At 71.5% G+C, this 57,671-nt stretch carries 45 protein-coding genes, 1 tRNA gene and 1 pseudogene (1 of these 47 running past the window's edge); 41 read left to right on the plus strand and 6 right to left on the minus strand.

Annotated features, from left to right (window positions below; genetic code table 11):
• A partial coding sequence (locus AB0A94_RS24105; protein ID WP_361747439.1) for a hypothetical protein occupies nucleotides 1-274 on the minus strand: 274 nt, incomplete at its 3' end.
• Nucleotides 275-412: 138 nt separating this feature from the next.
• Between AB0A94_RS24105 and AB0A94_RS24110 the strand changes: the two genes are divergently transcribed.
• From AB0A94_RS24110 to AB0A94_RS24165, 12 genes are all read left to right on the plus strand, one after another.
• Nucleotides 413-3,037 (plus strand): valine--tRNA ligase, encoded by a 2,625-nt coding sequence (locus AB0A94_RS24110; RefSeq protein ID WP_361747441.1) that lies wholly within the window; start codon nucleotides 413-415, stop codon nucleotides 3,035-3,037.
• Nucleotides 3,038-3,176: 139 nt separating this feature from the next.
• On the plus strand, nucleotides 3,177-4,226 hold the full coding sequence (locus tag AB0A94_RS24115) for an acyltransferase (RefSeq protein WP_361747443.1): 1,050 nt from the start codon (nucleotides 3,177-3,179) through the stop codon (nucleotides 4,224-4,226).
• 55 nt (nucleotides 4,227-4,281) lie between these two features.
• Nucleotides 4,282-5,802 (plus strand): folylpolyglutamate synthase/dihydrofolate synthase family protein, encoded by a 1,521-nt coding sequence (locus AB0A94_RS24120; protein WP_361747445.1) that lies wholly within the window; start codon nucleotides 4,282-4,284, stop codon nucleotides 5,800-5,802.
• 6 nt (nucleotides 5,803-5,808) lie between these two features.
• Nucleotides 5,809-6,159 (plus strand): DUF4233 domain-containing protein, encoded by a 351-nt coding sequence (locus tag AB0A94_RS24125; RefSeq protein WP_361747447.1) that lies wholly within the window; start codon nucleotides 5,809-5,811, stop codon nucleotides 6,157-6,159.
• 65 nt (nucleotides 6,160-6,224) lie between these two features.
• The gene (ndk, locus tag AB0A94_RS24130) at nucleotides 6,225-6,638 is read left to right on the plus strand and encodes a nucleoside-diphosphate kinase (RefSeq protein ID WP_361747449.1); all 414 of its coding nucleotides are present in this window, start codon (nucleotides 6,225-6,227) and stop codon (nucleotides 6,636-6,638) included.
• Between the two features lie 330 nt (nucleotides 6,639-6,968).
• On the plus strand, nucleotides 6,969-7,988 hold the full coding sequence (locus tag AB0A94_RS24135) for a rod shape-determining protein (protein ID WP_006133575.1): 1,020 nt from the start codon (nucleotides 6,969-6,971) through the stop codon (nucleotides 7,986-7,988).
• Nucleotides 7,989-8,172: 184 nt separating this feature from the next.
• Complete coding sequence (gene mreC, locus AB0A94_RS24140; protein WP_361747451.1) at nucleotides 8,173-9,114, plus strand: rod shape-determining protein MreC; 942 nt, start codon at nucleotides 8,173-8,175, stop codon at nucleotides 9,112-9,114.
• A 13-nt stretch (nucleotides 9,115-9,127) separates the two neighbouring features.
• The gene (gene mreD / locus AB0A94_RS24145) at nucleotides 9,128-9,796 is read left to right on the plus strand and encodes a rod shape-determining protein MreD (RefSeq protein WP_217127793.1); all 669 of its coding nucleotides are present in this window, start codon (nucleotides 9,128-9,130) and stop codon (nucleotides 9,794-9,796) included.
• Nucleotides 9,797-9,910: 114 nt separating this feature from the next.
• Complete coding sequence (mrdA, locus tag AB0A94_RS24150; RefSeq protein ID WP_361747453.1) at nucleotides 9,911-12,256, plus strand: penicillin-binding protein 2; 2,346 nt, start codon at nucleotides 9,911-9,913, stop codon at nucleotides 12,254-12,256.
• Complete coding sequence (gene rodA, locus AB0A94_RS24155) at nucleotides 12,253-13,452, plus strand: rod shape-determining protein RodA (protein ID WP_361747455.1); 1,200 nt, start codon at nucleotides 12,253-12,255, stop codon at nucleotides 13,450-13,452. Before mrdA ends, rodA begins: the two co-directional genes overlap by 4 nt.
• A gap of 84 nt (nucleotides 13,453-13,536) precedes the next feature.
• Nucleotides 13,537-15,108, plus strand: a complete 1,572-nt coding sequence (locus AB0A94_RS24160) for a CYTH and CHAD domain-containing protein (protein ID WP_361747456.1) — start codon at nucleotides 13,537-13,539, stop codon at nucleotides 15,106-15,108.
• A 64-nt stretch (nucleotides 15,109-15,172) separates the two neighbouring features.
• Nucleotides 15,173-17,137, plus strand: a complete 1,965-nt coding sequence (locus tag AB0A94_RS24165) for a TIGR03960 family B12-binding radical SAM protein (protein WP_361747458.1) — start codon at nucleotides 15,173-15,175, stop codon at nucleotides 17,135-17,137.
• 348 nt (nucleotides 17,138-17,485) lie between these two features.
• Here the strand turns inward: AB0A94_RS24165 and AB0A94_RS24170 are convergent.
• Nucleotides 17,486-17,830 (minus strand): annotated as a pseudogene (locus tag AB0A94_RS24170) (IS701 family transposase); the annotation flags it as partial.
• Between the two features lie 98 nt (nucleotides 17,831-17,928).
• Between AB0A94_RS24170 and AB0A94_RS24175 the strand changes: the two are divergent.
• Entirely contained in the window at nucleotides 17,929-18,333 is a 405-nt protein-coding gene (locus tag AB0A94_RS24175) for a type II toxin-antitoxin system PemK/MazF family toxin (protein ID WP_361747460.1), read from the plus strand.
• 499 nt (nucleotides 18,334-18,832) lie between these two features.
• On the opposite strand, the gene AB0A94_RS24180 is transcribed toward AB0A94_RS24175, so the two are convergent.
• Nucleotides 18,833-19,660 carry a DUF2637 domain-containing protein gene (locus tag AB0A94_RS24180; protein ID WP_361747461.1) on the minus strand — a complete coding sequence of 276 codons (828 nt, stop codon included), beginning with the start codon at nucleotides 19,658-19,660 and terminating at the stop codon, nucleotides 18,833-18,835.
• Between the two features lie 272 nt (nucleotides 19,661-19,932).
• On the opposite strand from AB0A94_RS24180, the gene AB0A94_RS24185 reads away from it, so the two are divergent.
• The 16 genes from AB0A94_RS24185 (at nucleotide 19,933) to AB0A94_RS24260 (ending at nucleotide 43,051) form a co-directional block, all read left to right on the plus strand.
• A complete protein-coding gene (locus AB0A94_RS24185) occupies nucleotides 19,933-21,000 on the plus strand; it encodes a hypothetical protein (RefSeq protein WP_361747463.1) in 1,068 nt (355 codons plus the stop codon).
• Nucleotides 21,001-21,048: 48 nt separating this feature from the next.
• Nucleotides 21,049-21,870, plus strand: a complete 822-nt coding sequence (locus AB0A94_RS24190; RefSeq protein WP_361747465.1) for a TIGR03936 family radical SAM-associated protein — start codon at nucleotides 21,049-21,051, stop codon at nucleotides 21,868-21,870.
• Between the two features lie 261 nt (nucleotides 21,871-22,131).
• Nucleotides 22,132-26,268 (plus strand): Rne/Rng family ribonuclease, encoded by a 4,137-nt coding sequence (locus AB0A94_RS24195; protein ID WP_361747466.1) that lies wholly within the window; start codon nucleotides 22,132-22,134, stop codon nucleotides 26,266-26,268.
• A 218-nt stretch (nucleotides 26,269-26,486) separates the two neighbouring features.
• The gene (locus AB0A94_RS24200) at nucleotides 26,487-27,554 is read left to right on the plus strand and encodes a glucose-1-phosphate thymidylyltransferase (protein ID WP_361747468.1); all 1,068 of its coding nucleotides are present in this window, start codon (nucleotides 26,487-26,489) and stop codon (nucleotides 27,552-27,554) included.
• Nucleotides 27,551-28,537: a dTDP-glucose 4,6-dehydratase gene (gene rfbB, locus AB0A94_RS24205; RefSeq protein WP_361747470.1), complete on the plus strand. Its 987-nt coding sequence runs from the start codon at nucleotides 27,551-27,553 to the stop codon at nucleotides 28,535-28,537. Before AB0A94_RS24200 ends, rfbB begins: the two co-directional genes overlap by 4 nt.
• Complete coding sequence (gene rfbD / locus AB0A94_RS24210) at nucleotides 28,534-29,439, plus strand: dTDP-4-dehydrorhamnose reductase (protein WP_361747472.1); 906 nt, start codon at nucleotides 28,534-28,536, stop codon at nucleotides 29,437-29,439. Before rfbB ends, rfbD begins: the two co-directional genes overlap by 4 nt.
• Before the next feature lie 187 nt (nucleotides 29,440-29,626).
• Entirely contained in the window at nucleotides 29,627-30,214 is a 588-nt protein-coding gene (rfbC, locus tag AB0A94_RS24215; protein ID WP_361747474.1) for a dTDP-4-dehydrorhamnose 3,5-epimerase, read from the plus strand.
• A gap of 528 nt (nucleotides 30,215-30,742) precedes the next feature.
• Nucleotides 30,743-31,063, plus strand: coding sequence for a 50S ribosomal protein L21 (gene rplU, locus AB0A94_RS24220; protein WP_004931419.1), 321 nt, complete (start codon nucleotides 30,743-30,745; stop codon nucleotides 31,061-31,063).
• A gap of 14 nt (nucleotides 31,064-31,077) precedes the next feature.
• Nucleotides 31,078-31,332 (plus strand): 50S ribosomal protein L27, encoded by a 255-nt coding sequence (gene rpmA, locus AB0A94_RS24225; protein WP_003976205.1) that lies wholly within the window; start codon nucleotides 31,078-31,080, stop codon nucleotides 31,330-31,332.
• Nucleotides 31,333-31,442: 110 nt separating this feature from the next.
• Nucleotides 31,443-32,888, plus strand: a complete 1,446-nt coding sequence (gene obgE, locus AB0A94_RS24230) for a GTPase ObgE (RefSeq protein ID WP_361747476.1) — start codon at nucleotides 31,443-31,445, stop codon at nucleotides 32,886-32,888.
• 111 nt (nucleotides 32,889-32,999) lie between these two features.
• Nucleotides 33,000-34,514 (plus strand): VCBS repeat-containing protein, encoded by a 1,515-nt coding sequence (locus tag AB0A94_RS24235; protein ID WP_361747478.1) that lies wholly within the window; start codon nucleotides 33,000-33,002, stop codon nucleotides 34,512-34,514.
• Nucleotides 34,515-34,711: 197 nt separating this feature from the next.
• Nucleotides 34,712-36,262, plus strand: coding sequence for an alkaline phosphatase D family protein (locus tag AB0A94_RS24240; RefSeq protein ID WP_361747480.1), 1,551 nt, complete (start codon nucleotides 34,712-34,714; stop codon nucleotides 36,260-36,262).
• Nucleotides 36,263-36,490: 228 nt separating this feature from the next.
• Nucleotides 36,491-37,669, plus strand: a complete 1,179-nt coding sequence (locus AB0A94_RS24245) for a hypothetical protein (protein ID WP_361747482.1) — start codon at nucleotides 36,491-36,493, stop codon at nucleotides 37,667-37,669.
• Nucleotides 37,670-37,895: 226 nt separating this feature from the next.
• Nucleotides 37,896-39,392 carry a bifunctional cytidylyltransferase/SDR family oxidoreductase gene (locus tag AB0A94_RS24250; protein WP_361747483.1) on the plus strand — a complete coding sequence of 499 codons (1,497 nt, stop codon included), beginning with the start codon at nucleotides 37,896-37,898 and terminating at the stop codon, nucleotides 39,390-39,392.
• Nucleotides 39,393-39,575: 183 nt separating this feature from the next.
• Nucleotides 39,576-41,651 carry a hypothetical protein gene (locus AB0A94_RS24255; RefSeq protein ID WP_361747615.1) on the plus strand — a complete coding sequence of 692 codons (2,076 nt, stop codon included), beginning with the start codon at nucleotides 39,576-39,578 and terminating at the stop codon, nucleotides 41,649-41,651.
• Nucleotides 41,652-41,854: 203 nt separating this feature from the next.
• Nucleotides 41,855-43,051, plus strand: coding sequence for a glycosyltransferase family 2 protein (locus AB0A94_RS24260; RefSeq protein WP_361747617.1), 1,197 nt, complete (start codon nucleotides 41,855-41,857; stop codon nucleotides 43,049-43,051).
• A 1-nt stretch (nucleotide 43,052) separates the two neighbouring features.
• Here the strand turns inward: AB0A94_RS24260 and AB0A94_RS24265 are convergent, their stop codons facing one another.
• Together AB0A94_RS24265 and AB0A94_RS24270 are read right to left on the minus strand one after the other, a co-directional pair.
• Complete coding sequence (locus AB0A94_RS24265) at nucleotides 43,053-45,113, minus strand: hypothetical protein (protein ID WP_361747485.1); 2,061 nt, start codon at nucleotides 45,111-45,113, stop codon at nucleotides 43,053-43,055.
• Between the two features lie 102 nt (nucleotides 45,114-45,215).
• Nucleotides 45,216-46,655 (minus strand): polysaccharide pyruvyl transferase family protein, encoded by a 1,440-nt coding sequence (locus tag AB0A94_RS24270; RefSeq protein WP_361747487.1) that lies wholly within the window; start codon nucleotides 46,653-46,655, stop codon nucleotides 45,216-45,218.
• 224 nt (nucleotides 46,656-46,879) lie between these two features.
• Between AB0A94_RS24270 and proB the strand changes: the two genes are divergently transcribed.
• The 5 genes from proB (at nucleotide 46,880) to AB0A94_RS24295 (ending at nucleotide 51,790) form a co-directional block, all read left to right on the plus strand.
• Nucleotides 46,880-48,007, plus strand: a complete 1,128-nt coding sequence (gene proB, locus AB0A94_RS24275) for a glutamate 5-kinase (protein WP_361747489.1) — start codon at nucleotides 46,880-46,882, stop codon at nucleotides 48,005-48,007.
• A 133-nt stretch (nucleotides 48,008-48,140) separates the two neighbouring features.
• Nucleotides 48,141-48,608 (plus strand): hypothetical protein, encoded by a 468-nt coding sequence (locus AB0A94_RS24280; protein ID WP_361747491.1) that lies wholly within the window; start codon nucleotides 48,141-48,143, stop codon nucleotides 48,606-48,608.
• Nucleotides 48,609-48,679: 71 nt separating this feature from the next.
• On the plus strand, nucleotides 48,680-49,966 hold the full coding sequence (locus tag AB0A94_RS24285; protein WP_361747494.1) for a glutamate-5-semialdehyde dehydrogenase: 1,287 nt from the start codon (nucleotides 48,680-48,682) through the stop codon (nucleotides 49,964-49,966).
• Nucleotides 49,967-50,038: 72 nt separating this feature from the next.
• Nucleotides 50,039-50,629 carry a hypothetical protein gene (locus tag AB0A94_RS24290; protein WP_361747496.1) on the plus strand — a complete coding sequence of 197 codons (591 nt, stop codon included), beginning with the start codon at nucleotides 50,039-50,041 and terminating at the stop codon, nucleotides 50,627-50,629.
• Between the two features lie 87 nt (nucleotides 50,630-50,716).
• Complete coding sequence (locus tag AB0A94_RS24295) at nucleotides 50,717-51,790, plus strand: hypothetical protein (RefSeq protein WP_361747498.1); 1,074 nt, start codon at nucleotides 50,717-50,719, stop codon at nucleotides 51,788-51,790.
• 116 nt (nucleotides 51,791-51,906) lie between these two features.
• Here the strand turns inward: AB0A94_RS24295 and AB0A94_RS24300 are convergent, their stop codons facing one another.
• A complete protein-coding gene (locus AB0A94_RS24300) occupies nucleotides 51,907-53,037 on the minus strand; it encodes a M48 family metallopeptidase (RefSeq protein ID WP_361747499.1) in 1,131 nt (376 codons plus the stop codon).
• Between the two features lie 348 nt (nucleotides 53,038-53,385).
• Between AB0A94_RS24300 and AB0A94_RS24305 the strand changes: the two genes are divergently transcribed.
• From AB0A94_RS24305 to AB0A94_RS24335, 7 genes are all read left to right on the plus strand, one after another.
• A complete protein-coding gene (locus AB0A94_RS24305) occupies nucleotides 53,386-53,550 on the plus strand; it encodes a hypothetical protein (RefSeq protein ID WP_217127833.1) in 165 nt (54 codons plus the stop codon).
• Nucleotides 53,551-53,611: 61 nt separating this feature from the next.
• Entirely contained in the window at nucleotides 53,612-54,250 is a 639-nt protein-coding gene (gene nadD / locus AB0A94_RS24310; protein WP_361747501.1) for a nicotinate-nucleotide adenylyltransferase, read from the plus strand.
• Nucleotides 54,251-54,266: 16 nt separating this feature from the next.
• Nucleotides 54,267-55,991: a LytR C-terminal domain-containing protein gene (locus AB0A94_RS24315; protein WP_361747503.1), complete on the plus strand. Its 1,725-nt coding sequence runs from the start codon at nucleotides 54,267-54,269 to the stop codon at nucleotides 55,989-55,991.
• A 94-nt stretch (nucleotides 55,992-56,085) separates the two neighbouring features.
• Nucleotides 56,086-56,529, plus strand: coding sequence for a ribosome silencing factor (rsfS, locus tag AB0A94_RS24320; protein ID WP_361747505.1), 444 nt, complete (start codon nucleotides 56,086-56,088; stop codon nucleotides 56,527-56,529).
• Nucleotides 56,526-57,194, plus strand: coding sequence for a histidine phosphatase family protein (locus tag AB0A94_RS24325; RefSeq protein WP_361747507.1), 669 nt, complete (start codon nucleotides 56,526-56,528; stop codon nucleotides 57,192-57,194). Before rsfS ends, AB0A94_RS24325 begins: the two co-directional genes overlap by 4 nt.
• 132 nt (nucleotides 57,195-57,326) lie before the next feature.
• Nucleotides 57,327-57,399 (plus strand) — tRNA-Ala (locus AB0A94_RS24330).
• Between the two features lie 201 nt (nucleotides 57,400-57,600).
• A protein-coding gene (locus AB0A94_RS24335) for a hypothetical protein (RefSeq protein WP_361747509.1) crosses the window boundary here: on the plus strand, nucleotides 57,601-57,671 show its beginning. 103 nt of this gene lie beyond the right edge of the window; the window shows 71 of its 174 coding nt (coding positions 1-71); its start codon is at nucleotides 57,601-57,603; its stop codon lies off the right edge, out of view.

Consider the following 57,671-nt stretch of genomic DNA (forward strand, 5'->3'; position numbering starts at 1 on the left):
CGCCCGACGCCGGGGGCTGGGGCGGCATGCCGTACTGGGGCTGGCCGTAGGGAGGCTGCTGACCGTACGGCGGCTGCTGGCCGTACGGGGGCTGCTGGCCGTACGGGGGCTGCTGCGGATGGCCGTATCCGGGCTGGCCGGGCGGGGGAGCCTGCTGGGGGTAGCCGTAGCCGGGCTGCGGAGCCTGCGGCGGCTGGCCGTAAGGACCCGGCTGGCCGTACGGTCCGGGCTGCTGTGGCTGCCCGCCGTACGGGCCCGGCTGGTTGTGACTCATGACTGGGTTCCCCCTCCAGATGCTTATGTGCTGCTGACATCCTGGCTCAGGCATGACACGTTCAGGCCAGCGGGGGGCGCACCGTTACAAACGAAACGCGTTTCGGGACAGGCCCGTGACGCCTCTAAACTGAGCCCCGTGACCGAGAACGCTCATCAGCAGCCACCAGCGCCCACGACCGAACTGCCGACCCAGTACGCGCCGGCCGATGTAGAGGGGCCGCTGTACGAGCGCTGGGTGGAGCGCGGTTACTTCGAGGCGGACGCCAAGAGCGAGAAGCCGCCGTTCACCGTCGTCATCCCACCGCCGAACGTCACCGGCAGCCTGCACCTCGGGCACGCGTTCGAGCACACGCTCATCGACGCCCTGACCCGCCGCAAGCGCATGCAGGGCTTCGAGACGCTGTGGCAGCCCGGCATGGACCACGCCGGCATCGCCACGCAGAACGTCGTCGAGCGCGAACTCGCCAAGGAGGGCAAGTCCCGCCACGACCTGGGCCGTGAGGCCTTCGTCGAGCGGGTCTGGCAGTGGAAGGGCGAGTCCGGCGGGCAGATCTCCGGCCAGATGCGCCGCCTCGGCGACGGTGTCGCCTGGACGCGCGAGCGCTTCACCATGGACGAGGGCCTGTCGAAGGCCGTCCAGACCATCTTCAAGCGGCTCTACGACGACGAGCTGATCTACCGCGCCGAGCGCATCATCAACTGGTGCCCGCGCTGTCTGACCGCGATCTCCGACATCGAGGTCGAGTACCAGGACGACGACGGCGAGCTCGTCTCCATGAAGTACGGCGACGGGGACGAGACGATCGTCGTCGCCACGACCCGCGCCGAGACGATGCTCGGTGACACGGCCGTCGCCGTCCACCCCGAGGACGAGCGCTACAAGCACCTCGTCGGCAAGCTCATCAAGCTGCCGCTGACCGACCGCTCCATCCCGGTCGTCGCCGACGAGCACGTCGACCCCGAGTTCGGCACGGGTGCCGTCAAGGTCACCCCGGCGCACGACCCGAACGACTTCGAGATCGGCCGGCGGCACGACCTGCCGTCCCTCACCGTGATGGACGAGCACGCGGTCATCACCGCCCACGGCCCCTTCCAGGGCCTGGACCGGCTCGAGGCCCGCTCCGCCATCGTCGCCGCGCTGCGCGCCGAGGGCCGGATCGTCGCCGAGAAGCGGCCGTACCTCCACTCGGTCGGCCACTGCTCGCGCTGCAAGACCACCATCGAGCCGCGCCTGTCCATGCAGTGGTGGGTCAAGGTCGGCCCGCTGGCGAAGGCGGCCGGCGACGCGGTCCGCGACGGCCGCGTCAAGATCCACCCGCAGGAGATGGAGAAGCGGTACTTCGACTGGGTCGACAACCTCCACGACTGGTGCATCTCGCGGCAGTTGTGGTGGGGTCACCGCATCCCGGTCTGGTACGGGCCCAACGGCGAGGTCGTCTGCGTCGGACCGGACGACGAGGCCCCGACTGGTGAGGGCTGGCACCAGGACACCGACGTCCTCGACACCTGGTTCTCCTCGGGCCTGTGGCCGTTCTCCACGCTCGGCTGGCCCGAGCAGACCGAGTCGCTCGCGAAGTTCTACCCGAACTCCGTCCTGGTCACCGGCTACGACATCCTCTTCTTCTGGGTCGCCCGGATGATGATGTTCGGCCTGTACGCGATGGACGGCACCCCGCCGTTCCACACCATCGCCCTGCACGGCATGGTCCGCGACCAGTTCGGCAAGAAGATGTCGAAGTCCTTCGGCAACGCGGTCAACCCGCTGGACTGGATGGACAAGTACGGCAGCGACGCGCTGAGGTTCACGCTCGCCCGCGGCGCCAACCCCGGTGTCGACGTGCCGATCGGCGAGGACTGGGTCCAGGGCTCGCGCAACTTCGCCAACAAGATCTGGAACGCGACCCGTTTCGCGCTGATGAACGGCGCGACGGTCGAGGGCCCGCTGCCGGACGCGTCGGAGATGTCGCCGACCGACCGCTGGATCCTGTCCCGGCTGAACTCGGTCGTCGCCGAAGTCGACGCGCACTACGACGACTTCCAGTTCGCCAAGCTGTCGGACGCGCTGTTCCACTTCGCGTGGGACGAGGTCTTCGACTGGTACGTCGAGCTGTCCAAGACGACGTTCCAGGCGGGCGGGGAGCCGGCCGAGGTCAGCAAGCGGGTCCTCGGTGAGGTCCTCGACGTCACGCTCAGGCTCCTCCACCCGGTCGTCCCCTTCGTCACCGAGACGCTGTGGACGACGCTGACGGGGGGCGAGTCGGTCGTCATCGCGGACTGGCCGCAGGACAGCGGCTTCCGGGACGCCGACGCCGAGCGGGAGATCGGGACGCTGCAGTCCGTCATCACCGAGGTCCGCCGCTTCCGCGCCGACCAGGGGCTCCAGCCGGGCCAGCGGGTTCCGGCCCGGCTGACGCTCGACGGGACGGCGCTCGCCGCGCACGAGCCGGCGATCCGCCAGCTGCTGCGCCTCCAGCCGGAGGGGGAGCCCTTCACGGCCACGGCGACCCTGCCGGTCGCGGGCGTGGAGGTCGCGCTGGACCTGTCCGGTGTGATCGACGTGGCCGCGGAGCGGAAGCGCCTGGCCAAGGACCTCGCCGCCGCCGAGAAGGAGAAGTCCCAGGCGACGGCGAAGCTCGGCAACGAGGCGTTCCTGGCGAAGGCCCCGGACCACGTGGTCGACAAGATCCGCACCCGCCTGGCCAAGGCGGAGGAGGACATCACCCGGATCCAGTCCCAGCTGGACCGTCTGCCCGGCGCCTGACGGAAGGCCCGGACCAGTCACGGCCCCCGACCGCTCTGGTCGGGGGCCGTTCACGTCGTCGTGGGTGTCGTGTAACCCGCCCGGGGGAACCTGCGGCTTTGCCCATCGCCAGGCCCACGCCGTCAGGAGCACCCCCACGATGCCCCGCACCGCGACCCCGACCGCCGCACCACCCGCCGCACGCGCCGAGCAGGGCAGACCCGGCCGGGACCGGCGGTACGACATCGACCTCCTGCGCGTCGTCTGCACCGCCGCCGTCGTGCTGGTGCACGCCTCCGCCGAGTTCTCCGACGCGGGCCACCGTACGGCCGGCATCCTCGGCGACTCGGCCGGCCGGTTCGCCGTGCCCGCGTTCTTCGCGATGGCCGGCTGGGCCGCCCTCGTCGCCTCGCCGGTACGCGACGACGCCCAGCTCCTCACCCGGCTCGGGCGGATCCTGCGTCCGATGGCGGTGTGGACGGCGGTCTACCTCCTCTGGCAGTACGTGTCCGGGCGGCCCTCGAACGGCGGCTTCGACGAGGCGGTACAGGCTCTGTCCGGCTCCGTGGAGGCCGCCTTCCACCTCTGGTACCTCTACGTCTACGTACCGCTCCTCCTGCTCCTCGGCGTCGTCGTGCTCGTCCTCCGGCGGCGCGCCACGCCCCGCCGGTCGCTGCTGCTGCTCACCGCGTTCGCCGTCGCACCGGCGCTCGTCGGGGACGCGCGGACCCTCACCGGGCTGCCGCTGCCCGCCTGGGACTGGGGCGTGTCGCTGTACTCGCTGGGTTACGCGGTGGCGGGCGCCGCCCTGCTCGCCGCCCGGCGGCGCGGCCCGCGCCCGCTGTGGCTCGCGGGCGCCGCGGTCGCGCTCGCCGCCCTCACCCTGTACCAGTTCACCGTGCGGCACCCCGCCGCGTACGGGAGCGTCGCGGTGGCCGCGCTGACCTTCGCCGTGCTCGGCGCGGGGTGCGGGGTGCGGGTGCCGGAGAAGGTGCGGGCGGTGCTGGTGCGGCTGTCGGACGCGTCGTTCGGGTCGTACCTGGTGCATCTGCTGTTCGTGATGCTGCTGGTCAGGCCCGTGGCGGAGAGGGTGCCGCACGGGTTCGCGGCACCCGTGGCACTGGCCGTGACGGCGGTGGCCGCCGCCGTGCTGTCCTTCGCCGCGAGCGTCCTGTGGGGCCGGCTGGGACTGCGGCGATGGCTCGGCTGACGCGGGACTCCGGGCCAGCCGGGCGCCGCCCGGGCCGCTCCGTAGACTGGGTACCGTGAGCGAGCGCCCAGAATCAGCAGGTCCTGACCCGGACGACACCTTCGACGAGTTCACGGAGCTCGTCGAGGAGGAGACCCGCCGTGACCCCGACCTCGCGGTGATCGAGGCCGGCAGCCGCACCCTGCGCACCCAGGGCGGCCCGCCCCAGGCGGAGGTGCCCGCCCGCCCCGAGGACCCCGAGGTCGACAAGGCCCTGCGCGAGGTCGAGGCGGAGCTCGCCACCCGCTGGGGCGAGACCAAGCTCGAGCCCTCGGTCGCCCGCATCGCCGCGCTGATGGACGTCCTGGGCGAGCCCCAGCGCTCGTACCCCTCGATCCACATCACCGGCACCAACGGCAAGACCTCCACCGCCCGCATGATCGAGGCCCTGCTCGGCGCCTTCGAGCTGCGCACCGGCCGCTACACCTCCCCGCACGTCCAGTCGATCACCGAGCGGATCAGCCTCGACGGGGCGCCGGTCTCCGCCGAGCGGTTCATCGAGACGTACCGGGACATCGAGCCGTACGTCGAGATGGTCGACGCCCGGCAGGAGTACCGGCTGTCCTTCTTCGAGGTGCTCACCGGCATGGCGTACGCCGCCTTCGCCGACGCGCCCGTGGACGTGGCGGTCGTCGAGGTCGGCATGGGCGGCAGCTGGGACGCGACGAACGTGATCGACGCCGGCGTCGCCGTGGTGACGCCCATCGACCTCGACCACACCGACCGGCTCGGCACCACGCCCGCCGAGATCGCCACGGAGAAGGCCGGCATCGTCAAGCGGGACGCGACGGTGATCATGGCGCAGCAGCCGGTGGACGCCGCGCAGGTGCTGCTGAGGAAGGCCGTCGAGGTGGACGCGACGGTGGCCCGGGAGGGGCTGGAGTTCGGGGTCGTGGCCCGGCAGGTCGCCGTCGGCGGCCAGCAGGTGACGTTGCGCGGACTCGGCGGCGAGTACCCCGAGGTGTACCTCCCGCTGCACGGCGAACACCAGGCCCACAACGCGGCCGTGGCGCTCGCCGCCGTGGAGGCGTTCTTCGGCGTCGGCGCCCAGCACGCCCGGCCGCTCGACATCGACACCGTGCGCAAGGCGTTCGCCGCCGTCGCCTCCCCGGGCCGGCTGGAGGTCGTACGGCGGTCGCCGACCGTCGTCCTGGACGCCGCCCACAACCCGGCGGGCGCGCGGGCGGCGGCCGCGGCGATCGGGGAGGCGTTCCAGTTCAGCCGGCTCATCGGCGTGGTCGGCGCGAGCGGCGACAAGAACGTGCGCGGGCTGCTGGAGGCGTTCGAGCCGGTCTTCGCCGAGGTCGTCGTCACCCAGAACTCCAGCCACCGCGCGATGGACGCCGACGAACTGGCGGGCATCGCCGTCGAGGTGTTCGGCGAGGACCGCGTCCAGGTCGAGCCGCGGCTGCCCGACGCCCTGGAGGCCGCGATCACGCTGGCCGAGGAGGAGGGCGAGTTCGCGGGCGGCGGTGTGCTCGTCACCGGTTCCGTCATCACCGTCGGCGAGGCCCGACTGCTCCTGGGGAGGGGCTGAGATCCCGTGCGTACGCTCTGCGCTTCGACCCTGATCGGCGAGTTCTTCATCATCGGATTCGCCGGACTGGTCGCAATGAAGGACCCGGACCTGTCCACCGGCACGGTGTGGACGGTCTGCGGCATCGCGATGTTCCTGTCCGTGGCCCTGTGCGGGGTGATCACCCGGCCCGGCGGGGTGGCCCTCGGCTGGGCGCTGCAGATCACCCTGATCGCCTCCGGTGTCTTCGTCCCGACGATGTTCTTCATGGGCGCGCTCTTCGCGCTGCTGTGGTGGGCGTCGGTGCACTTCGGTCGAAAGGTGGACGAAGCGAAGGCGCGTTTCGCCGCTCAGGCGGGCCGTCCTGACGCTGCGTGACAGATGTCCCGACACGCCCGGTAATCTCGTCTCCCCGCACCACTTCACGCACAAGGAGCTCCGTCGTGACCCAGCGCACCCTCGTCCTCCTCAAGCCCGACGCCGTACGTCGTGGCCTGACCGGCGAGATCATCAGCCGTATCGAGCGCAAGGCGGGCTGGCGGATCACCGCGCTGGAGCTACGCACCCTGGACCAGGACACGCTGGAGCAGCACTACGGCGAGCACAAGGGCAAGCCGTTCTACGAGCCGCTGGTGGAGTTCATGGCCTCCGGCCCGGTCGTGGCGATGATCGTCGAGGGTGAGCGGATCATCGAGGGGGTGCGCCAACTGGCCGGTCCCACCGACCCGATCGCCGCCGCGCCGGGTTCGATCCGCGGCGACTTCGGTGTCATCGTCCGGGAGAACCTGATCCACGCCTCCGACTCCGAGGAGTCCGCCGAGCGCGAGGTGAAGATCTTCTTCCCGGGCCGCGCGTAATCCGCGCACCCGGACGTGCGCAGACCTCGCGCATAACGATCACGTCGCGGCCGCATCCAGCGCGTTTGGCCGCCTGTCGGACGGTCTGGGGGCTTTGCCCCCGGACCTTTTTTTGGCATATGCGCGGCGTTCGGGGGAACGGATGCCCCCGATGGACCGTCTCCACAAGCAGGGGAAGACGCCATCTGATGACAATGGCGAAGACCCTCGCACGGTGTTCGCGAAGGCGCGTCTACGATGGAAGCCTTCACGTCACCGCACCCACTTCGCCGACCTGAAGAGCTCTCAAGGGCTCGTGGGAAGGCCAGTCGAATCCTGATGGGGAACTCAATGTCGTTCATCGGCCGTGACATGGCTGTCGACCTCGGGACCGCCAACACGCTGGTGTACGTCAGGGGTCGTGGGATCGTACTCAACGAGCCGTCCGTCGTCGCGATCAACACCAACACCGGTGGCATCCTCGCGGTCGGTGCCGAAGCGAAGAAGATGATCGGGCGCACGCCCGGCAACATCGTTGCCGTGCGTCCGCTGAAGGACGGCGTCATCGCCGACTTCGAGATCACCGAGCGGATGCTCCGCTACTTCATCCTGAAGATCCACAAGCGGCGGTATCTGGCTCGCCCGCGGGTCGTCGTCTGTGTGCCCTCGGGCATCACCGGCGTCGAGCGCCGCGCCGTCATCGAGGCGTCGTCGCAGGCCGGCGCCCGCCAGGTGCACATCATCGAGGAGCCCATGGCCGCCGCCATCGGCTCCGGGCTGCCGGTCCACGAGGCCACCGGCAACATGGTGGTGGACATCGGCGGCGGCACCACGGAGGTCGCGGTCATCTCCCTCGGCGGCATCGTCACCGCCCAGTCCATCCGCGTCGCGGGCGACGAGCTGGACAACGCGATCATCCAGCACATCAAGAAGGAGTACTCCCTCCTGCTGGGTGAGCGGACGGCCGAACAGATCAAGATCACGATCGGTTCGGCGTACGACCTGGACACCGACGAGCACACCGAGATCCGCGGCCGGGACCTCGTCTCCGGACTGCCGAAGACCGTGGTGATCTCCGCCGCCGAAGTGCGCAAGGCGATCGAGGAGCCGGTCAACGCCATCGTGGACGCCGTCAAGACGACCCTCGACAAGTGCCCGCCGGAGCTGTCCGGCGACATCATGGACCGGGGAATCGTCCTGACCGGCGGCGGAGCCCTGTTGCGCGGCCTCGACGAGCGGTTGCGCCGGGAGACGGGCATGCCCATCCACATCGCCGAGGACCCGCTGGACAGCGTGGCGCTCGGTTCCGGCAAGTGCGTCGAGGAGTTCGAGGCGCTTCAGCAGGTGCTCGACGCCCAGCCGCGCAGATGACACGACTCTTCGATTCCGCCGTACGGGACGACCTTCTTCCGTACGGCGGATCGTTGATATAGAGGCACGAATTCCCCCATAACGCCTCGAAGCACCTTTGACGTACCGTCAATACATCGTCAATACACCTGAACAGACCCCCACCTCATACCCGTTCTCGACGAGGAAGGCACGGCCGCCGCACGTGAGGGACACACGAGAGAGCCGGCTGCTCCTGGTGCTGCTGATCGCCATCGCGTTCGCACTGATCACGGTGGACATCCGCGGCGGGGAGGATTCACCGGTCGACGGTGCCCGGCAGGCCGCGGCGACCGTCTTCGGCCCGATCGAGAACGGCGTGTCCGGCGCGGTCGACCCGATCGGCAACGCCGTCTCCGCCGTCCGCGAGTCCGGCGACCGGCACGACCGGCTCGCCGAACTGGAGCGGGAGAACGCCGCGCTCAAGGCCGAACTCGGCAGCGACGACCGCAGCCGCAGCCGCCTCAAGCAGCTCGACAAGCTGCTGAAGGTCTCCGGCCAGGGCCAGTACGGCATCAAGGGCGCCCAGGTCATCGCCATAGGGGCGGCCCAGGGCTTCTCCTGGACCATCACCATCGACGCCGGCGCCGACGACGGCATCAAGCGTGACATGACCGTCCTCAACGGCGACGGACTCGTCGGCCGCGTCACCACCGTCGGCCCCAGCACCGCCACCGTGCTGCTCGCCACCGACCCCGACTTCACCGTCGGCACCCGCATGGAGACCACCGACGAACTCGGCTTCGCCTCCGGCCAGGGCGACCGCCCGCTGCGCGTCGAACTCCTCAACGGCAAGGCCGAGATCAAGAAGGGCGACCGCCTGGTGACCTTCGGCTCGCAGGCCGACAAGCCGTTCGTGCCCGGCGTTCCCGTCGGCGTCGTCTCCCGCGTCGACCCCTCCGGCGGCGACCTCACCCGCACCCTCTCCGTCACGCCGTTCGTCAGCTTCAGCAAGCTCGACGTCGTCGGCGTCGTCGTCCAGGCCCCCGAGAAGGACCCGCGCGACACGGTGCTGCCCGAGAAGTCCGAGCCGAAGCCCACACCGACCGTGACGGTGACCGTCACCCCCTCCGCCCCTGCCGACGGCCTGAACCAGCAAGAGCAGTAGGAGCTGTCACCCCATGCGCGTCAACCGGATCCTGCTCTCCAGCTCGCTGATCGTCGTCGCCCTGGTGATCCAGGTGAGCGTCCTCGCCCGGCTCCACCTCCCGGGCGCCGTCCCGGACCTGCTGCTGCTCACCGTCCTCGGCCTCGCCCTGGTCTACGGCCATGTCAGCGGCGCCCTCATCGGCTTCGCCGCCGGACTCCTCGCCGACCTCGCCCCGCCCGCCGACCACGCCGCCGGACGCTACGCCCTCGTGCTGTGCGTCATCGGCTACCTCGCCGGACTCGTCAAACCCGAGAGCGGCCAGGTGAAGTCGGCGACCGGCCCGATGGTCGTGGTCGTCGCCGCCGCCGTCGGCTCCACCCTGCTCTACGCCGGTGTCGGCGCCCTCGTCGGCGACACCGCCGCCCGCCATGTCGGCCTGGGCGGACTGCTGTTCACCGCCGCCCTGTACGACCTGCTGCTCGCGCCGTTCGTCGTCCCCGGCGTCATGGCCCTGGCCCGGCGCGCCGAGAACGACCCGCTCGCCGAGACCAACCCCGCCAAGTCCGGTGACATCGCCTCCGGCTGGCTCTCCGGCGGCACCGGACTGCGCATCGGCGGGCAGCGGGGCGGACTGCGGGTCAAGGCGGCCCGCGCCCGGGTGGCCCGTGCCGGACGCATCAAGGGGGTCAAGCGCCTGTGACCTCGCACAACTTCACCGGAACGAGTGAACGGCGACGGAACGCGGGCACATGGCCCGGCCGTTCCTCACTCGTACCCGCACACGCGCACGCGCTCTGAGAGAGGAGGAAGCCGCGTGACCAACATCCCGGAGACCGGTCGCAGCCCGCGGGTCCAGATCCGGCTCGTCGTCATCCAGGTCCTCGTCATCTCCCTCCTCGGCACCCTCGGCGGGCGCCTGTGGTACCTCCAGATCCGCGAGGGCGACCAGTACGCCAAGGAGGCCTCCGGCAACCACGTCCAGCAGGTCGTCCAGCCCGCCGTCCGCGGCTCCATCCTGGACGCGCGCGGAGTGCCCCTCGCCGACAACGAGACCCGCCTGGTCGTCTCCGCCTCCCGCACCGACCTGCTGAAGATGAAGGACGACGGCAAGGCGGTCCTCATCAAACTCGCCGGCGTCCTCGGCATGGACGCCGAGGAGGTCCTCCAGAAGGTCCGCCTCTGCGACGCCGAGACCCCCCAGCCCTGCTGGAACGGCTCGCCGTACCAGCCCATCCCCATCACCGACGAGGCCACCCCCAAACAGGCCCTGCAGATCCGCGAGCGCGCCGAGGACTTCCCCGGCATCACCGCCGAGCCGCAGGCCCTGCGCCGCTACGCCGCCCCCGGCAAGGCCAACACCGCCCAGGTCCTCGGCTACCTCTCGCCCGTCACCGACGAGGAGATCACGAAGGCCCAGGACACCAGCTCGCCCTACCTGCGCTCCGACATGGTCGGCCGCTCCGGGCTGGAGCGCCAGTACGACAAGCAGCTGCGCGGCAAGGCCGGCGTCACCCGCTACGAGGTCGACAACCTCGGCCGCGTCATCGGCGAGGCCGAGTCCGACCCCGCCCGGCCCGGTGCCAACCTCGTCACCAGCATCGACGCCCGCGTCCAGCGCATCGCCGAGTACGAGCTGAACGAGGCGATGAAGGAAGCCCGCAAGCAGCACGACCGCAACACCAACCGCAACTACGAGGCCGACTCCGGCGCCGTCGTCGTCATGGAGGCCAAGACCGGCCGCGTCGTCGCCATGGCCTCCAACCCCACCTACGACCCCAACGCCTGGGTCGGCGGCATCTCCGCCAAGGACTACGCCGACCTCACCGGCAAGAAGTCCAACTACCCGCTGCTCAACCGCGCCATCCAGGGCCAGTCGGCACCCGGCTCCATCTTCAAGGTCATCCCCACGGCCGCCGCGATCAACGCCGGCTACTCCTTCGAAGGCCCCTACAACTGCTCCAGCTCGTACTCCATCGGCGGACAGGTCTTCAAGAACTTCGAGTCCCAGAACCACGGCCCGATCAGCCTCGGCCGCGCCCTGGAGGTCTCCTGCGACACCGTCTTCTACGCCCTCTCCCACGAGGAATGGAAGCGCGACGGCGGCAACAAGCCGAAGAAGAACGCCGACGACTGGTTCTACAAGACCGCCCACCAGTTCGGCCTCGGCGAGGAGACCGGCATCGACCTGCCCAACGAGGTCACCGGCCGCGTCCCCGACCGCCAGTGGAAGCTGGACTACTGGGAGGCCAACAAGGACGCCTGGTGCAAGTACGGGAAGAAGGACGGCAGCTACGCCGAGAAGATCGCCTACGAGAACTGCCTCGAAGGCAACCGGCTGCGCGCGGGTGACTCCGTCAACTACTCCATCGGCCAGGGCGACACGCTCGTCACCCCCATCCAGATGGCCACCATCTACGCGGCCATCTCCAACGGCGGCACCCTCTACGACCCCACCGTCGGCAAGGCCGTCATCAGCCCCGACGGCAAGACGGTCACGGAGATCGAGCCCCGGTCGCACGGCAAGCTGCCGATGACGAAGAAGACGCTCAGCCAGATAGACGAAGCCCTCGAAGGAGTCGCCACCCGCGGTACGGCCGCGTGGCGATTCGGGGGCTGGCCACAGGACGAGATCCCGATGCACGCCAAGACCGGCACCGCCGAGGTCTACGGCAAGCAGACCACCTCGTGGTTCGCCACGTACACCAAGGACTACTCGATCGTCATGACGATCTCCCAGGGCGGCACGGGCTCCGGCGCCTCGGGCCCCGCCGTGCGCAACATCTACAACGCCCTGTACGGCGTCTCCGAGGACGGCGAGATCGACAAGAAGAAGGCGCTGCTGTCCACGCCGCAGAAGAACCTCCCCAAGGTCCGCACGGACGGCACCATCACGTCCCCGAAGATCTCCAAGGACCCCGCCAAGGACCGGGCGACCCCCTCGCCCGACGCGCAGGCCACCACCCCGCAGGGCGACCCGGCCGACCCGCAGCAGGCCGGCACGGTCCCCTCACCGGAGAACACCAACCGGGACACCCGCCGCCGTGAGCGACGACGGGGCGGCGGACCACGACGCGGCGAACCACGACGCGGCGACGGACACCCCCGCTGCCGCGCACGCCACCGGTCCGGCCGTACCGGAACCCGGGGGACGGCGTCATGACCGGCGCCAACAGCTTCCAGGTCTCCGGATACGGACCGGAGCGGGCCGGCTGGACACGGGTCTTCGCCCGCGACTCCCTGGCCCGCCGCCTCGACTGGCCGATACTGTTCTCGGCGCTCGCCCTGTCCCTGCTGGGCTCGCTCCTGGTCTACTCGGCCACCCGCAACCGCACCGAACTCAACCAGGGCGACCCCTACTACTTCCTCGTCCGGCACTGGCTCAACACCGGCATCGGACTGGCCCTGATGATCGGCGCCCTCTGGCTCGGCCACCGCACCCTGCGCACGGCCGTGCCCCTGCTGTACGGCGCCTCGGTCTTCCTGATCCTGCTGGTGCTCACCCCGCTGGGCTCCACCATCAACGGCGCCCACTCCTGGATCAAGCTCCCCGGCGGCTTCTCCCTCCAGCCCTCCGAGTTCGTGAAGGTCACGATCATCCTGGGCATGGCGATGCTGCTCGCCGCCCGCGTCGACGCGGGCGACAAGCCGTATCCCGATCACCGCACGGTCCTCCAGGCCCTCGGCCTGGCCGTCGTCCCCATGCTGATCGTGATGCTCATGCCCGACCTCGGGTCGGTCATGGTCATGGTCGTCATCGTGCTCGGCGTGCTGCTCGCCTCCGGCGCCTCCAACCGCTGGGTCTTCGGCCTGCTCGGCGCCGGAGCGGCCGGCGCCGTCACCGTCTGGCAGCTCGGCATCCTCGACGAGTACCAGATCAACCGCTTCGCCGCCTTCGCCAACCCCGAGCTCGACCCCGCCGGCGTCGGCTACAACACCAACCAGGCACGCATCGCCATCGGCTCCGGCGGACTGACCGGCTCCGGCCTCTTCCACGGCTCCCAGACCACCGGCCAGTTCGTGCCCGAACAGCAGACCGACTTCGTCTTCACCGTCGCCGGCGAGGAACTCGGCTTCGTCGGCGGCGCACTGATCATCGGCCTGCTCGGCATCATCCTCTGGCGCGCCTGCCGCATCGCCCGCGACACCACCGACCTGTACGGCACGATCGTCGCCGCCGGCATCGTCGCCTGGTTCGCCTTCCAGTCCTTCGAGAACATCGGCATGACCCTCGGCATCATGCCCGTCACCGGCCTGCCCCTGCCGTTCGTCTCCTACGGCGGCTCCTCCATGTTCGCCGTATGGCTGGCCGTGGGCCTGCTGCAGTCCATCCGGATACAACGGCCGATGTCCGCGTGAACCGTCGGGGCGCGAAGCGTCGGGACCCACCGCCGCTCCGCTCCCCGACGACTAGATCCGCCGCACAGCGGATAGACGCACCTTATGGCGGACACCAAGCGTGAAATCGAACGAAAGTACGAATCCGACGACAGCGGGCTGCCCGACCTGACCCGCGTCCCCGGCGTGGCGACCGTCCTCGACAAGGGCGTCACCCACCTCGACGCCACCTACCACGACACCGCCGACGAACGCCTCGCCGCGTCCTCCGTCACCCTGCGCCGCCGCACCGGCGGCTCCGACGCCGGCTGGCACCTGAAGTTCCCCGTCGCCCCCGGAGTGCGCGACGAGATCCGCGCCCCGCTCTCCGACACCCTCCCCGACGAACTCGCCGCCCTCGTCCGCTCCCGCGTCCGCGACCACGCACTGCTGCCCGTCGTCCGACTGCGCTCCGACCGCGACGTACGCCACCTGGTCGACGCCGACGGCCGACTGCTCGCCGAGGTCAGCGTCGACACCGTCCACGCCGAACGCCTCACCGGCGACGGCGGCACCGCCCGGTGGACCGAGATCGAGGTCGAACTCGCCGACGACGGCGACCCCGCCTTCCTCGACAAGGTGGAGAAACGCCTGCGCAAGGCCGGCGCACGCCCCTCGAAGTCCGCCTCCAAACTCGCCAGGGCACTGGCCGACACGACACCGGACGGCACCACGGCCACGGCGACGACGGACACACCCGCCACGGCACCGGAGGCGGCCCCCCGGCGGAAACACAAGCCACGGGCGACCGGGAAACCTGTCACCGCCGGCGACCACGTCCTCGCCTACGTCCGCGCCCAGCGCGACGCCCTCGTCGAGCTCGACCCCGCCGTACGCCAGGACGTCCCCGACTCCGTGCACCGCATGAGAGTCGCCACCCGCCGCCTGCGCAGCACCTTCCGCACCTTCCGCGGCATCCTCGACCGCGAGGCGACCGACCCCGTCGGCGACGACCTCAAGTGGCTGGCCGCCGAGCTGGGCCTGGACCGCGACCAGGAGGTGCTCGCCGAACGCCTCCGGTCCTCCCTCGCCGACCTGCCCGACACCCTCGTCGCCGGCCCCGTCGGACACCGGCTCACCACCTGGGCCGAGGCCCGCCACGCCGGAGCCCACGGCCGCCTCACCGGCATCCTCGACACCCGCCGGTACCTCACCCTCCTCGACACCCTGGACGCCCTGCTCACCGACCCGCCCCTGCGCAAGAAGGCCGCGACCACACCGGAGAAGACCCTCACCAAGGCCGTGCGCAAGGACCTCGACAAGCTGACCGGCCTCGTCACCCGCGCCCTGGACCTCCCGCCCGGCACCGACCGCGACGTCGCCCTGCACGAGGCCCGCAAGAAGACCAAGCGCACCCGCTACGCCGCCGAGGCCGCCGCCCCCGCACTCGGCGAACCGGCGAACGACCTCGTCAAGGCCATGAAGTCGCTCCAGGGCCTGCTCGGCGACCACCAGGACAGCGTCATGGCCCGCCAGACCCTCCGCGAGCTCGCCGCCGTCGCCCACGCGGCGGGCGAGAGCGCCTTCACCTACGGCGTCCTCCACGCCCGCGAGGAACACCGCGCGGAACGCGCCGAGGCCGCCCTCCCCGAAGCCTGGACCTCGATCACCAAGGACCTCCGGCCCTGGACGACGTAGGGACTACCCCTCCGGCCGCGTTACGCTGAATGGTCACCCCACTCAGCACACAAAGGTTCGCGAGATGCCTGCCGAAGCCGCCGAGTCTGTGTTCCCGCAGCTCGAAGCTCTGCTCCCGCATGTGCAGAAGCCGATCCAGTACGTCGGCGGAGAGCTCAACTCCACGGTCAAGCCGTGGGAGAGCTGCGACGTCCGCTGGGCGCTCATGTACCCCGACGCCTACGAGGTCGGACTGCCCAACCAGGGCGTCATGATCCTCTACGAGGTCCTCAACGAACAGGACGGCGTCCTCGCCGAGCGCACCTACAGCGTCTGGCCGGACCTGGAAGCGCTGATGCGGGAGCACCGCGTCCCGCAGTTCACGGTCGACAGCCACCGCCCGGTGAAGGCCTTCGACGTGTTCGGCCTGAGCTTCTCCACCGAGCTCGGCTACACCAACATGCTCACCGCCCTCGACCTGGCCGGCATCCCCCTGGAAGCCAAGGACCGCGGCCTCGACGACCCGATCGTCATGGCCGGCGGCCACGCCGCCTTCAACCCCGAGCCGATCGCCGACTTCATCGACTGCGCGGTCATCGGCGACGGCGAGCAGGCCGTCCTGGAGGTCACGCGGATCATCCGCGCCTGGAAGGAGGAGGGACGCCCCGGCGGCCGCGAGGAACTCCTCTTCCGCCTGGCGAAGACCGGCGGGGTGTACGTCCCCGGCTTCTACGACGTCGAGTACCTCCCCGACGGCCGCATCGCCCGCGTGGTGCCGAACAAGTCGGGCGTCCCGTGGCGCGTCTCCAAGCACACGGTCATGGACCTCGACGAGTGGCCCTACCCCAAGCAGCCCCTCGTCCCGCTCGCCGAGACCGTCCACGAGCGCATGTCCGTGGAGATCTTCCGCGGCTGCACCCGCGGCTGCCGCTTCTGCCAGGCCGGCATGATCACCCGCCCGGTCCGGGAGCGCTCGATCACCGGCATCGGCGAGATGGTCGACAAGGGCCTGAAGGCCACGGGCTTCGAGGAGGTCGGCCTGCTCTCCCTCTCCTCCGCCGACCACTCGGAGATCGGCGACATCGCCAAGGGCCTCGCCGACCGCTACGAGGACGACAAGATCGGCCTCTCCCTCCCCTCCACCCGCGTCGACGCCTTCAACATCGACCTGGCGAACGAGCTGACCCGCAACGGCCGCCGCTCCGGCCTCACCTTCGCCCCCGAGGGCGGCTCGGAGCGCATCCGCAAGGTCATCAACAAGATGGTCTCCGAGGACGACCTCATCCGGACCGTCGCCACCGCCTACGGCAACGGCTGGCGCCAGGTGAAGCTGTACTTCATGTGCGGCCTGCCCACCGAGACCGATGACGACGTCCTCCAGATCGCCGACATGGCCACCCGCGTGATCGCCAAGGGCCGCGAGGTCTCCGGCTCCAACGACATCCGCTGCACGGTCTCCATCGGCGGCTTCGTCCCCAAGCCGCACACCCCCTTCCAGTGGGCCCCGCAGCTCTCCGCCGAGCAGACCGACGAGCGCCTGGCCAAGCTCCGCGACAAGATCCGCGGCGACAAGAAGTACGGCCGCTCGATCGGCTTCCGCTACCACGACGGCAAGCCCGGCATCGTCGAGGGCCTGCTCTCCCGCGGCGACCGCCGCATCGGCGCGGTCATCCGCGCGGTCTACGACGACGGCGGCCGCTTCGACGGCTGGCGCGAGCACTTCTCGTACGACCGCTGGATGAACTGTGCCGACAAGGCGCTGGCCCCCTTCGGCGTCGACGTCGACTGGTACACCACCCGCGAGCGCACCTACGAGGAGGTCCTCCCCTGGGACCACCTCGACTCCGGCCTCGACAAGGACTGGCTCTGGGAGGACTGGCAGGACGCCCTCGACGAGACGGAGGTCGAGGACTGCCGCTGGACCCCGTGCTTCGACTGCGGCGTGTGCCCCCAGATGGACACGTCCATCCAGATCGGCCCCACCGGGAAGAAGCTGCTTCCTCTGACGGTCAAGAACAGCGCGCCGGCGCCGAGCGGGCACTCGCACTGAGGCGAGTGCCGTACTCGTTCGGGTGATGGATGCCCTGGCAGGGGCTGGTGAGGACGAGGTGATTGCTGCGCTGGCTGCTGTCGGGTCTTCGAGTCGTCGGCAGCCAGCTCAGCGGAGTGGGCCTTGTGCGCCTCTGCCGGGCCCGGGAGGGGTCTCGGTCATCCACTCAGAGGTTGGAGTGGGTCTGAGGCTCTCGGAGAGCCTCGCTGAAGCATTCCGGCGACTGCTGAGCCCCCTCCGCCCCGGAGGGGGTTCAATGGTGTCGGCGCTCGATGACGTCCTTGCACGGTGAGGCCGCGTCGTGAGGAACGGGTGGCTCGCTGGTACTCCAGCCGTGGATCGTGATCTTCATGGGTGAAGGGCGGCTTGGTGGCGGTGGTGACTGTGGCGGGCGCGGGCCTGGTGGTGTCGGCGCCAGGAGGACCAGCGCAGTCGGTGGGCGGTGTCGCGGACTGGTTGAACGATCAGGGCGATGAACAGGCGCTGGATCTCGTCACAGGTGAGGGGGATCAGTCCGTCGGGGCTGGTCCCGTCTTCGGGCGGGGCCTGCTCGCGGCGTTCGAGGGCCGTGGTGACGGCGAGGAAGGCGTGGACGAGCAGGGCGAGGGTGACCCGGCGGTACCAGGAGTCCCAGCGTCGCACCTGATGTTCGTCAAGTCCCGCAAGTCCCTTGGAAATCTGGAACATCTCCTCCGCCGCCGCATGATCTCCAGTCTTCACACACCGGTGATCAATGGTGGCCGCACCCGTTTTTCATAGCGCCATCACCGCAGATCGTGCCAGGAGGGCATATGCGACACGGCGAAGTCTGGTGGGTCGAGTTCGATGAGCGACGGCCGGTCGTGCTGCTGTCGGGAGACGAGGCGTCCGGGCTCCGGGCGATGCAGGTCGTCGCCCCGGCGGGCGTCGACATCAGCGGTCTGGGCGTGGAAGTGACCGTGGGCGCCACGGAAGGACTGCCCTTTGAAGGCGTGCTGCGGTTCGCGTTCCCGCGTCCAGGCTTCATCCCGTGCACGTGGCTGACCATCGTGTCCCGGGACGACCTGGTCGAGCGGGCAGGCGTGCTGTCCTCCGTGAAGCTCAGTGAGATTGAGGATGCCCTCCGTGTCGCTGGACAGCCGCAGGAGTGGACCGAGACGGCAGCCGCGAAGCTCAGCGAGATGAAGGATGCCCTCCGCCTCGGTGGACTGGAGTGAGCGGGCAAGGGACGGACGCCGCCGAGGTGTGGGCGATCTCGTCCAGATGATCAACGCTGGTCATCTCCGCGGCGTCCCGCACCAGCAGGAGCACGATTCGCCAGGCACTCCTGCTCCGGGCCGTCTGGTCACGGACTTCCGGCACCTGCTTCAGGCGGTGCCCCTGGCGGTGACGACGTAGCAGGTGGCGTGTCCTCCGCTCTGTTCCATTCTTCCTTATTCGACCACATGTACCAGTAGTCTCCGCTCCCGTCCGCCTCGGAGACCCATCGGCCGGGGCGGTGTCACAGGCCCGGGTCGTGGAGGGTTGTCTCCGCTGGTGGAACCGCCTGGGCGCGGGCGTCGAGATCGGTCTCACCCGCGCGAGGAGTACGGGTTTCTCCGCGGCCGCGTCCTGGAGAGGCCCGGTCGGCGCGACGCGGCCCCCGCCGTCGGCGGGGGCCGCTGAGAGGTTCCTCCCGCTGTCGGTGGCGCATCGGGCCGCCGGCAGCAGGAGGGCTTACGGGGTGTGCTGTCCGGGGTGCCGGGTGGATGGCGTGTCACGCCGGTAGGAGTGGGTCGGGGCCCGGAAGCGTTCCTGTTTGCCGGGGTCGGTGAGCGGCGCGGGGTGGTCCAGGGTGGACCGCAGCCGGTGGCGGGGCGAGGTGCGGCGGGGCGGGCGGGTGAGGGTGATCTGGCGGACGAGTTGCTGGAAGCAGGCCAGGGCGGCCACGCCCGGGAGGGCCGCGGCGGCGGTGTCGGTGATCGTCCGGGGGGCCTGGGCCACGCAGAGCATGATGGCGACGGACGAGAAGAGGAGGACGACGAACCACGAGTGCAGGGCGCGCCGTTGGTGCAGTGCCGCGCGGAGGATGGACAACGAGCCGGCCAGCCAGGGGCCGTAGACCAGCACGGGCCACCAGGCCGAGGAACTGCCCTTGCTGTGGGCCGTGGTGACGAGGAGCAGGGGTTCGTAGGTGACGACGCCGCTGAAGACGCTCACCATCGACACGGTGACCGCTGCCAGGGCGGCGATGGCGTAGCTGGCGAGGCGCAGTGCGTCGGGGCGTCTGCGCGGGGGTTTGCGCGGGGGTTTGCGGTGGCCGCGCGGTGCCGCGCGCAGGGGTGGCAGTTCCGCCGTGATCTCCTGCAGGTTGCCCATGGGGCTGCCGGTCGGGGGAGTGGTGACCGAGGCCTCCTCGCGGGGCTGCGGCATGGTGACTCCGGAGGACTCCTCGCCGCGGGCCTCCTGGAGGAGGTAGGCGAGTTCCTCGGCCGGGTCCCAGTGCGGTACGGACGATTCCATGGGCTCCGCGTAGACGAGAGGGTCGTAGCGTTCGTCATTCATGTCAGTCGGCCTCGCCGATCCAGCGGCCGGCGAGGTCGGATTTCCACGAATTCCCCCTGTCGGACTTGATGAGCCCTGACATGCTTGCCTTCGTCATATAGCGACTAACGGCGTCTGTTTCGCTTGGATGCGTGGCGAATGAGTGAACGGCCGTAGGGAAAATTGTTTTACATAAGTCGCGGAATTCTTATGTCTGATCGGTGTTCAGCATATGAAGTGGACAACATGATGAGCGTGGGATCCGGGCGGGCCGCGCCTGCGTCTCCGTAGGTATGGATCTCGAGAAGCCGGCCGGTCCGCCGGCCGCCGCGCCCGCGGGCGAGGGGTGTCTCGCCGTGGCGATCCGCGTCCCGGTGCGGATCGTGGTGCTGGTGCTGGTCGTGCCGGTGCGGATGGTGTGGGACGCGCTGGTCGTCGCCGGGCGGTTCCTGAACGACACGCTGCTGCGGCCGCTCGGGCGGGCGCTGCTGTGGGTGGGGCGGGCGGTGTTCGTGTGGCCGTTCGTGGGGTTGTGGCGGTATGTCCTCGTGCCGTTCGGCAAGGGGCTGGCGTGGCTCGGGAAGGTGCTGGTGGTCCTTCCGGCCGTCGCGTTCCACCGCCATGTGCTGACTCCCTTCGGTCATGGGGTCGCGTGGCTGTACGCGCGCGTGCTGACGCCGCTCGGTCATGTGCTCGCCGCGATGGGGGCCGGGGTGTGGGCGGGTGTGGCGTGGCTGGGGCGGTATCTCGTCGTCGTGCCCTCGGGGTGGCTGTACCGGTGGGTTCTGACACCGGTGGGGCGGGCGATCGCTTGGTGCGCGAAGGGGCTGGTGTGGCTGGTGACGACGGTCGTCACCGGGGTCGGCACGGGGCTGTACTGGATCACCCGGATCCTGCTGGTGCTGCCCGCGCTCGCGGTGTGGCGCTGGGTGCTGGTGCCCGTCGGCCGTGTGCTCGCGATCGTCGCGCGGGAGGTCGGGGACGCCCTGGGGCACGCCTGGCGCGTCGCCGGGCGTGTCTCGCTCGCCGTCGGACGGTGGCTGGGGACGCTTTTCCGGTGGGTGTTCGTGGAGCCGGTGCGGTGGGTGTACCGGAGCGTGCTGACCCCGGTGGGGCACGTGGTGCGCGACGCGGTGCTGCGGCCTCTCGGGGAGGCCGCCCGCGCGGTGGGCCGGGCCGGCCGGCAGGCCCTCGACGCCGCCCGCGCGTCGGTGCGGCGGGCACGCGCCGACTTCCGGCGGGCGCTGCTCGGCGAACCGGCAGGTGCGGGGAAGGAACCGCAGCTCACGCACCGGCGGGAACCTATCGGCCCGGAGGCACGTACTCTTGGTGGAAGTACGACCGCTCTCACGAAGGACTGAACAACACTGGGCAAGCGACAGCCCGAAGGCCCGCCGCCCGCACCCGCGGTGCAGCGCATCCGACTGCGCTACACCAAGCGCGGCCGCCTCCGGTTCACCAGCCACCGTGACTTCCAGCGCGCCTTCGAGCGTGCGCTGCGCCGTGCCGAGGTGCCGATGGCGTACTCGGCGGGGTTCACACCGCACCCGAAGGTGTCGTACGCCAATGCCGCACCCACCGGCACGGGCAGTGAGGCGGAGTACCTGGAGATCGCGCTCACCGAGCCGCGTGACCCGGAGCGGCTCCGGGGCCTGCTCGACGAGTCGATGCCCGCCGGGCTCGACATCATCGAGGCGGTCGAGGCCCGCACCCCGGGTCTCGCGGACCGGCTGACGGCCTCCGTGTGGGAGCTGCGGCTGGACGGAGTCGGCCCCGAGGACGCCCACCGTGCGGTGGACGCCTTCAACGCGGCCGGGACCGTCGAGGTCCAGCGCCGGACCAAGAACGGCGTCCGCACCTTCGACGCCCGCTCGGCGGTCGTGGGGCTGGAGAGCGTGGAAACGCGCCCGCCGCATCCCGACGGGGGCGTCGACGCCACCGGAACGGCTGCCGCCGCGCTCCTTACTGGGCCGACCGGCCAGCCCTGTGCGATACTGCGGCTGGTTGTTCGGCACGTGACGCCTGCCGTACGACCCGACGACGTCCTGTCCGGTCTCCGCGCCGTGGCCGACCTGGCGCCGCCGGTCCCCGCAGCGGTGACCAGGCTGGCGCAGGGGCTGCTCGATGAAGAGACCGGCACGGTGACCGACCCGCTCGCGCCCGACCGCGAGGCAGCAGCGTCCGAGCCGCAACCGGCCGGCGCCACTGCCACCGCGACGGCGCCGGCGTAAGGAAGGTCCCGCGAAGGGACGGACGTCGTAAGCGCCGCCCTCGAACTCGGGAGCCACCTGGGTCGGGCAGCGCACCGACCAGAAGACTTTCGCCAGGCCGTACGCATTCAGCGTACGGAACCGGCGAGACAGGACACAGAGTGCTCCCGTGCGGCGCCCGCGCCCCGGACGGCGGCGATCGCGCACCGCGCGAGCCGCGGACGTCACCGGCATCGCCGGGCCAGGCGCGGCGCCCGGGAGCCTGACGGGAGAAACGCCCGCATGCTCGAACCGATCGAGCCCGTGGAGGGCTCCGAACTGAACACTCCCAGCGACACCCTGCCGCCGAGGCGGCGGCGCCGTGCCGCGTCCCGCCCGGCGGGTCCGCCCGCCGGGGCGGCCGACACGACGGCCGAGACCGTCGCGCCGGCCATACCGGCCGCGGAGGCCCCCGAGCCCGATGAGCTCGTGGAGCAGGAAGGCGTCGAGGCGGAGAAGGAGGCCGAGCCCGTCGAGGCTCCGGTCGCCGCGCCCCGGCGTCGGCGTGTCGTCCGCCGGGCGGTCGCGTCGGCCGGGGCACCGGAGTCGGCGGAGGCCGCCGAGACCGTCGTACCGGCGGCGCCCGCCGCGGCCGGGACGGCTCCCGAGCAGCCCGCTGTCGCCGCGAACCCGACCGAGGAGGCGGCCCCGCGCCGTACCCGGCGTCGCGCGACCCGGAGCGTGACCTCGCCGACGGTGACCGCCGAAACCCCGGTGACCACCTCCGAAACCCCGGTGACCACCTCCGGAACCCCGGAGGCCGCCCCCGAGGTCGCGGAGACCACCACCGAGGAGGCGGCCCCGCGCCGCACCCGGCGTCGGGCCACGCGCAGTGCGGCCTCCCCGGAGGCGCCCACCGGGACTGCCGAGACCGCCGAGGCACCCGAGACCGCCGGGACGGCGGAGTCCGGCGCCGGCACGTCCGAGGACGCCGCTCCGCGCCGTACCCGGCGCCGCGCCACGCGGCGTGCCGAGGCGCCCGCCGCCGAGGCGGCCCCGGTGACCGAGACCCCCGAGGCCGTGCAGGCCCCCGAGGCCGTGCGGGCTTCTGAGCCCGTGCAGGCCCCCGAGCAGCCCGCGCAGGCCCCCGAGCCCGTAGCCGACGAGGCCGCTCCGCGGCGCCGGCGCCGGGTGGTCCGCAAGGCCGCCGCCGGCTTCGCCGAGCCCGCCGAGTCCGGTGAGGCGGAGACGTCGACGCGGCGCCCCGCGCGTCCGGCCGTCGCCGTGTTCCAGCCGCCGGTGTTCACCGAGCCCCGCTTCCAGACCCCGGAGCGGGCCGCCGCCGAAGCGGCCGCCGAGACCGTCGAACCGGCGGCGGAGCCGGAGCGGACCGAGGAGTTCCCGGAGGAGCAGCCCGCCGCCTCCCGCCGCCGTCGCCGGCGCCGGGGCGCGGACGAGGAGCCCGAGGCCGCTCCCGTGACCCGCGCCGAGGACGAGGCGGAGGAGGCCGAGGAGCAGCCCGAGGACCACGCCGAGGCCGACGACCAGGACGACAGCGAGGCCGCCGGTTCGCGCCGTCGCCGTCGCCGCGGCGGCCGTCGCCGCCGGCGCGGCGACCTGGCCGAGACCGACGTCGAGGGCGGCGAGCCCGCGGACGCGGACGCCGACGCCGAGCGGGTCTCCGCCGAGCAGGCCGTCCAGGACGCCGAGGACACCGCCGAGCAGATCGAGGAGGACGCCGAGGACGACGCCGAGTCGGCCGAGGGCCGGGAGGACTCCGGGTCCACCAGCAGCCGGCGCCGCCGTCGCCGTCGTCGTCGCGCCGGTGACGGCGGAGGTGAGCCCGAGGCGGCCACCGACGACCCCGAGCGCACCGTCGTCAAGGTCCGCGAGCCCCGTCCGAAGGCCGAGCCGTCGGACGAGGTGCAGTCCATCAAGGGCTCCACGCGTCTGGAGGCGAAGAAGCAGCGCCGCCGCGAGGGCCGTGAGCAGGGCCGCCGCCGGGTGCCGATCATCACCGAGGCCGAGTTCCTGGCCCGCCGCGAGGCCGTCGAGCGCGTCATGGTGGTCCGCCAGCACGGCGACCGTACGCAGATCGGCGTCCTGGAGGACGGCGTGCTCGTCGAGCACTACGTCAACAAGGAGCAGGCGACCTCGTACGTCGGCAACGTCTACCTCGGCAAGGTGCAGAACGTGCTGCCGTCGATGGAGGCCGCCTTCATCGACATCGGCAAGGGCCGCAACGCCGTGCTGTACGCCGGTGAGGTCAACTTCGAGGCGCTCGGCATGTCGGGCGGTCCGCGCCGCATCGAGTCCGCGCTGAAGTCCGGCCAGTCGGTCCTGGTGCAGGTCACCAAGGACCCGATCGGGCACAAGGGCGCCCGGCTCACCAGCCAGGTCTCCCTCCCGGGCCGCTACCTCGTGTACGTGCCCGAGGGCTCGATGACCGGCATCAGCCGCAAGCTGCCCGACACCGAGCGGGCGCGGCTGAAGACCATCCTCAAGAAGATCGTCCCCGAGGACGCGGGCGTCATCGTGCGCACCGCCGCCGAGGGTGCGAGCGAGGACGAGCTGCGCCGGGACGTCGAGCGGCTGCAGGCGCAGTGGGAGGAGATCAAGAAGAAGTCCAAGAACGGCGGCAGCGCGCCGACGCTGCTGTACGGCGAGCCGGACATGACCGTCCGGGTCGTGCGGGACATCTTCAACGAGGACTTCACCAAGGTCGTCGTCAGCGGTGACGACGCCTGGGAGACCATCCACGGGTACGTGTCGCACGTGGCGCCGGACCTGGCCGAGCGGCTGTCCAGGTGGACCAGCGAGGTCGACGTCTTCGCCACGTACCGGATCGACGAGCAGCTCGCCAAGGCGCTGGACCGCAAGGTCTGGCTGCCCAGCGGCGGTTCGCTGGTGATCGACCGGACCGAGGCGATGGTCGTCGTCGACGTCAACACCGGCAAGTTCACCGGCCAGGGCGGCAACCTGGAGGAGACGGTCACCAGGAACAACCTGGAGGCGGCCGAGGAGATCGTGCGCCAGCTGCGGCTGCGCGACCTCGGCGGCATCATCGTCATCGACTTCATCGACATGGTGCTGGAGTCCAACCGGGACCTGGTGCTGCGCCGCCTCCTCGAGTGCCTGGGCCGCGACCGTACGAAGCACCAGGTCGCCGAGGTGACCTCGCTGGGTCTGGTCCAGATGACCCGCAAGCGGGTCGGCCAGGGCCTGTTGGAGTCGTTCTCGGAGACCTGCGTCCACTGCAACGGGCGCGGTGTCATCGTGCACCTGGACCAGCCGGCCGCCGTCGGCGGTGGCGGCAAGCGCCGGAAGCGGGCGCGGGCCGGTGCGGCGGAGCAGCCGCACGAGCACGAGGTCGCCGTGGGCGTCGGGACGGCCGAGCAGGAGGCGGAGACGGAGACGGCGGCCGAGGTCGCCGCCGAGGCCGCCGAGCCGGTCGCGCTGCCGGCCCCGGAGTTCGTGCCGGACGAGGAGCTGTACAGCAGCGCCGCCGAGGCGGAGGCCGCGGCCACCCGTGGGCGCACGCGCCGCCGGGCGAGCCGGCGGGTGTCGGCCCCGGCGGGCGCGCCGAGGCGGGAGACCGCCAAGGACAGGGCCGACCGGTACAGGGCCGAGGAGAGCGAGAAGGCCGGGGCCGGGGCCCCGACGGCGCAGGACGTGACGGTCGCCGAGGAGGTCGCGCGCCCGGTGCAGCCGGAGCCGGCCGCCGAGGCGCTGGCCGAGCCCGCGGCCGTCGAGGACGCGGTGGTCCCCGAGCCGGAGACCGGGACCCGGGAGACCGGGGTCCCGGCCGCCGAGGAGGCCGCGCCCAAGGGGCGTACGCGTCGCCGGGCCACCCGCAAGGTGTCCGCGCCGGCCGGTTCCCCGGCGGGAGCGGAGGCCGCGGTGGTGACGGTCGCGGAGCCCGCGGCCCCGGTGGCCGAGGCACCCGAGTCGAAGCCCGCGGAGGTTCCGTCCGAGGCACCTGCCGGCGCGTCCGCCGAGGCGGAGGCCCCGGCCCGTCCGCGCCGCCGCGCGGTGCGCAAGCCGAGCACGTCGACCGCGTCCGAGGAGACGGCCGTCGTGGTCGTCCCGTCGGCGGCGACGGAGGCGGCGCCCGCCGAGGAGCCTGCCGAGGCGCCCGTCGAGGAGCCCGCCGAGGTGCCCGTCGGGGAAGCCGAGGCCGAGGCCGCCCCGGCCAAGAAGACCGCCCGCAAGGCGGCCAAGAAGGCCACGGCGAAGAAGGCCGCCACGAAGAAGACGGCGGCCAAGAAGGCGACCGCGGCCAAGAAGACCGTGGCCAAGAAGACGACGGCCAAGAAGGCGGCGGCGAAGACCACCAAGTCGGCCGCCACCAAGACGACCGCGAAGAAGACGGCGTCGAAGAAGACCGCGGCGGCGGCCCAGCAGCCGCCGTCGTCAGTGACCGCCTCGACGGAGGACTGACCTCCGGATCGTTCGGTGAACGTGATCCGCCCCCGGTTCCGGCCGGGGGCGGATCATTTTTTTCTGCCGTGAGGCGATCACCGGGGAGCGAACACGTGAATGGCAGGCGAATCGTTGTTACTGTCACGCGATGACGATGTGCCCAGAGGTCTACTGCTAAATCAGGCGAACAGGGACTTTCCGTCCCTGTCGAGGTACATAGTATTGGGGCGCCACACGTGAAGGCTCTCGTGCTTTCCGGAGGAGCGGGGACCCGCCTCCGTCCGATCACCCACACCTCCGCCAAACAGCTCGTGCCGGTCGCCAACAAACCCGTGCTCTTCTACGGCCTGGAAGCGATCGCCGACGCCGGGATCACCGAGGTCGGGATCATCGTCGGCGACACCGCGGACGAGATCCGGGAAGCGGTGGGGGACGGCTCCCGGTTCGGCATCGAAGTCACCTACCTCCCGCAGGAAGCGCCCCTGGGACTCGCGCACGCCGTGCTCGTCGCCCGGGACTTCCTCGGCGACGACGACTTCGTCATGTACCTCGGCGACAACTTCATCGTCGGCGGCATCACCGGCCTGGTGGAGGAGTTCCGCACCGAGCGGCCCGACGCGCAGATCCTGCTGACCGAGGTCCCCGACCCCACCTCCTTCGGTGTCGCCGAACTCGACGAGGACGGCCGCGTGGTGGGCCTGGAGGAGAAGCCGAAGCAGCCGAAGAGCGATCTGGCCCTCGTCGGCGTCTACCTGTTCACCCCGGCCGTGCACGAGGCCGTCCGCTCCATCGAGCCGTCCTGGCGCGGCGAGTTGGAGATCACGCACGCCATCCAGTGGCTGATCGACGAGAAGCGGGACGTCCGCTCCACCACGATCTCCGGCTACTGGAAGGACACCGGCAACGTCACCGACATGCTGGAGGTCAACCGGTCCGTCCTGGAGACCCTGGAGCCCGGGCAGGCGGGCACGGTGGACGAGGCCAGCGAGATCATCGGCCGGGTGCGCATAGAGGAGGGCGCCCGGGTCCGCGGCAGCCGGATCGTCGGGCCCGCGGTCATCGGCGCCGGTACGGTGGTGGACAACGCGTACATCGGCCCCTTCACCTCGGTGTCCGAGGACTGCCGGATCGAGGACAGCGAAATCGAGTACTCCATCGTCCTGCGGGGCGCGTCCGTGACCGGCGTGCGCCGGGTGGAGGCCTCGCTCATCGGGCGCGACGTCGAGGTCACGCCCGCTCCCCGTAACCCCAAGGCCCACCGGCTCGTGCTCGGTGATCACAGCAAGGTGCAGATCTCCTCATGACGACCAGGATCCTGGTGACCGGCGGTGCCGGCTTCATCGGCTCGCACTACGTCCGTACGGTGCTCGGCCCCCAGGGCCCCGGTGACGTCGCGGTCACCGTCCTGGACAAGCTGACGTACGCGGGCAACCCGGCCAACCTCGACGAGGTGCGCGGGCACCCCGGGTTCGCCTTCGTGCGGGGCGACATCTGCGACCCCGAGCTGGTCGGCAAGCTGATGGCGGAGCACGACCAGGTGGTGCACTTCGCCGCCGAGTCGCACGTCGACCGGTCCATCGACGGCGGCGCGGAGTTCGTCCGCACGAACGTGGTCGGCACCCACACGCTCGTCGACGCCGCGCACCGGGCCGGCGTCGAGACCTTCGTGCACATCTCCACCGACGAGGTCTACGGCTCGATCGACGAGGGCTCCTGGCCCGAGACCCACCCGCTGGAGCCCAACTCGCCCTACTCCTCGGCGAAGGCGTCCAGCGACCTGATCGCGCTGTCCTACCACCGCACCCACGGCCTGGACGTCCGCGTCACCCGCTGCTCCAACAACTACGGGCACCACCACTTCCCCGAGAAGGTCATCCCCCTCTTCGTCACCAACCTCCTCGACGGCAAGAAGGTCCCGCTGTACGGCGACGGCGGCAACGTCCGCGACTGGCTGCACATCGACGACCACGTCCAGGGCGTCGAACTGGTCCGCACCAAGGGCCGCGCGGGCGAGATCTACAACATCGGCGGCGGCACCGAGCTCTCCAACAAGGAGCTCACCGGGCTGCTGCTCGAGGCGTGCGGCGCCGACTGGGAGACCAGTGTCGAGTACGTCGAGGACCGCAAGGGCCACGACCGCCGCTACTCCGTCGACTGCACGAAGATCCGCGAGGAACTGGGCTACGAGCCCCGCAAGGACTTCCGCGAGGGCCTCGCCGAGACCGTGCAGTGGTACCGCGACAACCGTGCCTGGTGGGAGCCGCTGAAGGAGCGTGCGGCGCTGTGAGCGGTGGACGCGGCTGGCTGGTGACCGGCGCAGGGGGGATGCTCGCGCGGGACGTCCTGGCCCGGCTCGCGGCCGCGGGTGTCCCGGCGGTCGCCGTCACCCGTGCCGAGCTGGACATCACCGACCCGGCGGCGGTGCGCGAGGTCCTCGCCGGGCACCGGCCCGTGGCCGTGGTCAACTGCGCCGCCTGGACCGCCGTCGACGACGCCGAGACCCGCGAGGACGACGCCCTGCGCGTCAACGGCGACGGCCCTCGCCACCTCGCCGAGGCCTGCCGCGAACTCGGCGCCGTGCTCCTGCACGTCTCCACGGACTACGTCTTCCCCGGCGACGCGGACGAGCCGTACGCGGAGGACGCCCCGACGGGCCCGCGCAGCGCGTACGGCCGCACCAAGCTGGCCGGGGAACAGGCCGTCCTGGCCACGCTTCCCGACCGCGGGTTCGTGGTCCGCACGGCATGGCTGTACGGGGCGGGCGGCGGCAACTTCGTCCGTACGATGATCAAGCTGGAGTCCGTCAAGGACACCCTCGACGTCGTCGACGACCAGCGCGGCCAGCCCACCTGGACCGTCGACCTGGCCGACCGCCTGGTGCGCCTCGGCCAGGCGGCCCTCGCGGGGACCGCTCCCGCGGGCGTGTACCACGGCACCAGCGCCGGCGAGACGACGTGGTTCGGGTTCACCCGGGAGATCTTCCGGCTGCTGGGCGCCGATCCGGAGCGGGTCCGGCCGACCACCAGCGCGGCGTTCGCCCGCCCCGCGCCCCGGCCCGCGTACAGCGTGCTGGGACACAGCCGTTGGCAGCGGGCCGGGATCGAACCCATACGCGACTGGTCCGAAGGGCTCGGCTCCGCGATGCCCGTGTTGCTCGCGGAGCTCCGGGAAGGGGACCCACGACCGTGAAGGCCGGCATCGTCGTCCCGGCCCGCACCGCGGGGGTCCGCACGGAGGGCCCGGTCGACCCGGCCCGGGAGCCGGCGGAAACACGCACCGGGTCCCGAACGACCCCGGCGCCCCGGGCCGCTCGGTGAAAAGTCGCCGAGAAGATCAAACGAGTTCTCGCATCCTGAACCGGAGGTCCCGCTCCATCATGAAGTCCCTGTCGATCGAGGGCGCCTGGCTCCACGAGCCCGACGTCTTCCCGGACGAGCGCGGCAGCTTCCACGAGTGGTTCCGCGGAGCGGATTTCCGTGCGAACACCGGGCACGACCTGTCCCTGGCACAGGCGAACTGCTCGGTCTCCCGCCGCGGCACCCTCCGCGGCGTCCACTTCGCCGACGTGCCGCCGAGCCAGGCCAAGTACGTGAAGTGCGTGCGCGGCGCCGTGCTCGACGCCGTCGTCGACATCCGGGTCGGCTCCCCCACCTACGGGCAGTGGGAACTGGTCCGGCTCGACGACGAGACACACGCCTCGGTCTACCTGTCCGAGGGCCTCGGGCACGCCTTCCTGGCGCTGACCGACGACGCGACGGTCGTCTACCTCTGTTCCGAGGGCTACGCGCCGGAGCGGGAGCACGGCATCCACCCCCTCGATCCCGGGCTGGGCATCGCATGGCCGACGGATGTGGAGCCGTTGCTGTCGGACAAGGACGCCGCCGCCCCGACGCTGGCGGACGCGGCGGCCCAGGGGCTGCTTCCCCGCTACGAGGACTGCACCGCCTATCGCGCCGGACTCTGAGAGCGGCGAACGCGCCGAACGGCAGCGGCATGCGCCTCTTCGAGTTCGCACGGCGGGACTTCAGGCTCAGCTGAGCATGGGCATGCAAGGGCGAGCCGGCCTCCCGCTGGCCGAGCGGGCCGATATCACCGAGGAACCGCTGATACCGGAGGATGCCCACGAGGCGGCCTGGCGGGCAGTAGCGGCAGCACCCGGCATCGACCGGCGTGGGCCCGAGCTGCGAAGGCTGACGACCGCGCTGGAGGATGCCGTCGCAGGCATCACGGCCGTGGCTCATCGCCATGGCATTCGGTCGGCACCCCGCCGACCGGACGGCGGCCGCCAGCGAATCCGGCTCGCAGCACGGGCCCGGTTTGACCCCTCAAGCCGGGCCCCGTAACCTTGACCGTCGGCGTGTCCATCGGGGCCGCCACATCCCCGTAAACCTCTTCCTTCCGGGTGCCGCGGTGCCTGGGAGAGGTCGTTCGTGATCATCGCCGGGCGGCTGGCCTGCGGGGATGCCGTTCTTCGAGTGAGAGTGAGATCCGCGTGTACGCCATCGTGCGCAGCGGTGGTCGCCAGCACAAGGTTGCTGTCGGCGACATCGTTGAGGTTGACAAGATTTCCACCGCCAAGGTGGGCGACACGGTCGAGCTCTCGACCCTGCTCGTCGTCGACGGCGACGCTGTGACCAGCGACCCGTGGGTGCTGGCCGGCATCAAGGTCCAGGCCGAGGTCGTGGACCACCACAAGGGCCAGAAGATCGACATTCTGCGCTACAAGAACAAGACCGGCTACCGCCGTCGTCAGGGCCACCGCCAGCAGTACACGGCGATCAAGGTCACTGAGATCCCCGCGGCTGCGAAGTAAGGGACTGAGGAGACATGGCACACAAGAAGGGCGCATCGTCCACCCGGAACGGTCGCGACTCGAACGCCCAGCGGCTCGGTGTGAAGCGCTTCGGCGGTCAGGCCGTCAACGCGGGTGAGATCCTGGTCCGCCAGCGCGGCACCCACTTCCACCCGGGCGCCGGCGTCGGCCGTGGCGGCGACGACACGCTGTTCGCCCTGCAGGCCGGTGCGGTGCAGTTCGGCACCCACCGTGGCCGCAAGGTCGTGAACATCGTTCCGGTCGCCTGATCGGACACTTTCGCGAGGCGGACCTCACTTCCCCCACGGGAAGCGGGTCCGCCTTTCGCGTGTTAGCCAAAAGACATCCCCGCAGTAAGTAGTAACTGGAGGCACATCCCATGACCACCTTCGTGGACCGCGTCGAGCTGCACGTCGCCGCGGGTAACGGAGGCCACGGCTGTGCCTCCGTCCACCGTGAGAAGTTCAAGCCGCTCGGCGGGCCCGACGGCGGCAACGGCGGGCGCGGCGGCGACGTGATCCTCACCGTCGACCAGTCCGTGACGACCCTCCTCGACTACCACCACTCCCCGCACCGCAAGGCCACCAACGGCAAGCCCGGCGAGGGCGGCAACCGGTCCGGGAAGGACGGGCAGGACCTGGTCCTCCCCGTGCCGGACGGGACCGTCGTCCTGGACAAGGCCGGCAACGTGCTCGCGGACCTGGTCGGGCACGGGACGTCGTACGTCGCCGCCCAGGGCGGACGCGGCGGGCTCGGCAACGCCGCGCTCGCCTCCGCGCGCCGCAAGGCGCCCGGGTTCGCGCTGCTCGGCGAGCCGGGGGACCTGCGGGACATCGTCCTGGAGCTGAAGACCGTCGCCGACGTGGCGCTGGTCGGCTACCCGAGCGCCGGCAAGTCGTCGCTGATCTCGGTGCTCAGCGCCGCCAAGCCGAAGATCGCCGACTACCCCTTCACCACCCTCGTCCCGAACCTCGGTGTCGTCACCGCCGGGTCGACCGTCTACACCATCGCCGACGTGCCCGGCCTCATCCCCGGGGCCAGCCAGGGCAAGGGGCTCGGCCTGGAGTTCCTGCGGCACGTCGAGCGGTGCAGCGTGCTCGTGCACGTGCTGGACACCGCCACGCTGGAGTCCGACCGCGACCCCGTCTCCGACCTCGACATCATCGAGGAGGAGCTGCGGCAGTACGGCGGTCTCGGCGACCGTCCCCGCGTCGTCGTCCTCAACAAGATCGACGTCCCCGACGGCAAGGACCTCGCCGAGATGGTGCGTCCCGACCTGGAGGCGCGCGGCTACCGCGTCTTCGAGGTGTCGGCCGTCGCGCACAGGGGACTGAAGGAGCTGTCGTACGCGCTCGCCGAGCTGGTGGCCGGGGCGCGGGCCGCCAAGCCCAAGGAGGAGGCGACCCGCATCGTCATCCGGCCCAAGGCCGTGGACGACGCCGGCTTCACCGTCACCCGCGAGGACGTCGAAGGGGAGCTGCTGTTCCGCGTGCGCGGCGAGAAGCCCGAACGCTGGGTGCGCCAGACCGACTTCAACAACGACGAGGCCGTCGGCTACCTCGCCGACCGGCTCAACCGCCTCGGTGTCGAGGCGGAGCTGATGAAGGCCGGCGCCCGCTCCGGTGACGGCGTCGCGATCGGCCCCGAGGAGAACGCGGTCGTCTTCGACTGGGAGCCGACCGTCACGGCCGGCGCGGAGATGCTCGGCCGACGCGGCGAGGACCACCGCTTCGAGGCGCCCCGCCCGGCGGCCCAGCGGCGCCGCGACAAGCAGGCCGAACGGGACGAGGTCGAGCAGGAGTACGACGACTTCGAGCCGTTCTAGCCGGTGCGGTGACGGCGGGTGAGGTCGTGGTGAACACCCGGGCAACCAACGGGTGTTCCGACCGGTCGTACTGAGCGGCAACCCGACCGGTTCTACGACAGGACGCCCGCCATGGCCGCGCCTTCCCCACGCCACAGGAACCTCACCCGCCCCGCACGGGTCGCGCTCGCGACCGGTGCGGCACTCGTCGTCGCCGGGACCCTCGCGGTGCCCGGCGCGTACGCGGCGCCCGCCGGGGCACCGGCGGCCGGCGCCGCCCAGCCGCGTGACGACTTCAACGGCGACGGTTACGCCGACCTCGCCGTCGCCGCGCCCACCGCGACCGTCGCCGGCAAGAAGGGCGCCGGCTACGTCGCCGTGGTGTACGGGTCGGCGACCGGACTGCGCACGGCGACCAAGCAGGTGTTCCACCAGAACACCGCCGGTGTCCCCGGCAGCGCGGAGACGGACGACGAGTTCGGCAGCGCGCTCACCACCGCCGACGTCGACCAGGACGGCTACGCCGATCTCGTCGTCGGCGTCGGCCGCGAGGACACCGCCGACGGCGGCGAGGACTCCGGGCTGGTGGAGGTGGTGTGGGGCGGCCCCCGGGGGCTGTCCGGCGGTGCCGCGCTCGCCTCGGGGGGAAACGCGTACGAGGGCCTCGGAGCAGCCGGCCACCTGACCGCCGGGGACGTCGACGGCGACGGCGACCCGGACGTCGTGACGGTCGAGAACCTGCACGACCTGCGGATCCTCAAGGGCCCCTTCGGCCGGGACGGTGCCGGTAGGGGCGGCGAACAGACGGTCAGGGACGTGTACGACAGCAGGATCCTCGACCTCGCCGCCGGAGACGTCAACGGCGACGGCCTCACCGACGTCGTCGCCACCGAGAACGACGGTGACGAGTACGACGCCCGCCGGGTCGTGTACTGGCTGGGCGACCGGACCGCGCTCAACCCCTTCACCCTCGTCTACGACATCGACGGCGCGGGGCTCCAGGGCGGCGAGAACCTCGACGTCGGGGACGTGAACGCCGACGGGTACGACGACATCGTGGTCGGCCGGGCCGTGGACGGTTACGACAGCGACCTCGACAACCCGTACGTCAAGGGCGGCCGGGTCGCCTGGATCCCCGGCACCCCCGAGGGCCCCGACGGGGTCAGGGCCGTCTTCCTCAACCAGGACCGCCCCGGAGTGCCCGGCACCGCCGAGGACGACGACGCCTTCGGCACCGACGTACACATCGGCGACGTCGACGGCGACGGCTACCAGGACGTCGTCACCGGAGTGCCCGGCGAGGACCTCGGCAGCCTGTCCGCGGCCGGCGCCGTCGTCGTGCTGCGCGGCACCGCGAACGGGCTCACCGGCTCCGGAGCCCTGACGGTCACCCAGAACACCGCGGACGTGCCGGGCACCGCCGAGAAGAACGACAGGTTCGGCGGGGCCACCCACCTCGGTGACACCGACGGCGACGGGCGCGCCGACCTCGTCGTCGGCGCGCCGGGGGAGAACTCCGGCGCCGGGTCGGTGTGGTACTTCCGCTCCTCCCCGACGGCCGTCGCGGGCGGCGCCGGCACCTTCGGCGCGGGCACCCTCGGCACGGTGGCGACCGGAGCGGGGCTGGGCACCGCCTTCACCGACTGACGGAACGGGCGACGACCGCCTTCGCCCGCCGCTCACCTGACGGACCCGTCGCGGCCACGGGATGTTCCCGTGCCGCGACGGGTTTTCCGTTGTCCCCCTGCTTGTCATGCACGCGAACCGCGGTGTTCAGCGGACGGACCGCCCGGACCACGAGCTTCCCAGTGTCCGAGTGCCACACGAGGCAGGGGAGTCCGCCGATGACCGGAGCAGTTCAGCCCGACCGCCGCCGTGTCCTGACCGCCGGTGCCGCCGTGCTCGGCGCCGCCGCCTCCGCCCAGCTGTGGCTGCCGGCCACCGCGCACGCGGCCGGAGTGAGGCTGCCCGACGGTGTGTTCAGCCTGGGGGTGGCCTCCGGCGACCCGCTGCCGGACGGGGTCGTCCTGTGGACCCGGCTCGCCCCGGACCCGCTGAACGGCGGCGGCATGCCCGACCGCACCGTGGCCGTGGAGTGGCAGGTGGCCCGGGACGCCCGCTTCAAGAAGGTCGTCCGCCGGGGCGTCGCCCCGGCCCGGAGCACGTACGGGCACAGCGTCCACGTGGACGTACGCGGGCTGAGCCCGGACACCACGTACTGGTTCCGCTTCCGCGCCGGCGGGCAGCTCTCGCGCGTCGGCCGCACCCGTACCGCGCCCGCCGCGGACAGCTCCGGCGGAAACCTGCGGGTCGCCCTCGCCTCCTGCCAGAACTGGCAGCACGGCTACTTCACCCCGTACGCCGACATGCTGCAACAGGACCCGGACGTCGTGGTGTTCGTCGGCGACTACATCTACGAGTCCACCCCCTCGGCGACCGGCGTACGCCGCCACGAGGGCACCGGTGAGCCGTACGGCCTGACCCAGTACCGCAACCGGTACGCCCAGTACCGCTCCGACCCGGACCTCGCGGAGATGCACGCCAACGCGCCCTTCGTGGTCACCTTCGACGACCACGAGGTCGACAACGACTTCGCCGGCGAGATCCCGCAGGACCCCGACAAGCAGGCGCACGACCCGTTCGTCGCCCGGCTGACGGCCGCCTACCAGGCGTACTACGAGCACATGCCGGTCCGCGCCACCGCCGTCCCCGACGGCCCGCACATCCGCATGCACCGCCGGCTGGAGTTCGGCCGGCTCGCCCGGCTCAACGTGCTGGACACCCGTCAGTACCGCAGCGACCAGGCCACCAGCCAGGAAGGCGCCCAGGACCCGTCGCTGACCATGCTCGGGGCCGCGCAGAAGCGCTGGCTGGTCGACGGGCTGCGCCACTCGCCCGCCCGCTGGAACCTGATCGCCTCCCAGATCATGATGGCCGAGACCGACCTCCAGGTCGGCGAGGGCAAGCTCTGGTTCTACGACGCCTGGGACGGCTACCAGGCCGAACGCAACGCGCTGCTGCAGGAGTTCCGGCGGGTCAGCAACCCCGTCGTCCTCACCGGCGACCGCCATCTGACGATGATCAGCGACCTCAAGGAGGACTTCGCCGACCCGAAGTCGGCGGTCGTGGGCGCCGAGTTCGTCGGCACGTCCATCTCCAGCAACGGCGACCAGGACCAGGCCGCGTTCCGCGCGCAGTGGGACCCGCGGCGCGCGGACAACCCGCACTGGAAGCTGCTCGACGCGCACCGGGGGTACCACCTGTTCGACATCCGCCAGGACGGCATCGACGCCCGGGTGCGGGTGGTGGACACGGTGGTGAAGCCGCGGGCCGTGCCGAGCACGCTGGCCAGGCTGCGGGTCGAGGCCGGCCGGCCGGGCGTGCACCTGGTCTGAGCCGGTCGCCGGGAGGTGTTCGCGCGGCCCGGCGCTTGCGGGGTGCCTCCCCCGGAGGGGGCACCCCCGGCCCACCCGTGCCGCCCCGGGGGTGCTCCCAGGCCCTTGAGGCACGGGGGAGGCACGACTGCCCGCGAGAGCGGCGGGGTGGCGGGGGCGGCCGGCACTCAGGCGGGTCCCAGGCTCCTCTCACGGCATCCTCAGCGAGCCGTCCTACCGTGCCTCGGCATGGACACCGACTGTACGAGAGAAGAACTCCCGGCCACCGGCGCCGCGGTCCCCCCGCTGCCCGCCGGCACCCGCCTGCTGCACATCGGTCCGCACAAAACCGGCACCACCGCCGTCCAGGGCGCGCTGTTCGCCGCGCAGGAGGAGATGGCGCGGCACGGCGTCGACTTCCCGGCGCACAGCCGGCACCCGATCGAGGCCGTCCTCGCCGCCTGCGCCCGGCCCGCGATGATGGGGGACACCGTCCCCACCGAGAAGCACTGGCGGCGGCTGCTGGACCAGGTGCGGGCCACCGGGGAGCGCACCTCCGTGATCAGCAGCGAGTTCTTCGCCGACGCCGAGGACGGGGCGACGATCGCCCGGATCGTCGAGCAGCTCGGCGGAGACCGCGTGCACGTCCTGGTCACCCTGCGGCCCCTGGCGCGGATCATGCCCTCGCAGTGGCAGCAGTACGTGCAGAACGGACTGCGGCTGGGCTACGAGCCGTGGCTGGAGCACATGCTCCGCCGGCCCCCGTACGACAGGCCCACCCCCAGCTTCTGGCGCCGGCACCGGCACGACCGGCTGGTCGAGCGGTGGGCCGCGGTGACCGGTCCCGACCGGGTGACCGTCGTCGTGGTCGACGACCGCGACCGGGGCGCGCTGATGCGCACCTTCGAGGCGCTGCTGGGGCTGCCCGAAGGGCTGTTGAGACCGGTCCCGGAGACCGCGAACCGTTCCCTCACCCTCGCCGAGACCGAAATGCTGCGGAACCTCAACAAGGAATTCCGCGGCAATGGGATTCCGGAGGAGCTGTATTCGAGGCTGGTGCGGCACGGCGCGGTCGCGCACATGAAGAACTCGTGCAGCCCCACCCCGCAGGACGTGAAGATCCGTACCCCGCGATGGGCCCTGGAGGCCGCCGCCGGGATCGGCGCCGAGGCGGCCGCGCGGATCGGCTCCACGGGCGTGCGGGTCCTCGGCGACCTGGAGTCGCTGTCCCGCGTGCCGGCGTCCGGGGAGCCGGCGGGGGAGCCGCGGCTCGCTCCCGAGGCGGCCGCGCAGGCCCTGTTCGGGATGGTCGCCGCGGTCGCCGCGGTGAACGGCACCGGCAAAGGGCGTACCGTTCACCGGACATCGTCGAAGGAACTCGTGAAGGTCCTCGGTCACCGCTGCCTGAAACGGCTGCGCCTGCGCTGAGCCGACCGGGTGGTGTCACGCCTGTCACGCACAGCAATGACATAACTCCTGTGTAGTTACTCACAACAATTCGTGATGCGCCCCGGGAACCCCCGCGGGGGCGCCAGGAGTCCTAGGTGAATGACAGGTTGCGCGCACATATGCGGCGGAGGTCGCTCACCTTGCACTGCGGTAACCACAAGTGGGACCATTTCGAAGTTCCCTGTCGCCCCAAGGTAGGTCACCTGTGTCCCAGCACATAGCCAAGCCCCGTACCACCGCAGTGATCCTGGCCGGCGGTACCGGTCAGCGGGTGGGTCTGTCGATCCCCAAGCAGTTGCTGAAGATCGCCGGCAAGGCAGTCATCGAGCACACCCTGACCACCTTCGAGAAGGCCGACTCGATCGACGACATCATCGTGCTGATGGCGCCGGGGTACGTGCCCGACATCGAGAAGATCGTCGCCAAGGCCGGGTTCACGAAGGTCGCCAAGGTCATCGAGGGCGGCTCGACCCGGAACGAGACCACGGAACGGGCCATCGCCGCGCTCGGCGAGGGCCTGGCCGAGGGCGAGGACCGCAACGTCCTCTTCCACGACGCCGTGCGCCCCCTGCTGTCGCAGCGCGTCATCGACGACTGCGTGACCGCGCTGGAGCGCTACCAGGCCGTCGACGTGGCCATCCCGTCCGCCGACACCATCATCGTCACGCGCACGCACGGCGAGGACGGCGAGTTCATCACGGAGATCCCGGACCGCTCCCGGCTGCGCCGCGGCCAGACCCCGCAGGCCTTCAAGCTGTCCACCATCCGCCGCGCCTACGAGGTCGCCGCCGGCGACCCCAACTTCCAGGCCACGGACGACTGCTCGGTCGTGCTCAAGTACCTGCCGGACGTGCCGATCCACGTCGTGGCGGGCGACGAGTACAACATGAAGGTCACCCAGCCCGTCGACGTCTTCATCGCCGACAAGCTCTTCCAGCTCGCCTCCACCGCCGCGCCCGAGCAGGTCTCCGAGGAGGCCTACCGCGAGCTGCTCACCGGCAAGACCATGGTGGTCTTCGGCGGTTCGTACGGCATCGGCAAGGACATCGCCGAGCTCGCCGAGTCCTACGGCGCCACCGTCTACGCGCTGGGCCGCTCCACCACCGGCACCCACGTGGAGAACCCGGAGGAGGTCGACGACGCGCTGTCCAAGGCGTACGGCGAGACCGGCCGCATCGACTACGTCGTCAACACCGCGGGCGTGCTGCGCATCGGCAAGCTCGCCGAGACCGACAACGCCACCATCGAGGAGGCGCTGAAGGTCAACTACCTGGCCCCGGTGCAGATCGCGCGCTCCTCGTACAAGTACCTGTCCGAGACCGAGGGACAGCTGCTGCTGTACACCTCCAGCAGCTACACCCGCGGGCGCGCCGAGTACAGCCTGTACTCCTCGACCAAGGCCGCCATGGTGAACCTCACCCAGGCCCTGTCCGACGAGTGGGCCGGTGACGGCGTCCGGGTGAACTGCATCAACCCGGAGCGCACCGCCACGCCGATGCGCACCAAGGCTTTCGGGCAGGAGCCGGCGGGCAGCCTGCTGTCCTCCGAGGCGGTGGCCCGGACCTCACTGGACGTGCTGTTGTCCGAGCTCACCGGCCACGTCATCGACGTACGGCAGCAGGACCCGACGGCGGGTGCGGCACGGGCCACCGGGTTCGAGCAGGCGCTGGCCGCGGTGCTGGACCGTCAGGACGGCGTGTAATAATTGCCGCCAAATAGCCTTCCGTAATTCAGGCCCCTGCGGCCTCCTGTTCACGCGGTCAGTCGACGGGAGTACGCGGGGGCCTGAATCCGTACCTCCCGAATTGCGCACAGGCACAAAACCGGCACTCCCCCCTCCAAGAGCAGGTTATTCGTGATATCCACCGCTATTCGCGTCGCCCGGGTGGGCAGCGCGGCCGAGCTGGCCGCGGCGGTCCTCATGGTGCTGGGCTTCCCCTGCCTCATGCTGGCCGCGCTCGTCCCGAGCCTCCCCGCCTTCGCGGCAGCGGCCGCCGTGACGTACCTGGCGGACCACTATCTGCACCGCAAGGGCAGCTATCTGGTCAACCGCCTCAGCAAGGTGCGGGCCGGCCTGTCGATCCGCTTCCTGATCCGGCAGCTGCTGCTGATCCTGCTGCTGGCCCGCCTGTCTCTCGCGGACGACCTCATCTACTACGGGGCGATCGCCTGCTTCATCGCCTTCTACGGCCTTCAGGCCCCGCACGGCGCGCTCACCACGCTGATCCGCAACCGCCGCCGGATGCCGGTCGCCACCCGCAACGTCGACCTGGCCTCCCGCATCCGCATCCCAGACGCGCCGCCGCGCGCGCTGCTGAACCGCGCCGCGGAGAAGATGCTCCACCTCGACCTCGCGGCGGTCTCCGGCATACTCGCCGGCGCCGCCCTGGAGTCGGCCGCCGTCGGCTACGCCGGCATCGGAGTCACGGTGGCCGCGGGCACCCTGTACGTCCTCGTCCTGCTGCCCTACGTGCGCGGCCGGAAGACCCCGCCGAGCCCGGAGAAGGTGCTGGAGGCGGTCGACGGCTGGCTGCGCGAGTACCGTCCGGAGACCGTGCTGTACTTCTCCGGCTCCAGGGACTCCGCCTACCAGGTCAACATGTGGCTGGAGACCATGGAGCAGCTGGACACCCGTCCGCTGGTCATCCTGCGCGAGCGGGTCATCCTGCAGAACCTGGCGCCCACCACGGTCCCCGTCGTCTGCGTGCCCGGAGGGGTGCACCTGATGAACATGGACCTGTCCACGGTGCGGGTCGCGCTGTACGCGGCGAACGTCGGCAAGAACATCCACATGCTGCGCGTGCCCACCATGAAGCACGTCTTCATCGGCCACGGCGACAGCGACAAGCTCGCCAGCGTCAACCCGTACAGCAAGGTCTACGACGAGGTGTGGACGGCCGGCCGCGCGGGCCGCGACCGCTACGCCATCGCCGACGTCGGTGTCCGCGACGCCGACATCGTCGAGGTCGGCCGCCCGCAGCTGGCCCCGATCCAGACCTGGCAGGGCGTCCCCGGCGATCGCATGCCGACGGTCCTGTACGCGCCCACCTGGGAGGGCTGGGACGACAACCCCGGCAACACCTCGATCCTGCTGGCCGGCGAGAACATCGTGAAGAAGCTGGTCGAGGCCGACCCGGCGGTGCGGGTCCTGTACAAGCCGCACCCCTTCACCGGTACGCGCAGCGCCAAGGCCAAGGCCGCCCACCAGCGGATCATCGCGCTGGTCGAGAAGGCCGCCGCCGCACGCGCCGCCGACCCGCGCTTCACCACCGACACCGCCGCCCAGGCCCGGGCCGGGGCCGAGCTGGCACGCATCGAGGCCCGGCTGGCCGAGCTGGCCGTCGGCACCGGCAACGGCGACGAGGCCGAGGCCACCCGCGACGGGCTCGTCGACGTGGCCCGGCACGAGGAGACCGCCCGGCTGCGCGCCGAGTGGAACGCCGCGTACTGGCGCTCCTTCCCCGACTGGGAGCACCGCGTCATCACGGGCGCCCAGCCGCGGCTGTACGACTGCTTCAACGTCTCCGACGCGATGGTCTCCGACATCTCCAGCGTGGTCTCCGACTTCATCGCCAGCGGCAAGCCGTACGCCGTCACGGACTCCGCCGAGCTGGGCGTGGAGGAGTTCAAGCGGCAGAACACGGCGGTGCGGGCCGCGGTGATCCTGTCCAACAGCGCGAAGGAGCTCGGCGGGCTGCTCGACGCGGTCCGCGACCCGGCCGCCGACCCGCTGGCCGGGGACCGGGAGGAGCTCAAGCGCTATCTGCTCGGCCCGGACGAGCCGAAGTCCATCGACCAGTTCAACACCGCGGTCGCCCAGCTCGCGCTGAAGGCCGAGACGCGCAACCTCGGCCAGGAGTCCCGGATCACCACCGGCGGCCCCGACGTGGAGCTGGCGGACGCGGTGCCCGTGCCGCGGACGTCGGCGGCCGGTGAGACGGGCGGCGTCGACGCCGGCTGAGCGGCCCGGCGGGCTCGACGGGGCTCGGCCCCCGAGGATCGACTCCTCGGGGGCCGAGCCCTTTCCCGTGCCCGAGAGGCCGCCGGTGACCTGTGACGTGGATCACTAAAACGGGTGTCCGATGCAACCCCCTGCCTCGAACGCCCGTCTAACAAATAAAGAATGAGGCGATACGGGGGAAACATCCCGTGACGAGGGGGAAAGTGACCATGGCGCAGCCTGATGTCACCGTGGTCATCGGGGCGTACGAGGCGATGCCGTATCTGGTCGAGTGCCTCGCCTCCGTGGAGGCGCAGACCATCGCCCCGGAGCGCATCGAGGTCATCGCGGTCGACGACGGCTCGACCGACGGCACGGGGGAGTGCCTGGAGGAGTTCGCGGCCCGCGCGCCCATGCCGGTCACCGTGCTCCGGCAGGAGAACTCCGGCGGCCCCAGCGGCCCGCGCAACGTGGGCCTGGACAAGGCCGCCGGACGTTACGTCTTCTTCCTGGACGCCGACGACCGGCTGGGCCCCGAGGCCCTGGAGCGGATGGTCGACATGGCCGACCGGGCCGGCACCGATGTCGTGCTGGGCCGGATCGAGGGCGTCAACCGGGGCGCGCCGAAGTCCATGTGGGGCAGGACGCTGGAGCGTACGGACGTCTACTCGTCCAACATCAAGTTCACGCTCAGCGCGCAGAAGCTGTTCCGCCGCGCGTTACTCGACCGGCACGGCATACGGTTCGACGAGTCCCTGTTCACCGGCGAGGACGCGTTGTTCACCATGGAGGCCTATCTGCGGGCCGACGGCGTCTCCGTGCTCGCCGACTACACCTGCTACTACCTGGTGGGCCGTGACGACGGCAAGCACGTCACCAAGAGCGGCGGCTACACCCTGCGGTTCGACTCCGCCCGTGCCCTGATGAACCTGATCGCCCGCCTCGTCCCCGAGGGCCCCCGCCGCGACCTACTCATGGTGCGGCCCTTCACCGTCACCCTGCTGCCCCAGTTCGGCCCCCGGTTCCTCAAGGACACCGACGACGTCCGGCGGCACAAACTGGAACTGGCGCGGCCGCTGATGGACGTCCACTGGACCGAGGGCGTCGCCCGGCTGCTGAAGACCGAGGAGCGGCTGAGGCTGCACCTGGTGGCCGGGCAGCGGCTGGAACTCCTCATGGACGTCCTGCGGTTCCTCCGGGAGAAGAAGCAGCCGCAGATCCTGCTGGAGCGGCGGGGCCGCCGCGTCTACCTCGTCTACCCGCACTTCCGTGACCGCGCGGCCGGCATCCCCGACTCCGTGTACCTGGCCTCCCCGCGCGAGGCCCGCGCGGTGCCCGGCCACCGCGCGGACGGCACGGACTCCCTGCTGCGCCGCACCGTCCGCAAGGCCCGCCGCCTGCTGCCCTCCTCGGGGGCCTGAGCTAGACGGGGCGGGGGGACGCCGGGTTCGTACCGTGCGCCGGGGTGGTCTCCTGGCGCTGGACGGGGAGTTCCGCGGTGAGGCGGTGCGTGGTGCGGGTCCGGCGGGCCTGGGACGCCGTGCACAGGGCCTGGACGGCCGCGGCGAAGCGCCGCTGGGACGGCGGGTCGGCAGGGCCCAGCAGGCGGAGCTTCAACTCCGCCCGCGCCGCCGCCAGTTCGTCCTTCCCCGGGTCGCGGACCGACTCCAGCAGGGCCGGCACCCCGGCGGCGTCCGGCGTCAGCACCGTCGCCGCCACCACCGTCGGGAACGCCGCACGGAACGCCTCCTCGGGCAGTCCGCCGGTGTTCGCCACCGCGTACGGCTTCCCGCTCGCCAGGAAGTCGCTGATCACGCTTGACACATCACTGATCAGCAGGTCGGCGACGTTGAAGCAGGCGTACAGCCCGGGCCGGGCGTCCGTGACGACCTGGTGCTCCCACTCCGGCAGCGACGCCCAGTACGCCTCCTCCCAGGCCGCCGTCGCCCGCGCCACCGCCTGCGCCCGGCCCGGCTCCGGCGCGGACTGCACCAGCATCCGCTCGACCTGATCGGCGCCCGCCCGGAAGGCGGCCGTGGTGAGCCGGTCCAGCTCCGCGGTGCGCCGGGCCAGCTCCTCCGACGGCGCGGGACGCGCCCCGGACCGCTCCCGGTTCGCCGCCCGGATCAGCTCCCGCACGCGCCGGTCGGCGGCGCCCGCCCGCGGATCCACCGAGCCGGTCAGCGGGTGCGGCTTGTACAGCAGCCGCACCCCCGGGTCGGCGAGCAGCGCCCGCACCAGGTTCTCGCCGGCCGCGACCACCGACGTGTTGCCCGGGTTGCCGTCCCAGCCCTCCCAGGTCGGCGCGTACAGCACCGTCATGTAGGCACCGGCGGGCGGACCCGCGTACGGGCGTACGGCGTCCAGCTGCGGGCGGCCGATCTCCACCACGTCCTTGTCCTCGACCCCCACGTCGGCCAGCGCGTACCGCTCGCGCGCCGCCGGGCCGGCCACCCACACCTCGTCGTACGCCTTCGCGTACGGGTTGCAGGACGACAGCTTGTCGCTCTCGCCGTGGTTGACGAAGGTGTGCAGGATCGTGGGGATCCGCAGCACCTGGGAGGTCTTGCCGGAGTTCGACGGGTGGATGAGCACCTGGAGCGTGGACTGCTCCAGACGCATCAGCGTGGACACCTTGGGCAGGCACACGACCGGGATGTCGGTCGCCGCGATCCTCGGCACCATGAACCGCTCCCGCAGCACGATCACCGGCCGCCCGCCGAGCCCGGCCAGCGGCTCCAGCCACATGTTGGCCTGGTAGGCGGAGGACGGGCCGCCGGAGAAGTACAGGCCGACCGTCGGCCGGTACTCGGCCAGCCACGCGTCGAACCAGTCGAGCACCTCCTGCTCGCCCGCCGGACGCCGCCCCGGCAGCAGCCGCAGCAGCAGCGCGCCTAGGCCGACGGAGGTGAGCAGCAGCGCCAGCGAGACACCGGCCGCCGCGTACCGGGCGTCGTCGGTGACCGCCGTCGCCGTCAGCCCGGCCGTGGCGGGCAGGCCGAACACCAGCAGCCGGTGACCGGGGCGGCGCAACAGCGTGGCCGGGGCGGGGGACAGGCGCAGCGCCGAGGCGTCGATGTTGCGGGTCAGCACCGGCAGCGTGCGGGTGCGGCGGACCAGCACGGACACCACCTGGACCGTGCAGTGCAGCGCGTAGAAGGCGAGCAGCCCGGCGACCAGCGGGGCGTACTGCGTCTCCCGGTGCTGCTCGCCGAGCCGCAGCAGAGCCGCCACCAGCAGCAGATCGCGCAGCACATGGCGGACGGTGACGTCCGCGTGCGACTTGGCGAACAGTGACACCATGCCGGGCTGCCACCGGTACAGCACGCCCTCGACCGCCAGGGACACGGCGGTCGAGACGAGCAGCAGCGGCACATGGGGGCGCAGCGCGGCGACGGCCTGCGCGACGAAGGCGGCCGACACGGCGGCGAGAACGAGCAACTGGGCGGCGGTCCGCCGCCGGGGGGACGAGGGTTCGGGCACTGCGGTCACTCCAGGGTCGACGCAGAACGGGCGCCCGGGTTAACGCGCGTCGACCTCCGGACGACACGCGGGTGTCCGGAACCCTGGAGTGACCTGACCGTGCTATACGGTCCCGCTGCCCTTCGGTGCGGCCTGGCGCCCCGGCTGCAGCGCACGCCGCAGGGGGCGGCCCACCACGCGTCGCGCACGGCGGTAGACCGAGGGCTTCACGGCGGCCGCGCCGGGCTTGGCCGCCTTGGCCGTGTTCTTCGCCCCGGACTTTGCCTTCGCCAGGTCACGCTTCAACTTGGTGTTGTCCGCGGTGAGTTCGGCGACCCGGCCGTACATCCAGCTGAGCCGCGCGGTGAGCGAGGCGGGGTCGTCGTCGAGCCAGGGGCGGACGCCCGCGGGGAAGGACAGGGACCGGAGCTTCTCGTCGAACGCGGCTCCGCCGTCGCCGTGCGTGAAGGTGTTCTGCAGGCCGTTCTTGTCGAGGAACGCGGTGAACCGGTCGAACCGCTCGCGGTGGTTGCCGGTCAACGCGCTGAAGTCGGCCTTCTCGTACAGCTCGGCGGGGTCGGTGTCGGGGGCCGTCCGGTCGAGCTGCTGGTGCGGTATCTCGAAGTAGCGGCACAGCTCCAGCGTGCGCGAGTCGAAGGCCAGTACCGTCGCGGGCGTGCCCGCCAGCAGCGCGGCGATGTTGCCGTGGATGCGCGAGCCGAAGGAGTAGTCGAAGTCCCGCAGGTCGTCGAACCAGGTCTGCGGGTCGATGTACACGCGGACCTTGTCCTCCCGGTACATCGGGTGGTCCGGGTGGGTCGGCATCAGGGTGATCCGGCCTTCCGGGGAGTTCACGTCCCGCCAGTGCAGCTGCTTGGCGTCGGTGAGGTTCTGGCCGATGTAGCGCAGGTTCGGGTAGCGCGCGTGGGTGCGGCTGAGGATCTTGTGCAGGCCACCGCTGCGCATCGCCGTGTGGGAGCCGTTGACCGCGATCCGCGACTCGCGGGTCAGCGCCGCCGCCTTCTTCTCCACGGTGAGCTTGTCGCCGTGCAGGAACATCGACGGGCAGCCGATGACCTCCACGTCCCTGAAGCCCATCTCGTTGAGGTACCGCTCGGTGAACTCGCCGCGCACACCGATCGACGCGCTGCGGTCCAGCACGGCCGAGCAGAAGGCGCGCACGGTCGGCTCCATGGCCTTCAGCCGCTCCGTGTTGTACGTGATCCCGCTCTGCGCGCCGACTCCGAGCACCACGACCGGGATCTTCAGCTTGTCGATCAGCCGGGTCAGGCGCTCCAGCGAGCCCTCGAACGACGGCCGGAAGGCGTTGGCCAGCGGTACCACGAACGCGTCGTACTCGTCGTTGATCCGTCCGGCCGCCGCGACGTTCGTCTGCACGCCGTTCGAGACGACCTCGGTGTCGGGTGCCGTGAGGATCTTGTGGGCGGCGTCGCTGAAGATCAGGTTGCCCGAGTTGGTGGCGATGACATCCCGGTGCAGGGCTTCTTCCACGGATACGACGTCGAACGGGCTCTTGCCCGACCGGAGCAGGATGCGTCTCACAGGGCGCCCTTCGAGATCTCAAGGTAATACAGACGTTCACATTATGTTCGATGTTCCTTTGATTTCTATAGGCAACCAATACAACCTTTTCGCCGCATGCGAAGCGTGTTCCCGCGGTCACTCCAGGTGGTCCGTCCGGGGGCTGAAACGCCGAGCGCCCGCTGCCCCGCTTCGCGTAGATTGCCTGGTGGGCGATCGATCGACGTGAGGGGACGGGCGGCAAGGTGGCAGGGGCGAGGCAGGCCGTGGGTGAGGCGCGCAGGATCGTCGTCAAGGTCGGCTCCTCGTCGCTGACCACCGCGGCGGGCGGGCTGGACGCGGATCGCGTGGACGCGCTCGTCGACGTGCTGGCGAAGGTGCGGAGCGGGGGAGAGCGGGAGATCGTCCTCGTCTCCTCCGGTGCCATCGCCGCCGGACTCGCCCCGCTGGGCCTGCGCCGCCGGCCCAGGGACCTGGCCCGGCAGCAGGCCGCCGCCAGCGTCGGCCAGGGGCTGCTGGTCGCCCGCTACACCGCCTCCTTTGCGCGCTACGGCGTCCGGGTCGGCCAGGTGCTGCTGACCAGCGACGACATGAGCCGCCGCGCCCACCACCGCAACGCCTCCCGCACCCTCGACGAGCTGCTGGCGATGGGCGCGTTCCCGATCGTCAACGAGAACGACACCGTCGCCACCGACGAGATCCGCTTCGGCGACAACGACCGGCTCGCCGCCCTCGTCGCCCACCTGGTCCGCGCCGACCTGCTGGTCCTGCTGTCCGACGTGGACGGTGTCTACGACGGCGACCCCGCCCGCCCCGGCACCTCGCGGATCGCCGAGGTCAGGGGCCCCGCGGACCTCGCCCACGTCGAGATCGGCAGCGCCGGCAAGGCGGGCGTCGGCACCGGCGGCATGGTCACCAAGGTCGAGGCCGCCTCGATCGCCGCCGCCGCCGGCATCCGGGTGGTGCTGACCAGCGCGGTGCACGCCGCCGACGCCCTCACCGGCGGCGACACCGGCACCTACTTCCACCCCACGGGGCGCCGCTCCGCCGACCGGCTGCTGTGGCTCCAGCACGCCTCCACCCCGCAGGGCTCCATCACCCTGGACGACGGCGCGGTGCGCGCGGTCGTGCAGGGCCGCAAGTCGCTGCTGCCGGCCGGGATCGCGGGCGTCGAGGGCGAGTTCAGCGCGGGCGACCCGGTCGAGCTGCGGGACCGCGAGGGGCGGGCGGTGGCCCGGGGACTGGTCAACTTCGACGCCAAGGAGATCCCCCTCCTGATCGGCCGCTCGACCCATGAGCTCGCCCGGGATCTCGGGCCGGAGTACGAACGTGAGGTCGTACACAGGGACGATCTGGTGGTCCTGCATCCGTAATGGGCGAAAACGTCCGCCCTCGGTGGTGGACGTTCCGTAAAAGCGCCCCGCGATCCCCGGCGGCCTGCTCAACTTTGTTGCGAGGACACATCCGCCCGACCACCGGGTGGGTCCGCGCGTGAAGGAGGCCGTCGTGAGACGAGTGCGCCCGGGGGCGACGTCGTCCCGCGGTGCCGGCTCCCGTACGGCCGGCGACGAGCGCGCCCTGAGCAGCGTCGCGGCCGGTGACCGGTTCCAGGGCGGCGGCGAACCCCGGGACCTGCCGCGCCTGTGGCACGTCACCCTCAGCGTCTCCGGCGAACCGGCCCCGGTCGCGGAGGTCCGGCGGGCGCTGGAGCAACTCGCCCACGACCACCCGTTCCTGCTGACCAGCCGCTACGCCGACGACCACGCGGAGATCCGCTACTGGGAGGAGGCCCGCGACCTGCACGACGCGGCCGCCGTGGCGCTGCGCCTGTGGGGGGAACACCGCCAGACCGCCGGCCTGCCGCCCTGGGAGATCGTCGGCCTGGAGGTCATCGACCGGGCCACCTACCACCAGCGCGTCGCGGCGGGGTACGGGCCGGTCCCGGCGACCCCGGTGGGCGTGCACCCGTTTTAGACGCAAACATCCCCGTCTCGGGGTGTGGGACGACCGCCTGCCGGTCGGGCCGCCCGCACTACCCTTTTCCCATGACCACGCTCTCGCCGTACGACTCGATGTCCCCGGTCAGTCAGGCCGCCTACCGGGCCAAGGGCGCCGCCGCCACCCTCGCGCCGCTGCCGCGGGCCGCCAAGGACGACGCGCTGCTCGCCATCGCGGACGCGCTGGAGGTCCGTACGAGTGAGATCGTCGAGGCCAACGCCCAGGACGTGGCCAGGGCCCGGGAGGCCAGCACCGGCGAGGGCATGATCGACCGGCTCACCCTCACCCCCGAGCGGGTGCGCGCGATCGCCGCCGACGTGCGGGACGTGGCCGCGCTGCCCGACCCGGTCGGCGAGGTGGTCCGCGGCTCCACGCTGCCCAACGGCATCGACCTGCGCCAGGTCCGGGTGCCGCTCGGGGTCGTCGGGATCATCTACGAGGGCCGCCCGAACGTCACGGTCGACGCCGCCGCCCTCTGCCTGAAGTCCGGCAACGCGGTCCTGCTGCGCGGCTCGTCCTCCGCGTACCGGTCGAACACCGCCCTGGTGCGGGTGCTGCGCGACGCCGTGCACGGCGCCGGGCTGCCCGCCGACGCCGTCCAGCTGGTGCCCGGCGAGAGCCGGGACAGCGTGCGCGAGCTGATGCGCGCCCGCGGCCTGGTCGACGTGCTCATCCCGCGCGGCGGCGCCTCCCTGATCAACACGGTCGTCCAGGAGTCGGTCGTCCCGGTCATCGAGACCGGCACCGGCAACTGCCACGTCTACGTCGACGCGCAGGCCGACCTCGACACGGCCGTCGAGATCCTGGTTAACTCCAAGGCCCAGCGGGTCGGCGTCTGCAACGCCGCCGAGACCCTCCTGGTCCACCAGGACATCGCCGCCGAGTTCCTGCCGCGCGCCCTGGACGCCCTCGCCGACGCCGGGGTCACCGTGCACGCCGACGAACGCGTGATGGCGTACGCCAAGGACTCCCGTGCCACCGTCGTGGAGGCCACCACGGAGGACTGGGAGACCGAGTACCTCTCCCACGACATCGCCGCCGCCGTCGTCGACTCCCTCGACCGGGCCGTCGAGCACATCCGGCTGTGGACCTCCGGCCACACCGAGGCCATCGTCACCACCTCGCAGCAGGCCGCCCGCCGCTTCACCCAGCTGGTGGACTCCACCACGGTCGCGGTGAACGCCTCCACCCGGTTCACCGACGGCGGCCAGTTCGGCTTCGGCGCGGAGATCGGCATCTCGACCCAGAAGCTGCACGCCCGGGGGCCGATGGGCCTGCCCGAGCTGACCAGCACGAAGTACATCGTCACCGGTGACGGTCACGTACGGCGCTGAGCCGCTCACGGGAGGCGGGCGGCGGTACGGCCGTCTCGGCAGACGGATGAATTTCCATACGGTCTGCCCAAATTGACCCCCCAGGTCTACTCTGGACCCGTGCCGGAGGACGTGGGGGGCACGCCGTTCCCTGACGGCTGGGAGCCCGACGACGACCACGACCGCGGGGTGTCGGACGAAGAGTTCGCCTCCGTGGTCTTCGACGAGGCCTTCGTACGGGCGGCCGAGGTGCACGAGCCGACCGCCGTCGAACGCCTCCTGGCCGCCGCGCAGGCCAGAGCCGAGGCCTCCGAGGCCGAGGCCCACCGGGCCCGTACGCGCGGCGAGCGGTACGACGAGGGGTACGGCGGTTACCGGGGCGATTCCGGCTACGACGACCCGGACGACGACGAGGACGTCCTGGAGGACGACCACGGCACCCCGGGCCCGTACGGCAGACAGGTGCGCTGGCACCGTCCCGTCGCCTGGGTGCTCGCCCTGGTGATGGGCATCGGCATGGTCGCGCTCGCCTTCTCGGCCGTCTACCGGGGCGCCTCCTCCAGTCGCCAGGACCCGGCCCCGCCGCCCGCCACCGCCGGCGTGGAGCAGGGGGGCGCGGCGCCCTCCGCGTCGGCCGACTACTCCCGGCCGACCGTCCCGGTGATCCCGCGCGGCGGCCCCTGAGACCGGCCGCAGGCTTGGTGAGAACCTGTCAAAACTTGTGCGTCGGCCGGGCGTTTACCGGGCCCTCCCCGGACCTACCCTGAAGATATGGGAGGGCCTTCGGACCCACCCGAGGGGACGCCCGAGGGAGCCCCCGGAGGTGGCGAGGACGAGTACGGGTCCGTCGTCTTCGACGAGTCCTTCGTCCGCGCTGCCCGGCTCCAGGAGTACTCCGCCGAGCAGCGCATCACCGACCACGCGCCCGCCGTGCGCCGCCGCCCGCCGCGGAGCCGCAGCGGCCTGTCCCGGCAGGCGCTGATCCTGGTCCTGCTGATCGCCGTGGCCTTCGGCACCGCCGTCTACATGGGCCTGCGCCACCCCTACCGGAACCCCGCCGCCGACGACCCCGCCGAGCCGCTGCGGATGACCGTCGTCCCGCTCGCCCCGCGGGGCGAGGTCCCCGGCACCGCCGACGTCGAACAGCTGTACGCGCACAGTCCGGCGGCGCAGTTCCGGCCCGGCGCCGAGGGGGTGCCGCTCCCGGCGTCCCGGAGCACCGCGCACTTCTCCGACGGCCAGGTGGTGAGCGCGCTGTTCACCGCGAAGGACTACATCGTGCGGTCCGCCCTCGACCCGGGCGTGCTCACCGGCGGTGAGACCCGCCCCGTGCGGGCGCTGCTCGACTCCGGCCAGCTGGACCAGTTCGACCGGAGCTTCGACCGGCCCACCGCCGACGGACGGCACGCGCCCACCGGATGGCTGGTGCGCTTCGACCCCGCCCACGTGCGGCTGGCCGACCGCGGGATCCGCGTCCAGGGCACCATGCGGGCCGCCGAGTCCGACTCCTCCACCCTCGAGGTCACCGCGGACCACACGTTCGTCTACGCGCTGCGTCCGGCCGGCGCGGACCGGGACGCCGAGGCGTCGCTGTTCACCGTCCGGCGCGAGCTGCACTTCCGCTTCGACCGCGACGACCTGCGCCTGCACCAGGCGGAACTCGTCACCGCCCACGTCCAGGCCGGCCCGCTGTCCTGCGCCGAGGACTCCGCCGCCCGGCTGCGCCCGCTGCTGGCGGGACAGACGGCGAAGGAGACCGCCCCCGCCGGCACCGACCCGTACGCCACGGGCAGCACCCCGGCCCTGTGCGGCTTCCTGGCCCCGGGCGCACAGCCGAAGCTGTGAGCACGGGCGGTGCCCTGCCCGCCCCGGCCGGTGCCCGTGCGACCCCGCCGGGCTCCTCCCGGAGCGCCACGCCCACGGGCGGGAGACACGGGGTTCCCGTCCGTCCGCCCGCGGCCCTACGCGCCGTCGCGCGGCGGTTCGCCGTCCTCCGCGCCCGACCCGCCCGGCCCCTTCGGTCCCCGCGGGGACCCGGAGGACCTCGGCTCCGAGGACGTGAAACCGCCGAAGCCGCGGCGGACCCGGCCGCCCAGATCCCCGGCGCCGCCCGCTATGTCGCTGACCAGCTTCATCAGCGGGTCCTTGGAGGTGCGCACCTCGTCCGCGTAGCTGCTCGCAGACTCCCGCCAGGAGTCCCGCACCGAGGCGTCCTTGTCCTCGTCGCGGCGCGGGTAGTGACCGTCCATGATCCGCTGGTAGTCGCGGGAGGCCGCCCACTTCTTCAGCTCCGCCGCCCGCACGGTGGTGAACGGGTGCGAGCGGGGCAGCACGTTGAGGATCTTCAGCACGGAGTCGCGCAGATCGCCCCCGGACTCGTACTCCTCGGCCTGCTCCAGGAACGCGTCCACGTTCATCTCGTGCAGGTGGTTGCCGCCCGCGATCTTCATCAGGCCGCGCATCGAGGCCCGCGGATCCTGGCCGACCAGCAGCCCGGCGCGGTCCGCGGACAGCTCCGACTTGCGGAACCACTCGCGCAGCGCCGTCACGATCGCCATGATCGCGACGTTGCCGAGCGGGATCCAGGCGACCCGGACCGCGAGCGACGTCAGGAAGAGCAGGACCGTCCGGTACACCGAGTGCCCGGACAGCGCGTGCCCGACCTCGTGCCCGACGACCGCCCGCATCTCCTCCTCGTCGAGCAGTTCCACCAGACCCGTGGTCACCACGATGATCGGCTCGTCCAGGCCGATGCACATCGCGTTCGGATTCGGGTCCTGGTTGACGTACATCGGCGGGACCTTCTCCAGGTCCAGGATGTAGCAGGCGTCCCGCAGCATCTCGTTGAGATGCGCGAACTGCCGGTCCGACACCCGCACCGAGTCGGACAGGAACAGCAGCCGCAGACTGCGCTCAGGCAGCAGGCCGCTCAGCGCCTTGAAGACCGTGTCGAAGCCGCTCAGCTTCCGCAGCGCCACCAGCGCCGAGCGGTCGGCCGGATGCTCGTACGCCCGCGAGGAGATCCCGGGGAAACGCCTGCGCTGCCTGCTCGGCACGCTCTCGTGCCCGTTGTGCTGGTGGCCGTCGGACATGTGTCCCCCATGTGCGTCTGAGTGGTCCTTCGCGGCCCTCCGCTCCCCCGGGACGGAGCCCGGCCCGGTCGGAGCCACCGCGGACGGGCGGTGACGGACGGCGGGGCGGCCGAGGAGGTGCGGGGATTCCGCTCCGGGTGCTTCCGATCGTGATGGTGGTGGGCTGTGTGCTCACCGCGTGGTTCCTGTCACGCGGCTACAGCCGGAAGGACGACTGGGCGGCGGGGAAGGTTCCTTCCACCCGCCACCGCGCCCGCAACGGCGGAGTCGGCGTGATCGGCGCGAAGGCGCCCGCATACGATGAGCCGACGTCTTTACCCCGCCCACACGCGATAGGTCCTGCCGAAGATGAGCATCCACAGCACCGCTGCCCAGTTCGCCACCCTTGCCGCCGAGGGCGGGGAGCACGGCGGCAACCACGAGAGCCTCAACCCCTACCTCACCGGCGGCGGCGCCCTGTTCGTCCTGCTGCTCCTGCTGTGGGTCACCACCCGCTTCAACCGCGACCGCTGAGCCTCCCGCCGGCCGCCCTGGCGGACGGGGTTCTCAGGCCGGGCCGGTAGGGTCTGCACGCATGGGAGAGCAGGACATGCCTACCGGCCCCGGCAACGGCCCGGTGCGGCAGGGCAGGCGCCGTCTCGGCGTGATGGGCGGCACCTTCGACCCGATCCACCACGGGCACCTGGTGGCGGCCAGCGAGGTCGCCGCGCAGTTCGGACTCGACGAGGTGGTGTTCGTCCCCACCGGTCAGCCGTGGCAGAAGAGCCACCGCGCGGTCTCCGCCGCCGAGGACCGCTATCTGATGACGGTCATCGCGACCGCCGAGAACCCGCAGTTCTCGGTGAGCCGCATCGACATCGACCGCGGCGGCCCCACCTACACCGTGGACACCCTGCGCGACCTGCGCGCGCTCAACCCGGACACGGACCTGTTCTTCATCACCGGCGCCGACGCCCTCGCCCAGATCCTCACCTGGCGCGACAGCGAGGAACTGTTCTCCCTGGCGCACTTCATCGGCGTGACCCGGCCCGGCCACCACCTGACCGACGCGGGCCTGCCCGAGGGCGGTGTCTCGCTCGTCGAGGTCCCCGCCCTCGCCATCTCCTCGACGGACTGCCGTGCGAGAGTCGCCAAGGGCGAACCCGTCTGGTACCTGGTGCCGGACGGAGTCGTGCGCTACATCGACAAGCGCGAGCTGTACCGCGGCGAGTGAGCCGAGAGGGGCACCGGTGAACGACCGATACGACGCGGGGTACGGGGCCGACGGGGGCGCCCCGTACGAGCTCGTCGGCTACGACGAGTACGGCCGGCCTGTCTACCGCCAGGCCGCGGACCAGCAGAACCAGCAGAACCAGCAGAACCAGCAGTACGACGGGTACCAGCAGCAGGGCTACGGCTACGACCCGTACGGCACGGGCGGACACCAGCAGCCCTCGTACGACCCCTACGGGACCGGGACCGGAGCCCCGCAGCAGTCGCAGGCACCGTCCTACGACTCCTACGACCCCTACGGCACCCGGCAGGACGGCCAGGGCGGCCAGGGCGTCCACGGCGCCCCGTACGACCCCTACGGGCAGACCGCGCACACCGGGCAGCAGCCCCGCGTCACCGAGCAGACCGCGCACATCCCGCAGCAGCCCGGCCCGGCCGACGACGAGCAGGCCCTCGACGGGCCCGCGCCGGAGTACCGCACCGAGCAGTTCGCCTTCGTCGAGGAGCCCGACGGCGACTCCGAGGACGTCATCGACTGGATGAAGTTCACGGAGAACCGCACCGAGCGCCGGGAGGAGGCCAAGCGCCGCGCCCGCAGCCGGATCGTCGCCCTCGTCGTGGTGCTCGCCCTGGTCGCGGCCGGTGGCGTCGGCTACCTCTGGTACGCCGGGAAGCTGCCGGGCCTGTCCGACTCCGGCTCCGGCACGGGCACCACGACGGCCGCGGGCGCGCAGAAGCGGGACGTGATCGTCGTACACCTGCACGACACCACCAACGGCGGCACCGCCACCGCCCTGCTCGTCGACAACACCACCACCGAGCAGGGCACCACCGTCCTGCTGCCCAACTCCCTCGCCCTGACCGCCGACGACGGCACCACCACCACGCTCGCCAAGTCGGTCGAGGACGACGGCTCCGAGGGCACCAGGACCGCCCTCGACACCGTCCTCGGCACCGCCATCGAGGGCACCTGGCGGCTGGACACCCCGTTCCTGCTCACCCTCGTCGACCTCGTCGGCAACATCGAGGTCGACACCGACACCGACGTGCCCGACCCGGACGCCGCGAAGAAGGGCGAGGCGCCCCTGGTCAGGAAGGGGGAGGGCCAGACCCTCAGCGGCAAGATGGCCGTCGCCTACGCCACCCACCGCGGCCCGGGCGAGGACCAGAACGCCCAGCTGGAGAGGTTCGGGCAGGTCCTGCACGGCGTCCTGCGCAAGCTGACCTCCGACCCGGACGCCGCCACGGTCACGATCCAGACCCTCGGGCAGATCATCGAGCCGCCGCTCACCGACAAGGACCTCGGCTCCTTCCTCGCCCGGCTCTCCGACCGCGCCAAGGGCGGCGACCACAAGAGCGCGCTGCTGCCCGTGCAGGACGACGGCACGCTCACCGCCCAGGCGAGCGACAGCGTGGTCAAGGACGTCCTCGGCGGCACCGCCAAGAGCCCCGACCCGGACGCCGCCGTCAGTGTCTCCGTGCGCAACGCCACCGGGGTGGAGGACCGCACCGAGAAGGCCCGGGTGGTGCTCCTCAACGGCGGCTTCACCTTCCGGAAGGCCGGCACCGCCGCCGCGGAGGCGACCTCGAAGGTCGTCTACGCGGACGCCGCGGACAAGGAGAACGCCACCGAGGTCGCCAAGACCCTGGGGCTGCCCGCCGGCTCCGTCACCAAGGGCGAGGTCTCCGCGAACGCCCGGGTCTCGGTCGTCCTCGGCCAGGACTACGAGCCCGGCTCCTAGCGCACTGCGGGCGCACCCTCCGTAATGACGTGGGGTGCGCCCGGCGGTCCGTGAGACCCTGGAGAGCAAGTGTCCACCGACCGAAAGCCTCGCAGTGACCGCAACCGACCGTTCCCTCGAGCTCGTCACCGCCGCCGCCCAGGCGGCCGCCGACAAGCTCGCGCACGACATCGTCGCCTACGACGTCAGTGACGTGCTGTCCATCACCGACGCCTTCCTGCTGGCCTCCGCGCCCAACGACCGCCAGGTCAAATCGATCGTCGACGAGATCGAGGAGCGGCTCAGCAAGGAGCTCGGCGCCAAGCCGGTCCGCCGCGAGGGCGACCGCGAGGCCCGCTGGGTGCTGCTCGACTACGTCGACATCGTCGTCCACGTCCAGCACAGCGAGGAGCGCGTCTTCTACGCCCTGGAGCGGCTGTGGAAGGACTGCCCCGAGCTGGAGCTGCCCGAGGACGCCAAGGCCACCCGCGGCAAGGCCGCCGAGCACGCGAAGCTCCAGGAGGCCGAGGAGGCCGCGCAGCCGGGTGGTGAGTGGTGAGCGCCACCGGTGAGGTGAGCGGGTCCGCGCGCCGGGGCCGCCGCGTCATCCTGTGGCGGCACGGCCAGACGTCCTGGAACGTGGAGCGCCGCTTCCAGGGCTCCACGGACGTGGACCTCACCGAGACCGGCGTCGCCCAGGCCCGCCGGTCCGCCCGCCTGCTCGCGGGGCTGAAGCCCGACGCGATCGTCGCCTCGGACCTGAAGCGGGCCGCGGCCACCGCCGCCGAGCTCGCCGCGCTCACCGGCCTGGACGTCACCCACGACGAGGCCCTGCGGGAGACCTACGCGGGCGTCTGGCAGGGCCTGACGCACGACGAGATCATCGCCAGGTACGGCGACGAGTACACCGCGTGGAAGCGCGGCGAGCCGGTCCGCCGGGGCGGTGGCGAACTGGAGACCGAGGTCGCCGACCGTGCCGCCCCCGTGGTGCTGCGGCACGTCGAGAAGCTCCCGGAGGACGGCACGCTCGTCGTGGTCAGCCACGGCGGGACCATCCGCACCACCATCGGCCGGCTGCTCGGACTGGCCCCGCACAACTGGGAGAGCCTGGGCGGTCTCACCAACTGCTGCTGGTCCGTCCTCGGCGAGGGCGTCCGGGGCTGGCGGCTGCTCGAGCACAACGCCGGCACCCTGCCGGAACCGGTGCTCGGCGACGACGACTGAGAGTGCTTCGATCCGGCCCCGGGGCGCCCCGGGACCCGGATTTCACTTTCCGGCAGGTCACAGGCTAGAGTTCTTCTTGTTCGCCCCGCCGAGCGGGACGGAACACCGGGAAGCCGCCTTGTGTGGCAACCAGGGGCTATAGCTCAGTTGGTAGAGCGCCTGCATGGCATGCAGGAGGTCAGGAGTTCAATTCTCCTTAGCTCCACATGACGAAGATCCCGCCTCCTCCAGGGAGGCGGGATCTTTCGTTGTCCGCCGGTGAGCAGAACGGTCCTGGCGCGCGTACACCTCTGCGAGGCGTCGAGCCGTGTCCCGACCGGTACCACGGCGTCGCTGACCGTGTCGGCCCGGCCGTGGCAGAATCAAACGGCCGGAAGGGGGCGCGGCCCGACGGGAGGGAGTTGTGATGCCTGCGAGCATCCTCGAGGAGGTCGACCACCTCCTCGGAGCGGTGTCGACGCGACGGACCTCGACCCG

Source organism: Streptomyces sp. NPDC044984 (genome assembly GCF_040646935.1).
GTDB lineage: Bacteria > Actinomycetota > Actinomycetes > Streptomycetales > Streptomycetaceae > Streptomyces.

Coding starts and splice junctions, on each gene's coding strand:
- AB0A94_RS24305 (WP_217127833.1), top strand. CDS start 53,386: ATGAGCATCCACAGCACCGCTGCCCAGTTCGCCACCCTTGCCGCCGAG.
- AB0A94_RS24160 (WP_361747456.1), top strand. CDS start 13,537: ATGGCGGACACCAAGCGTGAAATCGAACGAAAGTACGAATCCGACGAC.
- AB0A94_RS24185 (WP_361747463.1), top strand. CDS start 19,933: ATGGATCTCGAGAAGCCGGCCGGTCCGCCGGCCGCCGCGCCCGCGGGC.
- AB0A94_RS24180 (WP_361747461.1), bottom strand. CDS start 19,660: ATGAATGACGAACGCTACGACCCTCTCGTCTACGCGGAGCCCATGGAA.
- AB0A94_RS24300 (WP_361747499.1), bottom strand. CDS start 53,037: ATGTCCGACGGCCACCAGCACAACGGGCACGAGAGCGTGCCGAGCAGG.
- AB0A94_RS24235 (WP_361747478.1), top strand. CDS start 33,000: ATGGCCGCGCCTTCCCCACGCCACAGGAACCTCACCCGCCCCGCACGG.
- AB0A94_RS24135 (WP_006133575.1), top strand. CDS start 6,969: ATGTCGTTCATCGGCCGTGACATGGCTGTCGACCTCGGGACCGCCAAC.
- nadD (WP_361747501.1), top strand. CDS start 53,612: ATGGGAGAGCAGGACATGCCTACCGGCCCCGGCAACGGCCCGGTGCGG.
- AB0A94_RS24195 (WP_361747466.1), top strand. CDS start 22,132: ATGCTCGAACCGATCGAGCCCGTGGAGGGCTCCGAACTGAACACTCCC.
- AB0A94_RS24285 (WP_361747494.1), top strand. CDS start 48,680: ATGACCACGCTCTCGCCGTACGACTCGATGTCCCCGGTCAGTCAGGCC.
- rfbC (WP_361747474.1), top strand. CDS start 29,627: ATGAAGTCCCTGTCGATCGAGGGCGCCTGGCTCCACGAGCCCGACGTC.
- AB0A94_RS24295 (WP_361747498.1), top strand. CDS start 50,717: ATGGGAGGGCCTTCGGACCCACCCGAGGGGACGCCCGAGGGAGCCCCC.
- AB0A94_RS24240 (WP_361747480.1), top strand. CDS start 34,712: ATGACCGGAGCAGTTCAGCCCGACCGCCGCCGTGTCCTGACCGCCGGT.
- rpmA (WP_003976205.1), top strand. CDS start 31,078: ATGGCACACAAGAAGGGCGCATCGTCCACCCGGAACGGTCGCGACTCG.
- AB0A94_RS24165 (WP_361747458.1), top strand. CDS start 15,173: ATGCCTGCCGAAGCCGCCGAGTCTGTGTTCCCGCAGCTCGAAGCTCTG.
- AB0A94_RS24115 (WP_361747443.1), top strand. CDS start 3,177: ATGCCCCGCACCGCGACCCCGACCGCCGCACCACCCGCCGCACGCGCC.
- rfbB (WP_361747470.1), top strand. CDS start 27,551: ATGACGACCAGGATCCTGGTGACCGGCGGTGCCGGCTTCATCGGCTCG.
- obgE (WP_361747476.1), top strand. CDS start 31,443: ATGACCACCTTCGTGGACCGCGTCGAGCTGCACGTCGCCGCGGGTAAC.
- rodA (WP_361747455.1), top strand. CDS start 12,253: ATGACCGGCGCCAACAGCTTCCAGGTCTCCGGATACGGACCGGAGCGG.
- AB0A94_RS24175 (WP_361747460.1), top strand. CDS start 17,929: ATGCGACACGGCGAAGTCTGGTGGGTCGAGTTCGATGAGCGACGGCCG.
- mreD (WP_217127793.1), top strand. CDS start 9,128: ATGCGCGTCAACCGGATCCTGCTCTCCAGCTCGCTGATCGTCGTCGCC.
- AB0A94_RS24245 (WP_361747482.1), top strand. CDS start 36,491: ATGGACACCGACTGTACGAGAGAAGAACTCCCGGCCACCGGCGCCGCG.